At 37.6% G+C, this 57,671-nt stretch carries 59 protein-coding genes (2 of these 59 only partly in view); 21 read left to right on the top strand and 38 right to left on the bottom strand.

All coding sequences use genetic code 11. The features are described 5' to 3' along the window. Positions 1-18, top strand: partial view of an SDR family oxidoreductase gene (locus AC4E8C_RS06525; RefSeq protein WP_490211216.1) — the 3' end only. Its footprint begins 852 nt before the window's first position; only the last 18 of its 870 coding nucleotides appear in the window; its start codon lies off the left edge, out of view; the stop codon is at positions 16-18. 81 nt (positions 19-99) lie between these two features. Here AC4E8C_RS06525 and AC4E8C_RS06520 read toward each other — a convergent pair whose 3' ends face one another. Together AC4E8C_RS06520 and asnB are read right to left on the bottom strand one after the other, a co-directional pair. Continuing rightward, positions 100-1,617: an alpha-amylase family glycosyl hydrolase gene (locus AC4E8C_RS06520; protein WP_490211214.1), complete on the bottom strand. Its 1,518-nt coding sequence runs from the start codon at positions 1,615-1,617 to the stop codon at positions 100-102. 118 nt (positions 1,618-1,735) lie between these two features. Next, positions 1,736-3,583, bottom strand: a complete 1,848-nt coding sequence (asnB, locus tag AC4E8C_RS06515) for an asparagine synthase (glutamine-hydrolyzing) (RefSeq protein WP_490211212.1) — start codon at positions 3,581-3,583, stop codon at positions 1,736-1,738. A gap of 231 nt (positions 3,584-3,814) precedes the next feature. On the opposite strand from asnB, the gene AC4E8C_RS06510 reads away from it, so the two are divergent. Continuing rightward, positions 3,815-4,378 (top strand): DUF2777 domain-containing protein, encoded by a 564-nt coding sequence (locus tag AC4E8C_RS06510; protein WP_490211210.1) that lies wholly within the window; start codon positions 3,815-3,817, stop codon positions 4,376-4,378. 45 nt (positions 4,379-4,423) lie between these two features. On the opposite strand, the gene AC4E8C_RS06505 is transcribed toward AC4E8C_RS06510, so the two are convergent. Then, positions 4,424-5,452: a ThiF family adenylyltransferase gene (locus tag AC4E8C_RS06505; protein WP_490211208.1), complete on the bottom strand. Its 1,029-nt coding sequence runs from the start codon at positions 5,450-5,452 to the stop codon at positions 4,424-4,426. Positions 5,453-5,621: 169 nt separating this feature from the next. On the opposite strand from AC4E8C_RS06505, the gene AC4E8C_RS06500 reads away from it, so the two are divergent. Next, the gene (locus AC4E8C_RS06500) at positions 5,622-7,451 is read left to right on the top strand and encodes an aldehyde ferredoxin oxidoreductase family protein (RefSeq protein ID WP_490211206.1); all 1,830 of its coding nucleotides are present in this window, start codon (positions 5,622-5,624) and stop codon (positions 7,449-7,451) included. 44 nt (positions 7,452-7,495) lie between these two features. On the opposite strand, the gene AC4E8C_RS06495 is transcribed toward AC4E8C_RS06500, so the two are convergent. From AC4E8C_RS06495 to AC4E8C_RS06485, 3 genes are all read right to left on the bottom strand, one after another. Then, positions 7,496-7,768: a MoaD-like domain-containing protein gene (locus tag AC4E8C_RS06495; RefSeq protein ID WP_490211204.1), complete on the bottom strand. Its 273-nt coding sequence runs from the start codon at positions 7,766-7,768 to the stop codon at positions 7,496-7,498. Between the two features lies 1 nt (position 7,769). Further along, the gene (locus AC4E8C_RS06490) at positions 7,770-8,042 is read right to left on the bottom strand and encodes a ubiquitin-like small modifier protein 1 (RefSeq protein ID WP_490211202.1); all 273 of its coding nucleotides are present in this window, start codon (positions 8,040-8,042) and stop codon (positions 7,770-7,772) included. Between the two features lie 133 nt (positions 8,043-8,175). After that, positions 8,176-8,535 carry a YisL family protein gene (locus tag AC4E8C_RS06485; RefSeq protein WP_490211200.1) on the bottom strand — a complete coding sequence of 120 codons (360 nt, stop codon included), beginning with the start codon at positions 8,533-8,535 and terminating at the stop codon, positions 8,176-8,178. 306 nt (positions 8,536-8,841) lie between these two features. Here AC4E8C_RS06485 and AC4E8C_RS06480 point away from each other — a divergent pair, with 306 nt between their 5' ends. The 6 genes from AC4E8C_RS06480 to AC4E8C_RS06455 all read left to right on the top strand — a co-directional run bounded on the left by AC4E8C_RS06480 (position 8,842) and on the right by AC4E8C_RS06455 (position 10,879). Next, on the top strand, positions 8,842-9,063 hold the full coding sequence (locus AC4E8C_RS06480) for a spore germination protein (RefSeq protein ID WP_490211198.1): 222 nt from the start codon (positions 8,842-8,844) through the stop codon (positions 9,061-9,063). Positions 9,064-9,080: 17 nt separating this feature from the next. Then, positions 9,081-9,338 carry a spore germination protein GerPB gene (locus AC4E8C_RS06475; RefSeq protein ID WP_490211196.1) on the top strand — a complete coding sequence of 86 codons (258 nt, stop codon included), beginning with the start codon at positions 9,081-9,083 and terminating at the stop codon, positions 9,336-9,338. A gap of 76 nt (positions 9,339-9,414) precedes the next feature. Next, the gene (gerPC, locus tag AC4E8C_RS06470; protein ID WP_490211194.1) at positions 9,415-10,038 is read left to right on the top strand and encodes a spore germination protein GerPC; all 624 of its coding nucleotides are present in this window, start codon (positions 9,415-9,417) and stop codon (positions 10,036-10,038) included. After that, on the top strand, positions 10,028-10,210 hold the full coding sequence (locus tag AC4E8C_RS06465; protein ID WP_490211193.1) for a spore gernimation protein GerPD: 183 nt from the start codon (positions 10,028-10,030) through the stop codon (positions 10,208-10,210). The genes gerPC and AC4E8C_RS06465 overlap by 11 nt, the downstream gene beginning before the upstream one ends. A gap of 2 nt (positions 10,211-10,212) precedes the next feature. Continuing rightward, positions 10,213-10,602, top strand: a complete 390-nt coding sequence (locus tag AC4E8C_RS06460) for a spore germination protein GerPE (protein ID WP_490211191.1) — start codon at positions 10,213-10,215, stop codon at positions 10,600-10,602. A gap of 58 nt (positions 10,603-10,660) precedes the next feature. Then, entirely contained in the window at positions 10,661-10,879 is a 219-nt protein-coding gene (locus AC4E8C_RS06455; protein WP_490211190.1) for a spore germination protein, read from the top strand. 42 nt (positions 10,880-10,921) lie between these two features. Here AC4E8C_RS06455 and addA read toward each other — a convergent pair whose 3' ends face one another. From addA to AC4E8C_RS06430, 5 genes are all read right to left on the bottom strand, one after another. Then, positions 10,922-14,707: a helicase-exonuclease AddAB subunit AddA gene (gene addA, locus AC4E8C_RS06450; protein ID WP_490211188.1), complete on the bottom strand. Its 3,786-nt coding sequence runs from the start codon at positions 14,705-14,707 to the stop codon at positions 10,922-10,924. Further along, on the bottom strand, positions 14,700-18,197 hold the full coding sequence (addB, locus tag AC4E8C_RS06445) for a helicase-exonuclease AddAB subunit AddB (protein ID WP_490211186.1): 3,498 nt from the start codon (positions 18,195-18,197) through the stop codon (positions 14,700-14,702). The genes addA and addB overlap by 8 nt, the downstream gene beginning before the upstream one ends. A gap of 163 nt (positions 18,198-18,360) precedes the next feature. Continuing rightward, a complete protein-coding gene (gene lepB / locus AC4E8C_RS06440; protein ID WP_490211184.1) occupies positions 18,361-18,915 on the bottom strand; it encodes a signal peptidase I in 555 nt (184 codons plus the stop codon). Then, positions 18,905-19,570, bottom strand: coding sequence for a TVP38/TMEM64 family protein (locus AC4E8C_RS06435; protein ID WP_490211183.1), 666 nt, complete (start codon positions 19,568-19,570; stop codon positions 18,905-18,907). The genes lepB and AC4E8C_RS06435 overlap by 11 nt, the downstream gene beginning before the upstream one ends. 32 nt (positions 19,571-19,602) lie before the next feature. Next, entirely contained in the window at positions 19,603-20,547 is a 945-nt protein-coding gene (locus tag AC4E8C_RS06430) for an LCP family protein (RefSeq protein WP_490211181.1), read from the bottom strand. Positions 20,548-20,817: 270 nt separating this feature from the next. On the opposite strand from AC4E8C_RS06430, the gene AC4E8C_RS06425 reads away from it, so the two are divergent. Then, on the top strand, positions 20,818-21,183 hold the full coding sequence (locus tag AC4E8C_RS06425; RefSeq protein ID WP_490211179.1) for a YhjD family protein: 366 nt from the start codon (positions 20,818-20,820) through the stop codon (positions 21,181-21,183). Positions 21,184-21,187: 4 nt separating this feature from the next. Here the strand turns inward: AC4E8C_RS06425 and AC4E8C_RS06420 are convergent, their stop codons facing one another. Continuing rightward, the gene (locus AC4E8C_RS06420; RefSeq protein WP_490211177.1) at positions 21,188-21,748 is read right to left on the bottom strand and encodes a competence protein ComK; all 561 of its coding nucleotides are present in this window, start codon (positions 21,746-21,748) and stop codon (positions 21,188-21,190) included. A gap of 199 nt (positions 21,749-21,947) precedes the next feature. On the opposite strand from AC4E8C_RS06420, the gene AC4E8C_RS06415 reads away from it, so the two are divergent. Beyond that, entirely contained in the window at positions 21,948-22,184 is a 237-nt protein-coding gene (locus AC4E8C_RS06415) for an IDEAL domain-containing protein (protein WP_490211175.1), read from the top strand. Positions 22,185-22,349: 165 nt separating this feature from the next. Here AC4E8C_RS06415 and AC4E8C_RS06410 read toward each other — a convergent pair whose 3' ends face one another. From AC4E8C_RS06410 to hemE, 10 genes are all read right to left on the bottom strand, one after another. Further along, a complete protein-coding gene (locus AC4E8C_RS06410) occupies positions 22,350-23,621 on the bottom strand; it encodes a M48 family metallopeptidase (protein ID WP_490211174.1) in 1,272 nt (423 codons plus the stop codon). Between the two features lie 95 nt (positions 23,622-23,716). Next, a complete protein-coding gene (locus AC4E8C_RS06405) occupies positions 23,717-24,025 on the bottom strand; it encodes an AzlD domain-containing protein (protein WP_490211172.1) in 309 nt (102 codons plus the stop codon). Then, positions 24,015-24,746 (bottom strand): AzlC family ABC transporter permease, encoded by a 732-nt coding sequence (locus tag AC4E8C_RS06400; protein WP_490211171.1) that lies wholly within the window; start codon positions 24,744-24,746, stop codon positions 24,015-24,017. The genes AC4E8C_RS06405 and AC4E8C_RS06400 overlap by 11 nt, the downstream gene beginning before the upstream one ends. Before the next feature lie 147 nt (positions 24,747-24,893). Continuing rightward, on the bottom strand, positions 24,894-26,456 hold the full coding sequence (locus AC4E8C_RS06395) for a fatty acid--CoA ligase family protein (protein WP_490211169.1): 1,563 nt from the start codon (positions 26,454-26,456) through the stop codon (positions 24,894-24,896). Positions 26,457-26,600: 144 nt separating this feature from the next. Further along, positions 26,601-27,590, bottom strand: a complete 990-nt coding sequence (gene lplA / locus AC4E8C_RS06390) for a lipoate--protein ligase (protein WP_490211168.1) — start codon at positions 27,588-27,590, stop codon at positions 26,601-26,603. Positions 27,591-27,607: 17 nt separating this feature from the next. Then, positions 27,608-28,342: an MBL fold metallo-hydrolase gene (locus AC4E8C_RS06385; protein WP_490211166.1), complete on the bottom strand. Its 735-nt coding sequence runs from the start codon at positions 28,340-28,342 to the stop codon at positions 27,608-27,610. 183 nt (positions 28,343-28,525) lie between these two features. Continuing rightward, positions 28,526-30,901 carry a YhgE/Pip family protein gene (locus AC4E8C_RS06380; RefSeq protein ID WP_490211165.1) on the bottom strand — a complete coding sequence of 792 codons (2,376 nt, stop codon included), beginning with the start codon at positions 30,899-30,901 and terminating at the stop codon, positions 28,526-28,528. A gap of 220 nt (positions 30,902-31,121) precedes the next feature. Continuing rightward, on the bottom strand, positions 31,122-32,546 hold the full coding sequence (hemY, locus tag AC4E8C_RS06375; protein ID WP_490211164.1) for a protoporphyrinogen oxidase: 1,425 nt from the start codon (positions 32,544-32,546) through the stop codon (positions 31,122-31,124). Between the two features lie 31 nt (positions 32,547-32,577). After that, positions 32,578-33,516 (bottom strand): ferrochelatase, encoded by a 939-nt coding sequence (gene hemH / locus AC4E8C_RS06370; RefSeq protein WP_490211162.1) that lies wholly within the window; start codon positions 33,514-33,516, stop codon positions 32,578-32,580. Positions 33,517-33,671: 155 nt separating this feature from the next. Continuing rightward, positions 33,672-34,718: a uroporphyrinogen decarboxylase gene (gene hemE, locus AC4E8C_RS06365; RefSeq protein ID WP_490211160.1), complete on the bottom strand. Its 1,047-nt coding sequence runs from the start codon at positions 34,716-34,718 to the stop codon at positions 33,672-33,674. 265 nt (positions 34,719-34,983) lie between these two features. Between hemE and AC4E8C_RS06360 the strand changes: the two genes are divergently transcribed. Together AC4E8C_RS06360 and AC4E8C_RS06355 are read left to right on the top strand one after the other, a co-directional pair. Further along, the gene (locus tag AC4E8C_RS06360) at positions 34,984-35,487 is read left to right on the top strand and encodes an antibiotic biosynthesis monooxygenase family protein (protein ID WP_490211158.1); all 504 of its coding nucleotides are present in this window, start codon (positions 34,984-34,986) and stop codon (positions 35,485-35,487) included. A gap of 162 nt (positions 35,488-35,649) precedes the next feature. Next, positions 35,650-37,047, top strand: a complete 1,398-nt coding sequence (locus tag AC4E8C_RS06355; RefSeq protein WP_490211157.1) for a hypothetical protein — start codon at positions 35,650-35,652, stop codon at positions 37,045-37,047. A gap of 375 nt (positions 37,048-37,422) precedes the next feature. Here AC4E8C_RS06355 and AC4E8C_RS06350 read toward each other — a convergent pair whose 3' ends face one another. Further along, positions 37,423-38,058 (bottom strand): phosphatase PAP2 family protein, encoded by a 636-nt coding sequence (locus AC4E8C_RS06350; RefSeq protein ID WP_490211155.1) that lies wholly within the window; start codon positions 38,056-38,058, stop codon positions 37,423-37,425. Positions 38,059-38,196: 138 nt separating this feature from the next. Here AC4E8C_RS06350 and AC4E8C_RS06345 point away from each other — a divergent pair, with 138 nt between their 5' ends. Further along, positions 38,197-39,375, top strand: coding sequence for a M20 family metallopeptidase (locus AC4E8C_RS06345; protein ID WP_490211153.1), 1,179 nt, complete (start codon positions 38,197-38,199; stop codon positions 39,373-39,375). Positions 39,376-39,399: 24 nt separating this feature from the next. Here AC4E8C_RS06345 and AC4E8C_RS06340 read toward each other — a convergent pair whose 3' ends face one another. The 3 genes from AC4E8C_RS06340 to AC4E8C_RS06330 all read right to left on the bottom strand — a co-directional run bounded on the left by AC4E8C_RS06340 (position 39,400) and on the right by AC4E8C_RS06330 (position 42,166). Next, on the bottom strand, positions 39,400-40,125 hold the full coding sequence (locus AC4E8C_RS06340) for an EcsC family protein (protein WP_490211151.1): 726 nt from the start codon (positions 40,123-40,125) through the stop codon (positions 39,400-39,402). Between the two features lie 96 nt (positions 40,126-40,221). Then, entirely contained in the window at positions 40,222-41,433 is a 1,212-nt protein-coding gene (locus tag AC4E8C_RS06335) for an ABC transporter permease (RefSeq protein WP_490211149.1), read from the bottom strand. Then, complete coding sequence (locus AC4E8C_RS06330) at positions 41,426-42,166, bottom strand: ABC transporter ATP-binding protein (RefSeq protein ID WP_490211147.1); 741 nt, start codon at positions 42,164-42,166, stop codon at positions 41,426-41,428. Before AC4E8C_RS06330 ends, AC4E8C_RS06335 begins: the two co-directional genes overlap by 8 nt. Positions 42,167-42,766: 600 nt before the next feature. On the opposite strand from AC4E8C_RS06330, the gene AC4E8C_RS06325 reads away from it, so the two are divergent. After that, positions 42,767-43,186, top strand: coding sequence for an HIT family protein (locus tag AC4E8C_RS06325; protein ID WP_490211145.1), 420 nt, complete (start codon positions 42,767-42,769; stop codon positions 43,184-43,186). Positions 43,187-43,341: 155 nt separating this feature from the next. After that, on the top strand, positions 43,342-43,869 hold the full coding sequence (locus tag AC4E8C_RS06320) for a tryptophan transporter (RefSeq protein ID WP_490211144.1): 528 nt from the start codon (positions 43,342-43,344) through the stop codon (positions 43,867-43,869). A gap of 69 nt (positions 43,870-43,938) precedes the next feature. Here AC4E8C_RS06320 and yhzF read toward each other — a convergent pair whose 3' ends face one another. Beyond that, on the bottom strand, positions 43,939-44,130 hold the full coding sequence (gene yhzF, locus AC4E8C_RS06315; RefSeq protein ID WP_490211142.1) for a membrane protein YhzF: 192 nt from the start codon (positions 44,128-44,130) through the stop codon (positions 43,939-43,941). Positions 44,131-44,314: 184 nt separating this feature from the next. Between yhzF and AC4E8C_RS06310 the strand changes: the two genes are divergently transcribed. Both AC4E8C_RS06310 and AC4E8C_RS06305 read left to right on the top strand, forming a co-directional pair. Continuing rightward, the gene (locus AC4E8C_RS06310) at positions 44,315-44,677 is read left to right on the top strand and encodes a YtxH domain-containing protein (protein ID WP_490211140.1); all 363 of its coding nucleotides are present in this window, start codon (positions 44,315-44,317) and stop codon (positions 44,675-44,677) included. A 167-nt stretch (positions 44,678-44,844) separates the two neighbouring features. After that, complete coding sequence (locus AC4E8C_RS06305) at positions 44,845-45,420, top strand: HTH-type transcriptional regulator Hpr (protein WP_490211139.1); 576 nt, start codon at positions 44,845-44,847, stop codon at positions 45,418-45,420. Between the two features lie 11 nt (positions 45,421-45,431). Here AC4E8C_RS06305 and AC4E8C_RS06300 read toward each other — a convergent pair whose 3' ends face one another. Continuing rightward, positions 45,432-45,770 carry a DUF1878 family protein gene (locus AC4E8C_RS06300; protein WP_490211137.1) on the bottom strand — a complete coding sequence of 113 codons (339 nt, stop codon included), beginning with the start codon at positions 45,768-45,770 and terminating at the stop codon, positions 45,432-45,434. A gap of 258 nt (positions 45,771-46,028) precedes the next feature. On the opposite strand from AC4E8C_RS06300, the gene AC4E8C_RS06295 reads away from it, so the two are divergent. Further along, complete coding sequence (locus AC4E8C_RS06295) at positions 46,029-46,208, top strand: hypothetical protein (protein WP_007084261.1); 180 nt, start codon at positions 46,029-46,031, stop codon at positions 46,206-46,208. Positions 46,209-46,303: 95 nt separating this feature from the next. On the opposite strand, the gene AC4E8C_RS06290 is transcribed toward AC4E8C_RS06295, so the two are convergent. Continuing rightward, a complete protein-coding gene (locus AC4E8C_RS06290; RefSeq protein WP_040204450.1) occupies positions 46,304-46,396 on the bottom strand; it encodes a YjcZ family sporulation protein in 93 nt (30 codons plus the stop codon). Between the two features lie 37 nt (positions 46,397-46,433). Continuing rightward, positions 46,434-46,520 (bottom strand): YjcZ family sporulation protein, encoded by an 87-nt coding sequence (locus tag AC4E8C_RS06285; protein WP_160724698.1) that lies wholly within the window; start codon positions 46,518-46,520, stop codon positions 46,434-46,436. Positions 46,521-46,737: 217 nt separating this feature from the next. Here AC4E8C_RS06285 and AC4E8C_RS06280 point away from each other — a divergent pair, with 217 nt between their 5' ends. Next, positions 46,738-47,613: a peptidylprolyl isomerase gene (locus AC4E8C_RS06280; protein ID WP_490211135.1), complete on the top strand. Its 876-nt coding sequence runs from the start codon at positions 46,738-46,740 to the stop codon at positions 47,611-47,613. A gap of 100 nt (positions 47,614-47,713) precedes the next feature. Here the strand turns inward: AC4E8C_RS06280 and AC4E8C_RS06275 are convergent, their stop codons facing one another. The 6 genes from AC4E8C_RS06275 to AC4E8C_RS06250 form a co-directional block, all read right to left on the bottom strand. Continuing rightward, positions 47,714-47,902, bottom strand: a complete 189-nt coding sequence (locus tag AC4E8C_RS06275) for a sporulation YhaL family protein (RefSeq protein ID WP_490211133.1) — start codon at positions 47,900-47,902, stop codon at positions 47,714-47,716. A 114-nt stretch (positions 47,903-48,016) separates the two neighbouring features. Next, positions 48,017-48,982, bottom strand: a complete 966-nt coding sequence (gene yhaM, locus AC4E8C_RS06270; RefSeq protein WP_490211131.1) for a 3'-5' exoribonuclease YhaM — start codon at positions 48,980-48,982, stop codon at positions 48,017-48,019. A 33-nt stretch (positions 48,983-49,015) separates the two neighbouring features. After that, positions 49,016-52,015: an ATP-binding protein gene (locus AC4E8C_RS06265; RefSeq protein ID WP_490211129.1), complete on the bottom strand. Its 3,000-nt coding sequence runs from the start codon at positions 52,013-52,015 to the stop codon at positions 49,016-49,018. 20 nt (positions 52,016-52,035) lie between these two features. Continuing rightward, positions 52,036-53,256, bottom strand: a complete 1,221-nt coding sequence (locus tag AC4E8C_RS06260) for a metallophosphoesterase family protein (RefSeq protein ID WP_490211127.1) — start codon at positions 53,254-53,256, stop codon at positions 52,036-52,038. 177 nt (positions 53,257-53,433) lie between these two features. Further along, a complete protein-coding gene (locus AC4E8C_RS06255) occupies positions 53,434-54,687 on the bottom strand; it encodes an ABC transporter permease (RefSeq protein ID WP_490211126.1) in 1,254 nt (417 codons plus the stop codon). Next, positions 54,680-55,579, bottom strand: coding sequence for an ABC transporter ATP-binding protein (locus AC4E8C_RS06250; RefSeq protein ID WP_490211124.1), 900 nt, complete (start codon positions 55,577-55,579; stop codon positions 54,680-54,682). The genes AC4E8C_RS06255 and AC4E8C_RS06250 overlap by 8 nt, the downstream gene beginning before the upstream one ends. Positions 55,580-55,701: 122 nt before the next feature. On the opposite strand from AC4E8C_RS06250, the gene AC4E8C_RS06245 reads away from it, so the two are divergent. Continuing rightward, the gene (locus AC4E8C_RS06245) at positions 55,702-55,887 is read left to right on the top strand and encodes a YhzD family protein (protein WP_490211123.1); all 186 of its coding nucleotides are present in this window, start codon (positions 55,702-55,704) and stop codon (positions 55,885-55,887) included. 31 nt (positions 55,888-55,918) lie between these two features. Here AC4E8C_RS06245 and AC4E8C_RS06240 read toward each other — a convergent pair whose 3' ends face one another. Together AC4E8C_RS06240 and AC4E8C_RS06235 are read right to left on the bottom strand one after the other, a co-directional pair. Further along, complete coding sequence (locus tag AC4E8C_RS06240; protein WP_490211121.1) at positions 55,919-56,710, bottom strand: enoyl-CoA hydratase; 792 nt, start codon at positions 56,708-56,710, stop codon at positions 55,919-55,921. A gap of 190 nt (positions 56,711-56,900) precedes the next feature. After that, on the bottom strand, positions 56,901-57,671 hold the end of the coding sequence (locus AC4E8C_RS06235; RefSeq protein ID WP_490211119.1) for a long-chain fatty acid--CoA ligase. It continues 852 nt past the right edge of the window; only the last 771 of its 1,623 coding nucleotides appear in the window; its start codon lies off the right edge, out of view — the gene reads right to left on this strand; it ends in the stop codon at positions 56,901-56,903.

Genomic DNA, 57,671 nt, shown 5'->3' with positions numbered 1-57,671 from the left:
ACGGTCGTTAATGGCTAAAAAAACACGTATACCCAGGTAATTCTTAAAGATGTTAATAAAAAGAAAAGCGCATCGGCGGAGTATAACCGCCGATGCTTCCTATTCTTGGTTCATATTTTTCCCTCTTTTGATAATAAAGAAAAGGAAGATACATGATAAAAGGATAATTATACCGATCGCTACAAGGTATGCCATCTTAATTCCAGTCTTATCTGCAAGAACATAAATTTCGGAATAATCACGATCAACAATGAGAATATATTGATGATTTCGACTGCGAACAAGATCTCCTGCAAGTAAACCGCGAAGTTCTTTGTTATCCTCTATTTGCTTATCCGTAAAAATTACTTTTTGGGATTTGGTCGAATTATTAATTGCAATAATGGACGTTTCCCCTTTGTATTCACGTTTATATACAACCATTCCACCTTGATCATAAAGTTTTTCCATTGTTCCTCTTGTTAAAGATGGCAGTTTGTTTCTTAATTCAGCAAGCTTAGTAATGTAATCAATCAGTTCCTTTTCCGTTCGGAAGTTCATTTGCCGACGATTGTCAGGAACATCTCCACCTATTAACGCAATTTCAGACGCATAATAAACTAGAGGAATACCCGGGGTTGTATAAAGATAGGTTAAAGCCGTTTTCCAACGGGAACCAGGGAATTGTCTTTGGGCGACAATATCATTTGTAAATCTCGGTGTGTATTCATTATCAAGGAAATGCGCCATAAGTTCCGATTTTTGTTCATCCTTAATATTAAGAGTCTTAAAAGATTGTTTCGTTGTGGCAAAGGCTTCTCTTAATTGGCTGCTATGACCATAATCAAATAAACTGTCAATACCGGCATCTTGATAGCTTTTAAAGTCAATCACAGTTTGTTGTGATGGTATCCCCATTAAGAAAAAGTCCTTCTTTTCTAGCTTAATCGCATTGGAAAATTCCTTCCAAAAACTTAATGGAACATGATTAACCTCTGGCAAGCTATATCCATCTACGTTTGTTTTCTTAATCCACCATTTGGCTGCATCAACCAAATACTTTTTTACTTCAGGGTTTTCCTGATTTAGATCGGGCAATCCATCGACCCAGCCATTTTCAAGCTGCTCAGAATTATTCCAATCAGTAATTTCTTGTTTTGGATGAAACCAATCTTGTTTCGCAGTATCAGATACCCAAGCATGATTCGCAGCCGTGTTATTTGTAACAAAATCAACGATAACCCGCATTTTCCGCTTATGTGCTTCTTTTACAAGTTTTTGAAAGGTTTTAATTGAGCCAAAATGCTCGTCCGTTTTATAAAAATCCTTCACCCAAAATCCATGGTAGCCATTTTGCACATTATCAAAAATCGGTGTTAAGCGAATCGCTGTAAAGCCCATATCCTGTATGTAATCCAGCTTATCAATGATTCCTTGAAAATCGCCGCCATTATATGAATGGAGATCTTTTGCATTCAAATCGATATCATTTGATAAATCTCCATTGTTAAAACGGTCAACCATGATCGAGTAAACAGATTCGTCCTGCCACAGCCGTGTTTCTTTTTTTACAGCAGCTTGTGCAGGAAGTGATGAAAATAATAAAAATATAATCAGTAAGAATAAAATTTTTCTCATAGCTTGTCCTCCTCTAAAAAAGGAAGGGGGTCATATCCCTCTTCCCACTACCCATTTTAATCTAATCACGTTTTTATTCCAAATTTAATGTGTATTTTTAGGGATTTTAGAATTATGACTATTTCACGATATTTATATTATAATCTTTCACCCATGTGTGAAGCTGCACAAGGTATGCCAACAATTGTGGTCCTGTCATCAACTGGCCGAACCACGGTTCCTGAAAGGAATTCCCTCCCGACTCTACAAGACTCACCAATTGTTCCTTTTGGAAAAGCTCATGTAAAATCGAAGTTTTATCTTGTAATATAGTAGACATTAAATTTTGGATTGCCACTGTATATTCGGGATTGTGTGTTTTAGGATACGGGCTTTTTTTTCGATAGAGAACTTCCTCCGGAAGAATTCCCTCGAAGGCTTTACGAAGAATGCCTTTTTCCCTGCCTCGGTACATTTTCATTTCCCATGGGATATTCCAGACATATTCTACAAGGCGATGATCCGCAAACGGCACCCTTACCTCTAGGCTTGCCCCCATACTCATTCGATCCTTTCGATCAAGTAAAGTAGTCATAAACCAAGTCATATTTATATAAAATAACTCTCTCCGCTTTGCCTCCTCCACACTTTCTCCTTCTAATCTAGGTGTTTCGGCAATCGCCTGACGGTATTGTTCCAAACAATATTCACTCAATTTTAATTGATCCCGCCAGTAAGGTTTCAATAAATTCTGCCGTTCATGAACTGAACGCATCCACGGAAAACCAGGCCTCTCTAAATCTTGTTTACGATGAAACCATGGGTATCCTCCGAAAATTTCATCAGCACACTCACCGGATAGACTCACAACAAAATCCTTTTTAATTTCTTTACAAAACCACAGCAGGGATGAGTCTACATCTGCCATTCCTGGAAAATCTCTAACATGTGTGGCCTCAACTAAATCATTAACTAATTGTGTCTGCGAAATGGTTTTAGAATGATGGTGTGTTGTAAATTGGCCGGTCATCATCTCGATATATTTACCATCTGCATCAGGCTGAAATTCATTTGAGGAAAAATATTGGTCATTCCCTTCATAATCAATCGAATAAGTATGAAGCTGCCCCTTATCCTGCCCGGCAAATCCCTTTGATGCAATCGCTGTAATGATACTTGAGTCAAGTCCGCCAGATAAGAATGTACATAATGGGACATCCGAAACCAGCTGTCTTGTTACGGCATCCGTCACTAGGTAACGAACTTTTTCAGCTGTTTCCTCCACACTCTCTTTATGTTCCTCACTTTTCACATTCCAATAGCGCCAAATTTTCAAGCCATTTTTAGAAAATGTTAATGCGTGTGCAGGTCTCAGTTCTTTTAAGCCTTTAAAAATTCCTGAACCGGGTGACCGTGATGGACCTGCCCCAATAATTTCTGCAAGGCCTTCTTGGTTAATCTCTGTCTTCATTTCCGGATGGGCGAGAATTGCCTTGATTTCCGAAGCAAAGATGAGACCTTTTTTATGTTCGGTGTAAAATAACGGTTTTACCCCCAGACGATCTCGTCCGATAAAGAGTTGTTCTCTTTTTGAATCCCAAATAGCAAATGCATAGATTCCGTTTAAATAATTTACACACTCTTCTGCCCATTCTATATAGGCAGTTAACAGTACTTCTGTATCAGAATGACCTTTAAAAGAATATCCTTTAGTAAGGAGAATTTTGCGAATATCTTCCGTGTTGTATAATTCCCCATTGTAACAAATGGTGTAATTAGAACCCTGCTTATCTTTGGACATCGGCTGCCTTCCCCCCTCAGGGTCGACAACGATCAGCCGCTTATGCCCAAAACCAACATGTGTGTCGTACCAGATATTCGTTGCATCGGGCCCTCTTTTGGCTAAGGTATTCACCATTTTATTTAGGGTCTCTGCTTCACTTCCCATCGCTTTATCAAAATCTACCCATCCCGAGATTCCGCACATTCGCATCTCACTCCTTTACCAATTAATAACTGAACAGTTACTGCATGCTCTATACTATTCAGCCCAGATTAAATGGTTAATTGTCCTAAATTAGAAATGCACTTCTACCAAATTTAAGCGCAATCCTTGGTAATACCCTTTTATACTTAATATTTAAATATTACTTGGTTATAAAATGCCAAGATTATGTCTAAAAAGAAAAATGAAAGCCAATGGGTACGGAGGTTAATAATGGATCGACAACAACGACTACGGCTATTTGATCTTCAACAAAGGGCCTATAATGAAGGAACAGTAGAACAAATAAATGATCAATGGATATTTTTTGATGAGGAATCCGAAGAAGCAACTATGTTAGATGATTTTATACATCAAGAAATTGAAATTTTTCGGTTAAACCGCTGGAAAAAAGGCATAATGAATGAATCTGGGAAACTTCATTGTGGAAAGGAAGCCATTATGCTTCGTGACCATGACACGATTAGAATGAGGAAGCACTTAGTCTTTTCACTGGAAAGACTATTGGAAGGAATTAATGACGATGCCTTTTTCCAGTTTGTGACCACATTAAATTCTTTAAACTTCTCCATTTATGATTGCATCTATTGTTATAACCATTTATCCTTCCTCTCCGACGAAAATCGGAAAGATGGGGTAAATTTTATGGTTTTTGATAATCAAGAACAAATTTGTAATGTGCAGCATCATTTTTGTTATTATGAGAAGGTTAATGACCGGTTTGAATTCACCTTAAACACCGGCAAACGTTTAGTCATTGAAAAAATGATTTCATAAGAAAAAGGGATGGAACCATCCATCCCTTTTTCTATTTAAACAATTTTAGCTACCGATGTATTTCGAATAGAACATTTTAGCTTTTATTACGTCATTTGTGCCGTGAATTAATACACGGGCATCTTTAAAAACAACAATGGAGATGTCTTCTTCCGGAAAAAAGCGAAGTAAAAATTCGTTTCCTGAAACTCTTCCGCTATTTTTAAGGTTAGCGGCAGTCTTTTTTAAATCCAACTCCCCTTTTTGCCTTGGATTAATTTGAACCGTATCGCGTCCGCATAGGGTCGTATATGCTACCTGATGCTCAGATAATCGGTCTAGAAAATCATATTGCCCCTGCCCGCAGGTAGGACAATTAGGATTTCTACCCTGTGATATATCCATCTGCATGGTGGAATGATCCCATACATCGATTTGTTCAAGATTGGGTGTGGTGCTTGCCCCAACTAAAAGTTTAATCGTTTCCATAGCTTGAAAGGAACCAATGATATCTGTTAATGGTGATAATACCCCAATCGTATCACACGTTTCACCCGCCGTAGTTGGGACGTGTGGAAATAGACAACGATAGCAAGGGGTTGCACCGGGCTTAATTACCGCAAACATACCTCTTGAACTGACTGCACCGCCATGTACCCATGGAGTTTTATATTTTACGGCTACATCATTAATCAAAAAACGTGTCATGAAATTATCCGTACCATCTACAATCACATCAAAACCTGGTAATAATTCTTCCGCATTATCAAGATTTAAATCGGCGATCACTGCTTCAACCGTAACAGTAGAATTTATTTTATTTAATCGATTTCTGGCAGCAATCGCCTTTGGTAAATTTAATTTTGCATCTTCTTCATCAAATAGTGTCTGTCTCTGGAGATTTGATATTTCGACAAGGTCACGATCAATCAATCTAACATATCCAACACCTGAGCGGACAAGATGGTTTGCAATCACCGTCCCTAATGCCCCTGCCCCAACGATGACAACACGACTGTTCATTATCTTTAATTGACCCGCTTCACCAATCTCCTTAAAAAGAATTTGTCTTGAATACCGTTCCATATCATTCATAAACTTCCTCTTTTCTAAGCATCTATTCAATCCCAAGTTTCCCTCTTATTTTATCAAATTATTTTCTTCAATCCTTACTAATTTTTAATTTTAAAAAATTTTCAGAAAGTGTATAATGAAAATTAGGTAAATAGATTTATATAAAGTAAGTATGAAAGAGGGGATATCTTTGAATATTGGCGGCTTTAAAAACAAGGAAGTGTTAGTTGATTTAACAAATGGAACAGTGAATTACCGTGGAATTAATGAAAGCGATGCCAAAAAGTACATAGGCGGCCGCGGTCTAGGTGTTAAATATGTGCTTGATAACGGCCCTGAAGTTGAGCCATTATCTGCTGAAAACATTCTATGTTTTATGACTGGTCCTGTTACTGGTACACGTTCTTCCATGAGCGGACGTCTATGTGTGGTGACAAAATCTCCACTTACAGGGACGGTTACCGATTCTCATATCGGCGGTTGGACAGCTGCTCGGTTAAAATGGGCTGGAATTGACAATCTTATTTTCTCAGGAAAATCTGATAAACCTGTTTATCTTTATATTGAAGATGGGAAAGCTGAGATTCGCGATGCTTCAAACTTGTGGGGGACAAGTACACGAGCATTTATTCAAGCGATGAAAGACCAATACGGAGAAAAAGACCTAAGCGTTATGACAATTGGTCAAGCTGGTGAAAACACTGTTCGTTTTGCCTCATTTATTAATGAGCACGATCGAGCTGCCGGCCGTGGGGGAACAGCTGCGGTTGCTGGCTATAAAAAATTAAAAGCGATTGTTATCAAAGCAGCCCAAAAAGGGAATATGCCAGTACCAAAATTAGATGCAGAATATAAAGAAGCGAACAAAAAGGCTGTAAAAGCCATCTTAGACGGTGGTTTAACCGCACCGAATAAAGGCGGATTATCTGTTTACGGTACAAACGTGTTAACTAATTTAATTAATGAAGTTGGCGCACTTCCAACAAAAAATTCACAGTTAACTCATTGGGATGAAGCTGAAAAGCACAGTGGCGAATATGTAAATACCCACTTACGCGTTGCTAATAATACCTGTCATGCATGTCCCGTAGGCTGTAAAATCGAAGTTGAAGTAAGAGATGGCAAATACAAGACTCGTGTTGAAAGTATCGAATTTGAATCAGCTTGGTCACTTGGTTCCAACTGTCTATTAAGTGATGCCGAAGCTATTTCCTATATGATTGATCGCTGCAATGAATATGGTCTTGATACCATTGAACTAGGACATTGCTTCTCTGCTGCAATGGAAGCCTATGAGAAAGGGATTATTTCCGAAGAGCTCATCTGGGGCGATGCCGATTCCATGATTGAACTGACAAGAAAAATTGCTTACCGTGAAGGCTTTGGGGGCATTCTTGCTGAAGGTCCAGCACGTGCAACAGCATCTTGGGGGGCACCAGAACTATCCATGTCTGTTAAAGGGCAATCAATACCTGCTTACGACCCACGTGGTATCCAAGGGATTGGACTTGGTTATGCAACTAGTAACCGTGGTGCCTGCCATTTACGCGGATATACAGTCGCGAGTGAAATTGCTGGGATTCCAGAACCAACTGACAGATTAAAACCAGAAGGTAAGGGCGAACTTTTAAAAATATTCCAAGATATGTTAGCATTCTCAGATTCTATGAATATTTGTAAGTTCTCATCTTTCTCAGAAAATGCGGAGCATTATGCTGAGCAGTACAGTGGTATGACTGGCATTCCAATGACCGCAGATGATGTTATGAAGGCTGGGGAGAGAATTTATAATTTAGAGCGTTATTACAATAACCTTGCTGGCTTTGATAAGCGCGAAGATGATTTCCTTCCAAAACGCTTTACAGAAGAACCTGCAACTGGAAACAGTGCCGGACATGTAAGCCGGATGGATATTATGCTCGAAGAATACTATCAAGTCCGCGGCTGGAAAGATGGTCTAGTCACAGAACAAAAACTTCGTGAATTAGGTATTATCGATTCGGAAAGCCAATTAGTATAATAAACAAAGGCATCTGCGTATAGTAGCAGATGCCTTTCATTTTATTAACCGCCAATTCGTGTTGTTTTGAACCGGTAATTCTTGATCAAAAGATTAAGAGAATCCTCATCCTCTGCTATAAAACGAACCACCACAGCATTCACTGTAAAAACAGCTGTAAAGGAGATTTCTTCTTCGGATAAAATTTCGCCGCTCCAGCCCTCGGCTGAATAAACATAGGGAAAAGTATTTGTTGCCTGCTTAGCACCAAGTTCTTCAAAATACATACCGAGATGTTCTTTACTTATTCCACGGAATTCCAAATCCCTTATCGCCATATTAACCACCTGCAACGGGAGGGAAAAGCGCAAATTGATCTGCTTCATTTATTTCTGTCTGCAAATCGCTTAAATGAATGATATTTCTGCCATTTACGTATACATGAACAAATGGAAGCAGCTGTTTATCTACTGTAAAAATCTCAGCTTGTAATTCAGGAAACATTTCTACCATTTTATTTAAAACATCGATAACTCGATTACCATCAGGCTGAACCTCAACCGTTACTCCGCCGCAAATTTCCCGAAGATTTGCAAATACCTTCACTAGCATTTCTATCCTCTCCTCTCTCCATAGTTTAATATTAAAACCAGGAGCAATAGTTGTCACGCTGTTTTCACTATCAAATGCAAAATAAAAGAGCTGCCAAGAATATCGGGCAGCCCTGTTGAAATTATTTGGAGTTTTAAGGATGTAAAAAAGACATAGGTAATTTAATAAAGCCTAAATATAATACAAGCAGCAAGGCCACAACGAACTGAATCCAAAATACAGAAGTATTTCTGTTATTTGCTACTCGTCCCAAGATCATTTCAAATAGTGCAATCACCCATAGTCCGACAACTGTTTTTAAAATATACCAAACGTCAATTTTGTACACAGAAAAAAGAAGTCCTAAACCAGTACCAATAATCAGCAAGTATAGAACCCGCAAAATCATTTGAACTACTTTAGCTCCTTTTACTTTCCCACTTTTTATTAATGAGAGTGCAACAAAAAATAAAATTAATGCTAAAACCCATGCTGTAATATGTGCGTGAATCACTTTAACGCCTCCTTATGTATTTCGTTCCATATTGAAACTATCATACCATAGGTATAGTAAAAATACGAAATAAGTAATTCAGTATAAGTAGATAACTTGAGTAAATGTTTCTATAAATTGAACAATCCATCATAATCAATGGCGGCTGCATCCATCGCAAAGTTTTTTGGGCGATGGAATCACATTATTGCCGCCTATACATAACATGAAAAAGAAAGGGAAGCCCAGGAATCCTCTTTTTAGGCTTATTCCCGCAGACGTTATAGAGAAAGGTAATAAACTGTATAGATAAAGAGGGTGTTGTTCTTGCCAGCAATTGTTGGGGTTGCACAAGTTATTTCTTTAGGAAACAGCTCCGTTTTCCATATTGGTGATGTCTACAAAATCATGCCATTTTCGAATGCCAAAACATTCTCTGGAGCTGGATCGTTTAATACCGGTGAATCTTTAAATGTTCGTAACAATGTAAGTAATACTAATACAAATGATCCAGACGTGATTGATTCAGCCAACCTTCTTAATATGTAACAAATAGGTGGTCTAACATGAATTTTTATATTCAGCAGTCCATTCAAATAAATTTCATCAAAATTGGCGGTATAACTAATTCTTCCGTTCTGCAAATTGGCAGTGCGGGAATAATAAAACCACAGGCGAATCTATACAATACAGGAGGTTTTATTGGGCCGGCTCCAAAAGCAGCTAAACCATTTACAGGGGCTCAAAGTACTGGTTTACTTGAAGCTCCTGCTGTGCCCTTGCAGGCTCCTGTAAGGAGGACACAATCTAGTCAGTTGGCATGATTCACTTTCATGAAAAACTTGGAGATTATTAAACTGGTTAGTTAGGAAAAAGAGGAGTAAATAGTGAGGTGATAAAATGTATCAAGATATGAATCAATACTTTCAATGGCTGCAAATGTGTATACAAGCACAAGAACAAAGAATATTGTCTTTGGAAGCAACCATCAACAAAATGGCTGAGGAAATTAAACAATTAAGCCAAAAGCAGGCAATTCGTGTAGATAGGATTGAATATAAATTTGATCAATTGAAGGTGGAAACACTCGAGGGGACATTAAACATTGGCTTAAATCCTAACGACTTGTCAGGAATTGAGGATTTCGCGGTACAAAATCAATCACTAAATACCCCCTTTACTCCAAAAGACCTGATGCAAAGATCGATGAAAATAGAAGAAGCCGTTTATCAATATCTAGAAACAGATTTACCTCGAATTATAGAAGAGACCCAAAAGCAACTAAGAATGGAACCAGGAGACACCTATTTAGCCTTCATAAAAGACGATATCATCAAACAGCTTCCTAACAGGATTGACTATCATTTAAAAGCTCAAACTGCCCAAAATCCTTCTCAAAAGCCTAAAGAAGATACGAATGATCTTATTATAGAAGCGTTAAAACAGGAAATTCAAAATGGCGTGAATGCTTTTTTAACTCATCTGCCTGAACATGTGAAGGGAATGAAGAGTAATGAATTTTGAAGTTTATAACAGGGATGTTTGCGTTGGAGACATTAGAATCACAGGGGTAGCCAGTTCCTCGTTGGTGTTGGTCGGCGATACAGAAACAATCCAATTGTCCTCTACTTTTGATACACCTGCAGAATCATTAATAATTGGACCCTTTGTTCCATTAGCACCGGAAGGGACGTAAACATGCTTCAACGAACTTCCTATGTTGACAAAATCGCTGTAAAGATTGCATCCTTTGCCTCCATTATCCAACTAGGCGATTCATGCATTATTAATGGGTTATCACGGGCTATTGCTGTTCAAAGGGAAGCAGAAATTTTTCTTGGGAATGAAGGCAGTTTTGCTGCTTATCGTGTATTTTCCGAACCTATTCCTTTGCCGCAAATAGAGGAAGCATTTTCTATCAGAACCCATAATCCCAAACCATTAATTAAGGTACAAACAATCGATATAATTGGTGTATCCTCCTCTTCTATTTTACATGTTGGAAACAGTAAACATATATCCATGGAGGCAAGAGTTAAGCACATACGTCAGCTTCTTCCACATGGCCATGAACAGGACATGGCGTAACCGCATATAGTACTGCAAAAGCAAATATCTCGAAAGAAACAAGAAAAGGATGTTTTTGATGCCAGCTATTCTTGGTCCAGTTCAAATAGTAAATGTAAGTGGAGGAATTGTACAATTCGGTGATACTGTTTATATCTCCCCAAAGACTGGTTCGAAAACGTATGCCGGCTCTGGTGGATTTAATACTGGCGGATTCATAGTCACCAATACCGGGTTGAGCGGTACCAATGTTCTTGACACTAATTTAATTGATCAGCCGATTGTGGGAAACAATTAAAAAATGACATAAACCATCCATGGTCTATGTCATTTTTTATTGTTATTCTTTTTCCACCTTTAAAATATGGGCACCGTCAAAGAAAAATAAATATCTTTCTGTAACTTTTCGTTTCCAAATTTGTTCGATGGCTTTTGTGTATAAGTTAATCTGCATTTTGTATCGCTTCTCGAGGATGGGTTTAGCCTGCTGGAAACCGCCTTTATAACGATTAGTTATTCCATCTGTTTTATAGTCAATTAAGACTAGACCATTCTCATCCTCAATCATGCAGTCAATAATCCCTTGGACGAAGATGGACTCGTCTGCCTCATTCCAATCAGGGTACACCTCACTTGCAGGCAATGAGAGTGTAAAAGGAATTTCTCTATGAATGGATTTGGCATGGAAAAATCTTTCCCCCAAATTCGAGTGGAAGAATTGAACAATCAATTTACGGTCAATACCCCCTGCTTGTTCTGGGGTTAACAACTCATTGACAATCATCCATTCTAATTGTTCTTCGATAGATTCTTCAGTTATTTGTTTAGACAAGTCTACATGCTGCATCACCATATGCATGGCCGTCCCTCGCTCGGCGGGGCTCAATTGTTTTTCCTGCATAAACTTGGGACGCTTTAAAATGGATTTTTGAAAGCGTCGGATGAGGTCGGTACTACCATGCTCATCAGCGGTTTCCCGCATCCGTTTCATTTCGGTTACTGACTGTTTGGAACGATGAATAGCAGCCTGTTGGAATGGGTATTCCCATGTTAAACGATCATGGATCTCTCCCGCAAATGTTGATTCAATTGGGATTAGTTCTGATCTCTGAACATTTTCTAAGAAGTGGTCCTCCTCATCCACAATCGCTGTTTCTTGATTTCTGATATCATCCGCATTTAAAGTAGTTATTTTCCAGGAAGATGGGTGGTTCCTAATCTCTGTTGGAATATCCACATAAGTTTCCAGTGTCACCCTTAATTCGCTTCCGTTTTGATGACGGATAAGAGCAGGACCTATCCAGTCAATGTAACTCATGGCCGATGCTCGCTCGAAATCCTTTATCAGCCATTCTGAATGGGGAGCAGCGTCATTCCATTGGTCAGTTACTTTCCTTACATCTTTTAATGTGCCAATCATGTATAACTTTTCTTTTGCTCTTGTCATTGCGACATATAAGACACGCATTTCCTCTGCAAGCATTTCCATTTTCTTTTTTCGCTTAAAAGCAATTTGTGGAAGCGATGGATAGGTAATACGTTTCCTAGCATTCACATATCTTGCTGCAAAGCCATATTCTTTATCCAGCAAATAGGGTTTGCGAATATCCATCATATTAAATTGCCTTGCCATTCCTGCCATAAAGACCACTGGAAATTCCAGCCCTTTACTGCTATGAATAGTCATTATGCGAACGACATCCTCCTGCTCACCAAGTGCTCTTGCGGCCCCAAGGTCGTCTCCTCTTTCAATCATCCGTTCAATAAACCGTAAAAATCGAAATAATCCCCGGAAAGAGGTTTGCTCATATTGACGCGCTCGATCATATAAGGCTCTTAAATTGGCCTGGCGCTGTTTCCCACCGGGCAGACCACCGACAAAATCATAAAATTGCGTTTCACGGTATAACTGCCAAATTAACTCTGATAGGGACCCTTGTCTTGCTATTGTCCGCCAGTTTCTTAATAAATCATAAAAATTGCGTACTTTTTCATAAAAGGACTCTTGTTTTTCCGCAGCATGACTCAAACAAAAGGCGGATACCGCCTCCCAATAGGAACCACGCTTCCCGTATATACGGATCCTTGCTAATTCTTCCTCATTTAAACCAACTATTGGTGAACGTAACACGGCAGCTAATGAAATATCCTGGAATGGGTTATCAATCACTCGAAGGAGCGACATCATAATGGATACTTCAGTTGCTTCAAAGTACCCTGTTGATAAATTGGCATAAATAGGAATTCCTTGCTGCTTGAATTCCTCCATAATTTGCGGTGCCCAGGTCATCGAACGAAGGAGAATGACCACATCCCGATACATCAGTGGTTTTTCAGATTTGGTTTTTGAATTGTAAACAGGCGCACCACTTGATATTAATTCTTTAATTTTAGCTGCCATCACTCTCGCTTCCAGCTGCGATTGCTCCATGTCGACTTTATCAAATCCGCCGGCTTCCGATTCACTTTCCGAGTCTATATCTGCTGGCAATTCTACATTCCCAACCTTTTGGTCAATCAGTATTAATTCTACTGGAAATGGCTGATCCTCCGGATATGGAGCACCGTTCCGCAATTCTGCCGCTTCGTCGTATTCAATTTCTCCGACCTTAACACCCATTATTTGTTTGAATAAATAGTTAGTGGCATCAAGTACTTCTTTTCTGCTTCTAAAGTTTCGGGCAAGATCAATTCGGAGTCCTCCCCCATTGCCATCAACTGTGAAGCGATTGTATTTTGCTAAAAAAAGATGGGGTTCAGCTAATCGAAAACGATAGATTGATTGCTTAACATCCCCGACCATAAACAGATTGCCCGCTTGTTCATCATCTTTTGTAACAAGCCTTAATATCGTTTCCTGCACCATATTCGTATCTTGATACTCATCGCAATAGACCTCATGAAAATGATTGCGGTATGAAAGGGCTGCTTCTGATGGAAGAAATTCACCTTCTGAAGTGACACCTTCTGTTAATATGGCAAGGCAATAATGCTCTAAATCCGCATAATCAACTAGACCCTTCTCTTTCTTTACCTTTTCAAAACGAATGGAGAATTCCTTTACAAGATAAATGAGGGATTCTATTAATGGATGCATCTCTTCCATATCTCGCAAAAAGTTCTCTGGTTTTCTGGAAAAAAGCTCCTCTTTAATATCTTGAATTTTCTTCTTGGCCTTGTCCCTCAACTTTTGAGCTTTCTCTGTTAGTTCTTTATCAAATTGATCCCCTTTGACTTGTTTAGCCCGAGAAAAAGCCCATGTTTGCATCGCCTGATATAATGTGGTCCATGAGTCCTTCTGTGCCGACACTAGTGTTTCAATTACTTGTAAATCATCCACGAAATTTTCCGCTCTTGGTGCTGGACCGTTTGGAAGTTTGGTAAGCTCGAGACCCTGCCTTATCATTTCCTTCGCAGCTTCCAATTGTAATTTAACATCAAATAGCAAGGACTGAATAAAGGGAAGTTCCTCTAATTTTGTTATATTTTTCACATCATACATAGAAACGATCGATTGTAAGTAGTCGTCAGGGAGCGGATTCGAACATGCAAAGTCATAGATGGAACGAATGATATCCATTAAGGCCGCATCGCTTCGATCATTTGTGAAAGAATCTACTAAATTAAAAAATGGCTCGTTATCCTTTTTTCCATATTCCTCTTCAAACAGTTCATCCATTACTTCATCTCTTATTAATTGTGCTTCTGTCTCATCAGCGATTCGGAAACCGGGATCAATATCGATTAAATAATAATATTTACGGATTACTTCCATACAAAAGGAGTGTAACGTTGAAATAGAAGCCCTATTTAATAAACTAAGCTGCTTTCTTAAATGCTTTGAGTTGGGATCCTGATCAATGGCCTTTTCTAATGCTTCTCCAATGCGGTGGCGCATCTCTGCAGCGGAGGCATTTGTAAACGTAACAACTAACAATTCATCAACATTAATTGGCTCTTCCTTTGAGATGATTTTTTGAATAATTCTTTCCACAAGGACGGCCGTTTTCCCTGAACCAGCTGCAGCTGCGACTAAAATATCCTTATTCTTAGCTGCAATTGCTTTCCATTGATCGTCCGTCCATGTCACCCCCTCTGGTTTCGGAGGGATTATAAAGTTATTCATCTACATTCCGCTCCTTTCTGATGATGTCTAATATATCATCCTTGGAATGAGGTGTAAGTACCCTAAAATGATTACTTGCCATAGATTCATCAAATTGACAAACAGTCTTGTAAGCACAAAATGTGCAGGGGGTTTTGTCCTTCAATTTATATGGTGCAATATCCACTTTCCCATTTATAATGTCATTGCCGGTTTGCTGATATAAATCACGAACATGGTGTCTAAGATTATCAAATTCTTCTAAACTTGCAACCTTTGATTTTTTTGATAAATTCCCGTCTTTCTTAATACCAGCAGCTACAATGTGCGAGTCTCCTGATTCTAATGTTTGGTCCATGAGTTGAATAACCTTTTGGTCACTCAGCATTAAACCATTCATCTTAAATTTTTTCATTATTTCTTTTTCAATTTCATCTATGGTTAACATTTTTTTAGAATTAATAAATGGATTATGAACATGGAAATAAAGGACACCTGCAGGGGTCGCTTTCAGCTCTACTAATTCATTAGAATGGGTCATGACTATATCCAGATAGGTTAACATTTGCAAGGCAAGACCATAATAAACCTCAGTTAAATTGACATCCTTCTCACTGGATTTATAATCAATAACTCGTAAAAAGACACTATCATCATCTGCTTTTGCTTTATCGACTCTGTCAATTCGGCCTGCTAATTCCATTCTTTTTCCATCTTTCAAAGAAAATGTTAATGGCGGGAGATCAGCATTTGTCCCAAAACCCAACTCCAAACCAATCGGTGAAAACCCGCTTACTTTGGCATGCTCACTTAAAACAAGTGAAGCGCGGGTTATGATTTGTTCTAATTTTCTTTGAATATAATGATGCCGCTCCGAACTTAGTAATATTTCATTTTGCAGCTTAGGTGCTAATGTCTTAACTGCCTCTTTTGAAAGGTGTTCACATTGCTGTGGTGTTAACTCAGCCCAGGACAAGTTTCGTTCATTAACAACATCAGCAATCTGTTTTAATGCCGCATGAAATAGTTCTCCAATGTCAGGTGCCTCTAAGCGGAAAATTTGACGCTCCCTTAGTTTGAGTCCATGCTGGGCAAAATGAGAAAAGGCACATCCATTAAATAATTCCATCCTTGAAACACTAGCTTGTATTGTCTCCCCATATAGCTCATCGGACACCTCTTGGGATAGCTGGACAGTTTCATTGGAATAAAAGAGACTTGAAAATACTTTTTCTGCCTGGCTTCTCCACGGGCTTTTCAGATAGAAGTTATATACATCCCACCAAAGATTAGAAATTGGATAACTTCTCTTCCTCCATTGTAATTGAGAGTTGAGGTAGGAAAGTGATGCCGTAAGATTAGATACAAAACTTAACTGCCCGATTTCATCTAGTTCTGAAGGGTCTGTTACATAGTGGGCTTCACAGGCATCCGGGAACATGTCCTTAAACCGTTTAATGTACGATGAAGGAATTAATGCTTTTCCTTCATCATTGGCAAGTGGGTAACTAACATACAGCTTGTCTGTTGGCGCCGTAAAGGCTTTATAGGCAAGGAAATTCTCATCGAGAAGACGTGTCCGGCTGCTTGGTGCAATCGTAATCCCTGAGGATAGTAATAACTCACGCTCTTCTTCAGCCAGAATGCTCTCATCAGAGATTTTAGCCGGCAAAACGCCCTCATTCACGCCAACTACAAAAACAATTTTGATATCATTTAATCTCGATTTTTCTAAATCCCCAATTAATACCTGATCAAGGGCTGGAGGAATAAGAGAAAAATACAATGATTCAAAGCCTGCTTCTAATATAGCGGCAAATTCCTTTAATGTGACCTGCTCCTCCCCTAATATTTCAACATACTGATCAAGCAGATCAATAACAGCATTCCAAACTTGCTCATGCTCACGCATTTGGACAAGCTTTCCTTTTTCTTCAGCCGCTATTTTCCACTTTTCAAGTTTTTCGGGAATATCTAATTCTTCTAAATATAGGTAAATCGCTTCACAAAGTTTACGGCCTGTATCTGCTTTTTTCAGCCTTCTGGACAGCCGTAAAATAGGGGCTGATACCATCAACTTTAAATTATTTAATTCTTGCTCCAACTCTTTTTCCGCGTCCGTTTGAATATTGGCAGTTGCTTCAAGACCTTTAAAGCGTTTGTAAATCCAGCGATCCTTTTTCGTCCATTTACTGCCTTTGATTCCATAGGCTAAACAGAAATTTTCCAGTCTATCCATCTTTTCACGCATTTTAAAGGCGTTTTCCTCTAAGGGATATAGTAGTTCTGTTTTAATTGCTCTAAATACAGGTTCATACCGCCAATAAGAGTTAATTACCTCAAGGCTTGAGCGAATGAACTCAATAAGCGGGTGATTAAGCATCGTCCGTTTTTGATCAATAAAGTACGGAATATCATAGTCGTCAAAAACCGGTTCAATGATTTCATGGTATACCCCGCCATTTCTAATTAACAAGGCAATATCTCGATACCGATAGTCCTTTTTCCGAATAACATCACGGATTTCTCTGGCAATGCCTTCTATTTCGGCTCTCCGATTAACGGCATGGCCTATTTGAATCATGGTCTCACCATGGAAGACAGCTGCAGGGCGCGCATTAAACTTAGCCTCTAAGTGCAATAAGGAAGAGTGATTCCATTTTTTTGGTTCGTTTAGAATGATCGGCTGTTCCAGTTGAATGCCGTTTGTCCTTGCTAAAGTATAGATGTTGTAACATGTCTCACCTGATGAACGGAACAAGTCAAGTTCATCAGGTACTTCATCCAAATATAATCGGTCTGTTGTCATCGCCATAGAAACTGTTTTGCAACTTTTCATCAATTCATCAATGACACGATATTCCTGTGGTGTAAAACTGTAAAACCCATCAATATAAATTTCTGCCTGTTGTAAGTATGTAGAGGCGGAAATTTTCTCTGCTAAGAGACGGAAATAATCTTCTGAATCAATATATTTACCAAAGACTTCATCCTCAAATTTTGTATAAATTATTTCCAAATCTCTTAATTTATCTTGTAATGCTTTTGAAGAAGTTTGATCTTGTTTTCCGTCCTGTACTGAACCATGAATCAGATCACTTGGATTCAAACAGTATCGCTTGAATTCTATAATCATTTGTTCTATTTGTTGAATAAAACCATTTTTATCTGCTGCCCGTTGAAAAATAGTTAAATTTTCTTTCTGTTCGTCAATGATTTTACGAATTAGCATATTCATACCAACACTGCTTAAATGAATACGGCTAATCCCCCCTGTTTCCTGCAGGATCCGCCACGCTAAGCGAGAAAAACTAAAAACCTGAGCCCTAATCATTCCACCAATGCGGGAATCAGCAGCCAAATGATATTCCGTTAAAAATGTCATTTGCTCGGGAACAATATATATGATCGGGCTGCCCTCTGGATTTTCGATTAGCTTTCCCCTTATTTCGTCAAGAACCATGGCTGTTTTGCCGCTTCCTGACCGCCCAATGATCATTCTTAATGACATAGGGATACCTCACTTTCATGCAAACTCCGTATCTTTCATTCTATCATAAAACAAGTACAAACGTTTGTATTTTACTAGGAAGGTTCCAACCAAAAATGGAAATTGTTTTTTAGCGAGTATTAAAAAAAACACGATTTTAGAATCGTGTTTACCCTTTTATCGTTTAAAAATGTACATCCATCTCATTCAATGGCCAATAACGCAAATCCACTTTTCCAACCACTTGACTTGCAGAAATAAATCCAAATTGACGGCTGTCCCAGCTTCCTAGCCGATTATCTCCCAGAACAAATAATTTGCCCTCAGGAACTGTATTTTCACCCGTAATTTCCTTCAAACTAAAATCTCCAGTTATCTTAACACCAGGTGATTTTTGTTTATAAATCGTTAAAAAGGGTTCCTCATATTTATGTCCGTTAATATACAATTGATCATTACGATATTCAAGTTTATCACCTGGCAATCCAATAATACGTTTGACAAAATCCTCTTTGGCATTGGCGTGAAACACAATAACATCAAATCGATTTAACTCTCCCACTTGATAACCAAGTTTATTAACCACCAGTTTATTTCCATCCTGAAGTGTCGGCATCATCGATTCGCCTTCAACAACATAATTGGAAAAGAAAAAAGTACGAATAAAAGCAAAAATAATAATTCCTATGGCAAAAGCCTTAACCCATTCTAGTCCTTCTTTTTTCCATTCAATTTTCATTGAAGCTCCTCCGTTTCTCCATCTCTTTATGTCTCTCTATTTCTCCATTATGGTCAGTTTCCATGTGCTTATTCATTCTTACTTCCATTCTTTTTCCTATTAACCATAAAATAAATATAACAAACAAAACAATAATTGTTCGAAACGGCTTTGTTATTAATGAATGGAGATCATAGCCGATAAAGCTAATGGTAAAAATCATCACCATTTTCCCGATGCCCACTGCCAGCATGTATTGGGCATAACTAATTTTTGAAAGGCCTGCGACAATGTTTACAACAGCCGAAGGAGTAAACGGAAAACATAGTAATAAAAAAAGCGGGCTAAATCCATGTCGGTCCACCCAGTCCATTAATTTGCGGACTTTTGGATGCTTCGGTATAAAAGATAATAACCTTCTTTGCCCATATCTTCTGACTAAGAAAAAAACGAGAAACGCTCCAAGACAAGCTCCCAGCCATGAATATAGAAAGCCTAACCACAGTCCAAACGCACTGGCATTCGCCATTACAAAAACGAACAGAGGAAGAAACGGCAAAAATGCTTCAATGACGATCAACAATATGCCTGGAATCGGTCCAAGGGCCCGATATTCTTGTATAAGACTCATTACATGTTCAAGTGTAAACCAAGCTTTTAATGATTCGAAGTCCATGCCGTTTTCTCCTTTATTTTACTGCTCTCTCTTTATTGTGTAATAAATTTATGGAGTGCTTCTTTATTTTTTTCAATATCCATTCTCAAAACGGATCCCTCCCCTTTTATCTTTGGTTCAGTAAAACTATTTTCGATGGGAATCCGTAGTGTTTCGATACTTCCTCTTTTGTCTGAAAGGAAATCTTTTGCCATAAAAACTGTATCCGAGGTTTTCATATTCGTATTAACGTACGGTGAAACAATACCAATTAATTTTGGAATCTTGGTTATGGTTTGTATACCACCCAATTGCTCTTTTATAGCTTTAACTGCTTTTTGCTGGCGTTCGACTCGTCCAAAATCTCCAACTGCATCATGACGAAACCGAACATAACCTAATAAATGTTCACCATTTAACCGTTGCAGACCCGGTTCTAGTGTTACATCAATATTTTCGGACATTTTTTTCTCTACATCTATTTCTACACCCTTTGGAAAGGCTTCATCTATTAATTGTACAAAGCCTTGAAAGTTAACTATTGCATAATATTGAAGGTCGATATCAAAGTTCTCTTTAATTGTTTGGCGCATTAATTCTGGACCTCCACGTGCAAAGGCAGAATTAATTTTATGCTTTCCATGTCCTGGTATATCCACATAACTATCCCTCATAATAGAAGTAAGTTTAAAGGTTCCTTTTTCTTGGTTATAATGGGCAATCATTATCGTATCTGACCTAGATGTTTTCTCATTTTCTCGAGCATCACTTCCAAGCAGTAAGATATTCGTATCACCATACTGATCCTTCTGACCATCAAATGTGTAAACAACATCATTTTCCTCCGGATCCTTATTTAGCATTTTTAATGATTGATTCACTCCTTGTTTATATTGAAAATAAGCATAGCCTGCCGTTCCTCCAATAAGCAATAAAATGACAAGCAAAATGGTCGGCCATCTTTTCCTTCTCTTCTTTTGGTGTCTATCAGATCTCATCGTTTATCACCCATTCGTCCTCTATTTTTTTCATATAGCACTATATGACGTTCATTTTTCATAAGGTTTCCTCATTTAATTCATTTTCCCCTACTAAATATCCTTCTATTAATAAAAACTTTCTCATATATTACCTCAAAATTGCAATAAAGAAAGCTCGTCAGCTGACGAGCTTTGCAAAATTTGTGTTCTATTGCTTTTATGAACTCTTTTTTGTAAAATAAAAAGGAACATTTGTTCGTTTATATATAGAAAGGTGTAGATGATAAGATGACCCGAATCCCTGAGCATGATCGTGACATATTGGAAAAGGCCATTTATTTACCAATGGTTCTTATTATCTTAAATCGTGATTTAGTGGTGGTGGATAATAGTCCTTTTAAATTGAAAATCCCTTATTTGAAATTAATTGAAGACACGATGAAAGATGTTCAGAAGGAATTAGCAGAGGTAAAACAGTATATGAAAAAGAATAAACTACAAGTAATTGAAACTAAACGGGACGATGCTTTTACCATGTATATGTTTATTTATAATGGCTATGAAGAAAACCATAATTACTTTAATCCAAGGATACGAAATAAAGTTCAGGAATTAATGGAAGCATACTTTTTAAAAAAACACCTGTCCCGATAAGAAATCATTTTGAATCTTTTAAATAAAATTCGCTGCTCTCCGAAGCCTTTGATACTTTAGGGCCATAAAGCACATAAGAAAGTTTTTTCTTACTATAATCAACTCGTTTTATGAACTCCAATTGCAAATGACAAGCTTTTAACCTTTGTTTATCAAACATATTAGGAGACACTAAAAAAGTTTTTGATTGATCGTCAGAAAAAATTACGCGGGTTTCTTGCGTTGAAACACGCTGATAATTCTTAATATGCGAAAGGAAGAACCAAGTACATTTAAGATTATCTGGTGAAGTTGTGCAAAAAGTGTATATTTGGTTAATAGGTTCGATAATTAGTGGGAGTTTTCTCGAATAGTTAATTAAGAGTCTCGTTCCCTTCCTCCGGCTCTCAAAATCGACACCATAATAAGCGCAGCTTTTTTGAACAATACTAGTTGGTTTAACAGGACACAGAAATTCGTCATCGATTTCACCAATAAGGGAATATATACTATTCCCATATTCCACCGGTGTAATATACCTTGTACAAGAATTTATGATATAATCTCCGATTTGTTTTCGTTTCAACTTTCATTCCACTCCTTTACATTTTAAATAACCATCCATATCTTACCACTTTTATTTTTTTACATCTTAAATATTTTGAATTGTTACTAATTTATTCACAAAGTTGATGTCAAGAATAATATTATCAGAAAATTATAAATAATATTGATATTATTGCTAAATCTCCATATAATAAAAAAAAGCATCAGAGGTGATGTTCGTGAAGGAGAAATCATATTCAGAATTAATGAAAACCGGTGCAATGAAACGAACCCGTATGAAAGAGAACTTTGTCCAAGATTTATACATCGATATGCTTTTATCAGAAATCCAATTAACGATTGAGAAGGAAAAATTGTTAAGGAACATTGACAAGGCCATTGATTGCCGTGACAAAAAACAATTTCACACTTTATCTGATGAACTAAGGAAAATTAACAAACGATTCGGTTCATAAAACTATTTAACCCGCCCGCCGCAAGGCGGTTGTTTTTTTGGAATAAGAAAAGCGGCAGCGCCCTGGTCACGGGCGCTGGAGCTGGACAATTTTCAATGTCAAAACTTATAAATTCTTATATTATAAATAAAACTGAAGACGAGTCACTCATCTTCAGTCATTTCCTTACTTATTACGATGCTCAATTTCGTACTCTTCCAGCATGGATATACGATCAAGCATCGATGGATGTGTATACCGGAAGATTTTCACCAAAACGGGCGGATTTACTTCACTCAGACCGGAGCGGGTTAATTCTTGAAAAGATGTAATGGCCGCCTCTGGATTTTTGGTCATCTCTATCGCATACTTGTCAGCCCGCATTTCCTGATACCGTGATACAAAATTGGATACCGGACTAGCAGCAAATAAGAGCATCGATATAATCATGAAAAATAATGGCAGGGATCGAATATCTCTTACATCTTCTATTTTAAGTTCCTTTCCCCATCGCCTTACAGCCCAATTCATCAGTTTATAGGTTAAATACAGCCCCAACAATGAAAGAAGCAGGTAGCCGCCAATTCCAAAGTAGATATGCTTTTCGACATAGTGACACATTTCATGGGCCATAATAAATAGAATTTGGTTATCATTTAGTCTATTTAAGGTGGTATCCCAGAGGACTATTCGGGCATTAGAGCCAATTCCCGTTACATAAGCATTTAAAGCGTTTGTTTTATCAGCCATATTCACTTCAAAAACGTGCTGGGCAGGTATTTCTGCCTTTTCAGCAAGTGTCAAAATTTTCGCCTCTAATTCCTTGTTCTTTAAGGGATAGAAATCATTGTATAAAGGATCAATGACAACAGGCTGTAAAAACATCATAAATAGGGTAAAAGGAATAGACAATAACCAGCCGTAAAGCCACCAACGCTTTTGACTCTTTTTCATTAGCCAATAAAGAACCGGAACAATTATTAACCAAGTTCCATAATTAATCCAAAAATCAATTAATTCATCCTTCATCCACGAAGCAAAAGATTGCGTAGATATTTGATATGTTTTAGATAAAGAATAACTGATATAACTTAAAGGAAATGTGGCAATAAATGCAAAAAAAGACAACCAAATTAAATAAATTGAAAGCTGTAAGAACTTATATTTTGATGATTGCTCTGCCCAGCGCTTGAACGCTTTGGAAAGGCCAAATAATAAAATTAAAAAATAGAAAAGCCATTCAATTGGAGTAGATAAGAAAAACAAAAGATTTCTGATTTTCGAATACTCCTCGCTCAAATCTAGTTCTCTTCCATTTAGAAAGGTAGATGGATCTGCTTTTGACCCTTGATATTCAAAAGGTAATGCTGATTCAGAAAAATGAAATAAATACCAATAAATAAACAACCCATATAAACAAAAGGCCAAAACCGCAAAGACCCCCATTTTTCTTACCATGATTTTGTCCCCCTTTTTGTACAGCCTCTCTACCTAGTTTAGTTAAAAAAGGCAGATTTAGAACTATAGAAAACAAAAAGCTAGTACATTACAGGCTACATGAGATAAGAATATAAGGCTAAAACAGCAATAGAACCTAGCACAACCACAATCACATTAGCCCCTAAAAAGGCAGCAATAAAAGCCGCTGCAGCCCCGAGTACACCATACAACAGGTCATCCTTTTGAATAAAGATAATGGCAGGAAATATTAACGCACCGAGGGTTGCATAGGGAACATTTTTTAATACACCTTGAACAAACGGTGGGAGCTCTTTTCCTTTAAAGAGTACAAACGGCAGCATGCGAGGAATGTAGGTAACAATCCCCATCCCGATGATCATCCATACAATTTCACTCTTCATGTTGACCACCTCTCTGCCTTGTTTTCACTGTTTCTACTGCTTCAATGATAATAGCAGATAATAGTGTGGCTGTAACTATTGCCCAGCCTTGTGCCATCATATGACTAATTGTAAAAATAGAGTTAAAAGCTGCCCCGAGTGCGGCCAAAAAAATTACCTTTACACTTTTTTTCATGGAAGGAACTAAAAGACCAATAAACATGGCATACAGTGCTACTCCCATACTTTCCTGCAAGGTTTGCGGGAGACTCGCGCCAATTAGGTGTCCCACACCGGAAAAAACAACCCAACTGGAATAGGAAATTGAAATGAGACCAAATAAAAAACCAGATGTCGCTGTCCCTTCCTTTGTGGCAGCAACAGAGAATGTTTCATCGGTAATCCCAAAAGAATAAAATAATTTGTAAATTAGATGGTCATCTTCACTCTTTTCATTTAGGGTTGCTGACATTAAAAAATGCCTAATGTTCACGATGAAAGTGGTTAAAATAATCTCAGCAGCGCCTGTCCCATATGCGATGAGACTTAATGATATATATTGTGAAGCTCCTGCAAACACAATCACACTCATTAAGACTGTTTCATAAATGGACAGCCCTGATGTTTTAGCGAGGAGACCAAATGTTAATGCAATCGGAAAATAGCCAATCCCAATAGTGATCCCCGCTTGAACACCTTTTTTAAATTCAGACGTTTCTCTTTCTATAGCTACGTCTGCCATTTTCTACTCCCCCCTGATTCAAATACTCATATAAATATAAATATTAGCAAATTTTTTGAATAAATTAAATAAAAAATAACATGGTGTCAGGCACCATGTTATTGTTTGTTTCTCATAATGATTAGTTCTTTTCACAAAGACTAAGATTTATTTTCCAACGGCTTGTGTAATTTGGGATTTAAGAGCGCGTCTTAAAATTTTCCCAGTTGTATTCTTAGGAAGCTCTTCTAAGAATTCAATGCTGGAAGGCACTTTATACTTAGCAAGGTGTTCTTTACAATATTCAGTAATTTGTTCGCTTGTAAGCTCTGGGTTTTTACTAACAACATACGCGTTCACTGCCTCACCTTGGTTAGGATCTGGAACCCCAAGAACTGCCACTTCTACTACGTCAGGATGATTATAGATAACTTCCTCTACTTCACGAGGATACACATTGTATCCCCCAACAAGGATTAAATCCTTTTTTCGATCAACAATGTAAAAATATCCCTCTTCATCCCTTCTAGCCATGTCACCGGTATAGAGCCAGCTGTTTCGAATTGCCGCTGCAGTTTCTTCATCCATTTTATAATAGCCTTTCATCACATTTGGTCCACGTACAATAAGTTCCCCAACAGCACCAACAGGAACCTCTTCACCGAGTTCATCCACCACTTTGTTTTCCACGCGAAGAATCGAAGTACCAATTGAACCAGGCTTGCGTGGACGGTCTAGCGGGTTAAAGCAGGTAACAGGGGATGCCTCTGATAATCCATAACCCTCAGAAACTAATACATTGAATTTTTGTTCAAAGTTCTTTAATAGGGCTACTGGAAGTGATGCCCCCCCTGAAATACATAAACGTAATGAATTTAAATCATCCGGGTTTCCATCAGGAAATTGATAGAGGAAATTATACATTGTAGGCACTCCGGCAAAAACAGTAGCTTGATATTGTTTAATCAGTGCAAAAACTTCTTTCGGACTAAATCTCGGTACGATTAACAGGGTGGCGCCCGTTAATAATGGAGCATTTAATGCCACAGTCAGACAAAACACATGAAACATTGGGAGAACTGTTACCACCCTGTCTTCATTGCTCATTTTTAAATAATCGCCTACATCTTGGGCATTACTATATAAATTTTTATGGGTTAACATAGCCCCTTTTGGTTTCCCAGTTGTTCCAGATGTATATAGGATAATCGCCGTGTCATCATCTTGTAGTTCAGGGCCTTGAAAAGATAGTTCACCAATCGAAACAACTTCTGTAAACGATTTCATTTTTGGATAAACAGATAACTGTTCGATCTCCGATTGTACAAGACTCTCAGGGCTTGTTTCACAAAAGATGTAGTGCTCAATTTTAGGCAAATGGCCATGCATTTTTTCTGCTAATGGGAGTGCTAAATCAAGCGCAATTACTGCTTTCACATCGCCATTATTCAAGATATAACCAATTTCATCTGCCGTGTATATCGGATTTACGGGAATCACGGTTACCCCTAGCCGTAATGCTCCATACAAACCAATGACAAAATGCGGTGAATTTCCAAGCAGCAAGGCAATATGATCACCTTGTTTAAGCCCTAATTTTTCTAGACCAGAAGCAAACTTGGTAATAGAGGCATCCAATTCTGCATAAGTACTCGCTTGGCCCATAAAGTAATACGCTGGTTTTTCCGCAAACTTTAGAGCTGTTTCATGAAGCTTTGTTGTTAAATTCATAATTTCCCTCCCTTTGTGAATGAATACTCATTCACTTTTTCGTAAAAATTTTCTAAATATATTATATTGCTTGAATTTTAAGTATTCAAGTATAATCGATAAAAAAATAAAAACGCGGTGCTTGGTTAGGTCACCGCGTCAGTTTTAATAAATTAAGTTAATAAACTCCTCTTTGGTAATTTTACCAAAATAATGTGTCGTATCCACATCGGAGAGTGCTTCTTCTATTTCTTTTTTTTCGTAGCGCACACCCGTTAATTTATTTTCAATTTCACTTACATCGCCCACACCAAAAAAGTCCCCATATATTTTACAATTGTCGATGATTCCTTTGTTTACCTCCAGTCGAACATCAATTGACCCAGCAGGGAAGCGGTGGGAATGCTGCAAATTAAATTTAGGAGATTTGCCATAATTCCATTCCCAGTTTTGGTAACGTTCCTTTGAGAGTTGATGAATTTTTTCCCAATCCTCTTCAGTTAGAGTATATTCTGGTATTTCCCTTTGACCCTCAAAAATGTTTTTTAACAATAAAGAACGGAATTCGCCTATCTCCAGCTTCTCATCCAGAAACTCAGATATATTTGCAACACGGCTGCGTACAGATTTGATTCCTTTTGATTCAATCTTGTCTTTCTTAACTTTCAAGGCTGATACGACATTTTCAATCTCAGAATTGAGCATGAGTGTTCCATGACTAAACATTCTTCCTCTTGTTGAAAACTGAGCATTTCCAGAAATTTTCCTTCCGTCTACTTCCAAGTCATTTCGACCGCTCAACTTGGCTTTTACGCCTAATTTATTCAAAGCAGCTACGACTGGTTCGGTAAACTTCCGGAAATTATGAAAGCTGTCTCCATCATCTTTTGTTATAAAGCTGAAGTTTAAATTTCCGAGGTCGTGATAAACAGCACCCCCGCCAGACAGTCTCCGGACCACCTTAATTCCATTTTCCTCAACATATTCTGTATTTATTTCTTCAATGGTATTTTGATTTTTACCAATTATGATTGAAGGTTCATTTATGTAAAATAATAAATAGGTCTCGTTAATATCGAGGTTTTTTAACGCATACTCTTCAATCGCTAGGTTGATTTGCGGATCATGGATCCCCTTATTATCTATAAATAACATTAGCTATAGTTCCCTTCTTATATTGAAATAGATTGGAATTCTTCTGCAAGTTTTATTATACCAGTAAAGTGTTCTGACGCCTCTTCAATTAGCTCAGTTAAGTTTCCATACTGGGGAAGATGGGTTAGAATTAATTGTTTAACTGCTGACTTTTGCGCAAATCGACCAGCGTCCACACTATTCATATGACCAGCAGACTTGCCGCTTTGATCACCGTAGAAGTTACATTCACATAGTAATAAATCTGCATCCCGGCTAAATTCAATAAACTCTTCTTTAAAGGAGCTATCAGCTGTATAGACAAGCACTTTCCCATCCGCCTCTATTCTCATGGCAAAACACGGAACGGGATGATTGGTCTGTAAGAAAGAGATTTGAAATGGACCTACAGTAAGGTTGCTTTCAGGTTGATAAGCTACCCCTTTGGTTATATTCTTATAAGTTAGCTTGGCGAATTCTTGTTCATCCATGTGGTGGCCATAGAGTGGGAGAGTAGGCATGTCTTTTCCCAAAAATCCTTGAATTAATCGTGCATGCTGCAATACCCCAATATCTGCAATATGATCCGGGTGATAGTGCGAGATTATCACCGCATCCAATTCCTCAGGCTGAATGATATTTTGCAATTTAGAAAGAACACTGCTCCCACAATCAATTAATAAGTGAAACCCTTCATGCTCAAGTAAATACCCAGAGCTGGCGCCATTTTGTTTTGGATAGCCGCCCCAGAAGCCAATTACTGTCATTTTCATTGTTAACTCCTCCAAATCTAAGTTCCTATTTATAATATACGCAAAAAGAGGTTATATTTACAAAGAAAACTCGTCGATTGGCGGTTATGAGGCGTAGGTGGACTTATGCATGATAGGAAAGTGTAACTTTCCTATCTAACAAAAAAACCAACCGCAATCACCACGGTTGGTTTAAAGTATTATTTATTCATTAACTAACTGATTCATGTTGTGTTTCTTTTGATGTTTAAATCTCATGGTAAAATACGAGATGGTTCCTAGAGCAAATAACAGTAAGAACCCAACAAGAATCATAATATTTTGCCACATAAAGCTGTAATCACCACTTGAAATAACAGCTTTAAAGCCTTGAACAGAATACGTCATTGGCAAAAAGGCATTAAAGTGCTGTAAAAAGTCTGGAATCAACTCAAGTGGGAAGGTTCCTGCACTTGTAGTTAATTGAAAAATTAAAATCAAGATAGCAAGGAAACGTCCAGCATCAGCAAAAGCTGACACAAGCAGTTGAATTAAAGCGACAAAAGTTAAACTTGTGATAATGGAAAACAAGATAAACTTTGGAATGCTTTGAACCTCTAAACCTAATCCAGCTAGGACAATTACGTCAGCTAGGATTGCCTGAATGATTCCAACTCCTGCCATAATGGAATACTTACTGGCAAACCAGTTAAATCCGCTAGATGGGACAACCGCTGGGTCTCGGAGTGGAAATACAATCGATAAGAGAAGGGCACCGACAAACAGGCCTAAAGAAAGAAAATACGGCGCGAATCCAGTTCCATAGTTTGGTACATGATTTATTTTTTCATTATCAAGTTTGACAGGGTCTGCCATCATATTATAAGTTTTATCATTTGAATGAACTGTTGATGCTTCTTTGGCCCCATCTGCGAGCTTATCAGCTAATTCATTTGCCCCGCTTGCCAATGTATTGGTTCCATCCTTTAATTGTCCTGAACCCTCTGCTAATTGGCCAGCACCAGAAGTAATCGCAGCTGAACCAGATGTTAATTGATTCATTCCGCTTGTAAGGTTAGCTGCACCATTTTTCAACTCAGTTGAACCTGATGCTAATTGATTAGTACCAGCAGTCATTTGATCCGAACCCGCGGCTAACTTATTCATACCTGTTGAAAGATTATTGGTACCATCATTTAATTTGGCTGAGCCAACATATAAATCATGAATACCTTTTTGCAATTGCTGTTGTCCGCCATTAACTTGACCGATTCCCGTAATCAATTGGTCAAAATATGGATCGGTTTGTGCTTTTATCTTAGTTGACAAACCAGTAGAAGCACCGGCTAATTTTTCATCAATACCTGTTTTAAATTGATTAAAACCTGCATCTAGTTGAGGACTTAGCCCTGCGATAATTTGTTGTTGTAGCTGTTCCTTCGTTGGTGCATTTTTTTGCTCATTCACCATGATTGCTTGAACTAAAGAAGGATCTACTTTATTTTCAATTAAAGTTTGTGCCAGTTGCTGCATTTTTTCCGTTTGCTGGGCAGTGGTCTGTTCAGCAATCTGTGATGCCAGCATCCCCGTTAATTGGGACTTAAACTGATCAATCCCACTATTTATTTCTCCAACACTGCCTGTTAATTCTTTATTAACTTCAGAAGCTATACCAGCTGGCAGATCATTTTTTAACTGCTCTGCCCCTGCGGCTGCTTTATTTGTTCCAGCAATTAATTCTGGCATGCTGGCATCCACTTTTGCCAGCCCGTTTTTCAGATCAGTGGAACCAGATGCTAATTCTTGTGAACCTGAATTTGCGGTTTGAATACCCTTATTAAATTCAAGGGATTTTTCTGCAAATATAGCAAGTCCGTTAGATAATTCCTCAGACCCTGCAGCAAGTTCATCTGAACCTGCATCTGCTGCTTTCATTCCATTATTAAATTCAATTGATTTTTCAGCAAGGGTTGCAAGACCTTTATTTAAATCCTCAGACCCCTTCTTTAAATCAACAGAACCATCACTTAACTGTCCTGCACCATCACTTGCTTTCACCACTCCATCTGCAAGTTCAGAAATTTTGTCAAACATCGTTTCTACATATGTTTCGGTTACTTTTTCAGCAACTGCCGTCTTTATTTTCTCGATCGCTGTGCCGCCAATTTGAGCTGAAAGGAAGTTATAACTCTCGTTTGGAGTATAGATTAATTCCAATTTTTCAGGTTTTTCCTCCATTAATGTGGTTGCATTTTTGGAGAAGTCGCTTGGAATCTCAATAACCATGTAATACTTTTGATCTTTAAGCCTTTTATAGCCTTCATTCTTATCAACAAAGTCAAACTTAAAATCATTACTGTCCTTTAGCTTTGATACTAAGTCATTACCAAGCTTTAATTGATTTCCATCTAATGCTGCCCCCGTATCTTCATTGACGACCGCAACAGGCAGTTCGTTTAACTTAGCATAAGGGTCCCAAAAGGCCCATAGGAACATGCCGGCATACAAAACAGGAACAAACAAAATAGCAATAATCGGTATAAGAACTTTTCTGTTTTTAAAAATCTGTGAAAGTTCTTTTTTTAATAGGTTGTTTTTCACCTCAGAAGCCTCCTCTTTTGACTAAATTATTCATTTGGTCATTTTTGTGTTAAAAATTAGGACTTACATAGATAAGAAAGCCCTAATTGGCATTACAGTTAACTCAAATGACCGAATGAACATTTCAGTCATTAATACTTTAAGAGTATACATCCATTTTTTTTAGTTGACAAGAGGGAAATTTTTAATTAAAAAAAGCTGTTAAAAATAACAGCCTCTTTTAATGATTATTCATTTTTAAGTAATCTAAAACATTCTTCACTGCTGCCTCACCCTGGTCAATACAATCAGGAAGGCCTACTCCACCATAGGAAGCGCCAACTAAAAATACACCCGGTAATTCTGTTTCTACGTGGTTTAGTATTGTTTCCAATCGTTTCTTATGACCTACTGTATATTGCGGCATAGCATTTTTCCATCTAGAAACGACTGAGAAATCTGGTTTCATGGTAATCGACATCGTCTTATTTAAATCATCAAGGACAATTCGAATAATTTGATCATCTGACAAATCAACAATTGTTTCATCGCCTGCCCTGCCGACATAACAGCGGAGGAGAACCTTCCCGGTTGGCGTTGAATGTTCCCATTTTTTATGTGTCCATGTACAAGCGGTAATGGAATAATCACCGTTCCTTGAAACGACAAATCCTGTACCATCTATATCATTTTTTATGGCTTCCTTAGGAAAGGCTAAGGCTACCGTTGCAACCGATGTAGATGGAACTGATTTAAATGGATCAAAGAATCTGTAATCGGAAAACATGGTTTGGGTAATTTTGTGTGGTGTAGCCGCAATGATACTGTCAGCGTTTATGGATTCTCCGTTATTCAAATACAGCTCGTAAGTACCATCTTGTTTTGTTATTTTTTCAACTCGATGTCCTTTTAGGATCGAACTGGGATCTAGTTTTGCTTCTATTGCTTCGGCAAATGATTGTAAGCCTGTTATGAAGGTTAAAAAACCGCCTTTTTTCTTATCTTGATTAGCGACCTTTTTAGGCTGAGTAGGGGTTGTTTTTTTCATGCCAACGATTAGGCTTCTATATTTCTGTTCCACCTCGTAAAACTGTGGAAACGTAGACATAAGGCTTAATTGATCAATATCCCCGGCATAAATTCCCGATAATAATGGTTCTATTAAATTCTCAACCACCTCATCACCTAATCTCCTTCTGAAAAACTGGCCAAGGGATTGGTCTTTTCCACTTTCTGAACGAGGTAAAATGAAATCGGCCGCAGCTCTTAATTTACCGGGAACCGAAAAAAGATTAGTCGTGAGAAAAGGACCTATTTCCGTTGGGATTCCCATAATCGAACCTCCGGGCATTGAATGAAGCTTATCGTTAACAAGAACATACGATTTACCCGTGGAATTTGGCACTAATTTGTCATCCATTCCAACTTCCTTTGCTAGCCTGATCATGCTCGTTTTCCTTGCTAGGAAAGAGTCAGGACCTCGCTCTATTGTATAACCGTCTTTAATGACTGTTTGCATTTTTCCACCGAGACGATGGGATGCTTCAATGAGTTGGATTTCCAATGGAAGTTGATGCTCTTGCACTGCCTTTTGAAGATAGAAAGCCGATGTAAGTCCTGCAATTCCTCCCCCGACAATCACAACCTTCTTTTTTTCCTCCACCAAGGACTTCACCTACTTTCTTATTATTTCATTCCTAAAGCTCTTCAGATAGTCTGTTTAATACAACGGTCGATAAACAATCAATAAATTCATCTTTCGCATTAGGCATCTCGGGACGATAGTAGTTAACACCAAGCTCATCTGTTACTGCTTTGCATTCAAAATCATTATCATATAGGACTTCAAGGTGCTCACAAACAAAACCAACCGGTGCATAAACGAAAGCTTGATACTGATTTTGCTGATAAAGTTCTCTAGTTAAATCCTGAACATCTGGACCAATCCAAGGTTCCGGTGTATTTCCGGCGCTTTGCCAGCCTATAGCATAGTTTTTGATTTCCGCCTGTTCAGCAATTAATTGGGCTGTTTCCTGAAGCTGCATAGGATAAGGATCACCAAATTGCAAAATTTTCTCTGGAAGACTATGGGCCGAAACGATTAATACTGCATTTTCCCTTTCCTGTTGAGGCATCCGATCAAAAATTCGTCTGATCTTATTTGACCAATAGTCGATAAATTTAGGCTCTTTATACCAGCTCTCTATTGTCTTTATTTTTAGACCGCCTAATTTTTCTGCTTCCTCAACCGCTCTCCCATTATAGGACTTTACACTGAAGGTTGAAAAGTGTGGGGCAAGGACAATACTGACAGCCTCTTCAATCCCGTCTTCGTACATTTTTTTCACAGCGTCTTCAATAAACGGCTCGATATGTTTTAACCCTAAATACATTTTAAATTCGATTTCATCTTGAACGTTATTTAAGTGTTGTTCTAATTTTTCAGCCTGATCCCTTGTGATTTTCGCAAGTGGTGATAAGCCGCCTATGGCTTCATAACGATTACGTAAATCTTCTAACATTTCAGGGGTTGGTTTTCGGCCATGGCGGATATGCGTATAATATCTTTCTATATCTTCTAATGTGTAGGGAGTCCCATAGGCCATTACTAACAGACCCATTTTCTTTTTTGTCATGTTGTGCACCTCTTATTCAATTCTCTACGCGTATAAATTTAAGAAAAGAGGCATTATTGGTTTCGCTTCCCTTAATGCCCCCTTGATAAACAACTCATTCTATTGTGCCAAAAAACTGGACTGCTTACCAATTTTAAGACTTACATTTTTAGAAATTAGCGGCTTAATTTAGCGGCTGAATATTCATGGATAAAAGATGCTAACCTTTTCAATGTATCAGGTTTAACAGATGGAAAGACACCATGGCCTAAATTAAAAATGTAACCATCTTGTGCCATGCCTTGATCTAATATCGCTTTTGTTTTTTCCTCAATTACTTCCCATGGGGCTAAAAGGATCGCTGGATCAAGATTCCCCTGGACGGATTTAGTCACGCCCATTTCACGTGCTTGACTAATTGGCAGGCGCCAGTCCAAGCCAACAACGTCAAGGGGAAGATCATTCCATTCCATTGCAAGATGGCTTGCTCCAACGCCAAACATAATTAATGGAACATTTTCCTCTTTTAATGAGGTAAAAATACGTGTCATAATTGGTTTAATGAAATAACGGTAATCCTCAACATTTAATGCGCCAACCCAGGAGTCAAAAATCTGAATTGCCTTTGCCCCAGCCTTAATTTGTGACCGGACATATGTAATAACCATATCGCCTAATTTATCCATCAAGTCAAACCATGCCTTAGGTTCTGTGTACATAAACGCTTTTGTCTTGTTGTAATTTTTAGAAGGACCGCCTTCAATCATATAACTTGCTAGTGTAAATGGTGCCCCCGAAAAACCGATTAATGGCACAGACAATTGCTCCTCAGTTAATAATTTAATGGTATCCAAAACATATGGGACGTCATCCTCTGGATGTATTTCTCCTAACTTCTCTACATCTGCTAAAGACGTAATAGGATTGTCAATGACTGGGCCAATTCCACCCTTAATTTCTACATGCATCCCAATAGCAGGAAGCGGTGTCATAATATCTTTATATAATATTGCTGCATCCACGTTATATTGTTCAACAGGCAAACGTGTTACATAGGCACATAGCTCTGGTTGATGGGTGATTTCAAATAAGGAATACTTTTCTTTAATTTCTCTATACTCAGGTTGAGAGCGGCCTGCTTGACGCATATACCAGACAGGTACATGGTCTGTTTTCTCACCTCTTGCTGCTTTTAATAATGTTTCGTTAATTGACCTAGTCATAAATAAAATCCACCTTTCAAAGACATGTCTGTTTTCCATTTTAATATATTGAAAAGAAATTTAAAAATGTTTGGAATCTAAGCTATATAAATAGACTGTCTTCACTATATCGATTAATCCTATTTGTGTATAGGTTACGATAGTAACTGTCAAAAAAAAGTCGTTTTTTTGCTATTAAATTTATGTGAATTACAAGAAACAGGTAAAAATTTACTCAGTACAAACTGGGTATATATATATTAATGAATACAGGAGGGAATTAAAAATGAATGTTTATATTACTGCGGGAACTGTCAGTTTTTTAAAAATCATAGAATCTAAACATCCTAAAGAGAACATGGTGACAATGGTTAATGAAAATGGTGCATTGCTGCTTCACGAAACAGATTCGAAAACGGTATTTAATCAACCACGAAAGTATGAAGTTTTGTTATCTTATAGGGAAATTCAAAACGAGGGTTACGTTACCATAATCCACATTCCTGTAACCGATGAAGGACGCCCATTATTTGAGCACCAAATTAAGATTCGTACACAGGGGTTAAACAGCGAACCTGGGCTAATAGCTTATAGAATACTCCGCCCGATCTCATCCAATACCTATGTGCTTCTTACGGTTTGGGAAACGGAGGCTTATTATCAAAAGTGGCAGAAGTCAGAAGAAGTTTTATTAGGAGATCATAACAAATTAAAAGATTATACGGGGCAAGAGAACATCTTCGTGAGTGCACCTTATGCAAGTAAATATTCGATTCTAAAGAAAACTTAACAGTAACTGGAATGGAGAAGTCCTCCATTCCTTTTTTTGTGGAATGCCAAAAATTATTTGTGTCTGCCTCCTTCACCACTTGATTCCCATTTCATATTCTGTATTACATCCAATAAGGCGAAAACCCATGCCCATTTGGATATTTGAAAGGAGGGAAAGGGAATGTTAATTGAGCTTACAGCTCTGCACTGGATATATGTGGCGTTTATTATATTGATTATCGGTTTTATGGTTATGCGAAGAGATACAACTATTGTTTGTATCGTGGGTATCTTTCTCATTGCATTAACTGCAACAGGTAGTTTAAGTCATTCCATCAGCAGCATTTTTAACAGTTTTAGTTATGCTATTACAGAATTATTATCTACTATTCTCGTTATTTCCATCATTGTTGCCATGAGCCACACCTTAACATCAACAGGGATAAATGATGTTATGATTTCACCCTTTAGGAAATTAATACGCAACCCCACACTTGCTTATTGGACGATTGGAATCTTGATGATGGTGATTTCCTGGTTCTTCTGGCCTTCACCTGCGGTTGCCCTATTAGGGGCGGTCCTTCTACCGGTTGCCTTAAGGGCAGGGTTGCCAGCACTAGGTGTTGCCATGGCAATGAACTTATTCGGTCATGGAATCGCATTATCGGGGGATTTTGTCATTCAAGCAGCACCAAAGCTTACTGCAGATGCTGCCGGACTTCCTATTCAAGATGTTATAAATGCCAGTATTCCTTTAGTTTTTGTCATGGGTCTCGTTACAACCGTAACCGCGTTCTACATTTTAAAGCGTGATATGAAACGTGGAACTTTAAAAACTTCTTCTACGGTCTCGCCCGATTCACCTACTGTGGACGGTGATAAACCTATCCTCTTATCTCTCGCGCAACAACGCTTCTTTGCCGTGTTAGTTCCATTATTATTTGCAGCAGACGTTGCAGCCATGTCAATCCTCGACTTAGCAGGTGGAGATGCAACTGCCTTGGTTGGCGGAACCTCTATTTTAATTCTTCTTTTAATTACTTTAACAAGTCATAAAAATAAAGGACTTGAAAAAACAACCCAGTATTTAATAGAAGGTTTTCAATTTGGCTTTAAAGTCTTTGGGCCAGTTATCCCGATAGCAGCTTTTTTCTATTTAGGTGATAGCGGGTTTACGAAAATCATTGGTGACTTTTTACCAAAAGCATCACAAGGAATCGTAAATGACTTGGGAATTGCCCTTGCCAACATTGTTCCTTTAAGTAAAGAAGTTGGTGCTGTAACACTAACAGCGGTGGGGGCTATTACAGGACTGGACGGCTCTGGCTTCTCGGGGATTTCTCTTGCTGGGTCAATTGCTAGTTTATTTGCCATCGCGATTGGAAAAGGTGCCGCTACACTTACAGCACTCGGGCAAATTGCAGCCATCTGGGTCGGTGGCGGTACGCTCGTACCGTGGGCATTAATTCCTGCGGCGGCCATTTGTAATGTGGACCCATTTGAACTTGCAAGACGGAACCTTGTTCCTGTATTTATTGGGCTTGTCGTAACAACAATTGTTGCTATGTTCTTAATATAAGAAAAGCGGAAGTGCCCTGGTCAGCGGCGTATGGCCTCCTCGAAAAAGCTAACGCTTTTTCTTCGTGCGATGCCTATGCTGTCGAAGCGTTCCCTGTGGAGCGCTCCAACTGAGATAAGGTGAAACTTCAATCAGCGAACGTTTTTCTCGCTGATTGTTAGTTGAACCAATCGGGTTCTTACGGGCAGTTGAGAATCTACTGCCCGTTAAACGCGATAAAGGAAACACGAAGAGCGTTAGCGATTCGATGTTGACGTATCGTAGGGCGGAGAGCGAAGGACACTAGCCGTTAGGGCGCTGGAGCTAAACAATTCTCCAAGTCAAAACTTATAAAATCTTTTAATATAAACAGAGGCCGACTTTGTCGGCCTCTTCTTATTTAGAACGTTGCTGAAAGAATTTGTATATGGAGATCCATATTGTTACCCAAATAAAACCTAATGCGTAGCCTCCCAATACATCTGTAGGATAATGAACCTGTAAAATAATTCGACTTGCCCCGATTAGTAGGAGTAAAATTGCCGCCAAGACCCCGATTAGAATTTTTGTCCCTTTTGAATGAGTACCTTCTATCAAGAAATAAGCAATCAAACAATAAACTACCATTCCAACCATTGCATGCCCGCTAGGATAGCTATAGCTTTTTACAGAAACCAAATGCTCCAGCTCAGGTCTTGGGCGGACAAACAAATCTTTTAAAAGCTTACTAACTTCATTTCCTGAGGCAATCCCCAATGCTAACACAGCTGATCCAAGATAGTTCCGTTTTTTTAGTAGTAACCATACTAACATCAGGAGAGCAACAACCCCAATCCCTTTTTTATCACCCAACTCAGTAACGTGAATAAAAAAAGGAATGAATGAATTTGGAACGCAGGAAAAAATTTTCACAATTTGATCATCTACCCAGAATATGCTGTGAAATGCTACCTTAATGGATATAAATAAAGCTAAAATAATGGCTATACACAAAAATATGTAAGTTTTATATGTTTTAATTTTTCCTATCATTTCCCTGTTCCTTTCACTTCAAATTAAAATACCTAAAAATTATAAAGAAATTCCCCTTAAAAATCCATATAATAGTTTCAAAGTGTTAAAATAGTTTGAAAATACATTCTTTTAGCTAAATCACAGGGGGAAATACGTATGTTAGACAAACTATTTACTAAATTAAATGGTTACTATGATGAAATGGTTTCAATCCGCCGCTATATGCACCAACATCCTGAATTATCTTTTCAGGAATATGATACCGCGAAATATATCCAAACCTACTATGAAAAATTGAACATCAAGGTAAAAGGAAATGTAGGCGGCAATGGGGTAGTTGCAAAGGTATATGGTAAAAATCCTGGTAAAACAGTGGCCTTGCGTGCGGATTTTGATGCATTACCCATTCAAGACCAAAAAGATGTGCCCTACAAGTCATTGGTTCCCGGAGTCATGCATGCATGCGGACATGATGGTCATACCGCAACCCTGCTTGTTCTGGCTAAATCACTGAATGAACTGCGGGACGAATTAGAAGGAACCTATGTTTTTATCCATCAACACGCAGAAGAATATGCACCTGGCGGGGCAGCGCAGATGATTGCAGCTGGCTGTTTGGAGGGTGTAGATGTCATCTTTGGCACCCACTTGTGGGCCAGTGAACCAACAGGAACCATACAATATCGAACTGGTCCTATTATGGCGGCCGCAGACCGTTTTGAAATAGAAATTCAAGGTCAAGGAGGACACGGGGCACAGCCGCATAAAACAAAGGATGCAATCGTTACCGCATCACAGCTTGTCTTAAATCTTCAGCAAATTGTCAGCCGCAAGGTTAATCCTGTGGAGTCTGCCGTTGTAACGGTTGGTTCTTTTACTGCTGAGAATGCTTTCAATGTCATTGCAGACAAGGCAAAACTGATTGGGACGGTCCGTACGTTTAACGAGGATATTCGTCAATTTATTGAAGATGAAATACAGAAAATAACACAGGGAACATGCCATATGGCCGACAGTACGTATGACTATCATTTTTATAGGGGTTATCCTGCGGTAGTTAATCATGAAAAGGAAACGGATTTTCTCAAAGAATGTGCACAGGATGTTCCAGATGTAAAATATATTGAAGAATCAGAACTGCAAATGGGTGGTGAGGATTTTGCTTATTATTTACAAAAGGTTCCAGGCACCTTCTTTTTCACCGGAGCAAAACCTATGGGCGTTGAAACAGGATACCCGCACCACCATCCCAAATTTGATATTGATGAAACGGCCATGTTAATTGCTGCTAAGACATTGGGAACTGCTGCTATAAAAGTTCACTCTTATAAATAAGTAAGTTGAATACAGCCCCTGTTCTCATTCGTGTTCAGGGGCGTTTTGCAATAATCTTAATCGATAAGCATTCATGGCTGTTTCACCTAAATGTTTGAGAAGATTATTATTGGCATAAGCCCCAACAAATGCCCCGATTCCCGGAACGAGCTGGAATAGTTTCGCAAGGTCAATATAATCACGATATTCCTGCTGAAACTTACGCCAATCCATTTCAACGAGAACTTGCTTTCGGCTTTCCCAATTTTCAATTTCAGCTAAGGTTTGCATGCGAATCTCATCGCTGGAAAAGGCTAATTGAAAAACATGAAGAATAAATAATCTTTCCTCATATTTCTTTGTATCAAATCCATAAATAGAAGCCGCTTCAAATAAAAATTTCATTTTAATGGTTAAAAGTAGTGGGAAATCAGCTAGACCTAACAAAATCCCTCCTGCCCCCGTCCCAGCTCCCTCTACCACTGCTGTTTTCTGATAGGTAGAAATTTTTTTTCGAGCTAATTCATCTCTTTCTGCCAGTGTTAACCCACGTGCTTGATCTTTATGTGTGGTCACCTGAGAACCAAATAACGTTGCCTTTACCATCGTTTTTATGCTTTCCGTCATGACTTCATGAACCTTTTCAGGTATCCATTCATTGATTTTCAATTGTGCTTTTTTCGATAATCGATTCATCATTCCTGATCGTCTCGTTAGTCTCCGTTTCCATTCTTCAACTTCTTCGTAAACTGCTAATTCATATTCGTTCAATTCAACCACCCTCCACTCTTCATTTTATGTTTTATTACGTTAAAAACAGCCCAATAGTTTCAAAAAATCCCCTTTAACTAAAGGGGATAATAAGAATTATGCATTTAAACGTTTTTTAGCGTAAATATAAACAAAAACATAATTAAACACAAGGCCCGCTAGCAGTCCAAACAGGGAATTCATCCACTCGCCTTTTATTAAAATACATATAGCAAAGACAGCAGATTGAATACATAAAATGATCATTAATAGATAATGAAACGAACTTCTTTTAAATTGTTCGGCAACAGGATATAAGTCCACCCAGAGTTTATTCTGATGGTGATTCCATAGTGGCAGTAATTGAAAACCAGTTAAATATAAAAATAAAACACTAAGCAGAAGCTGTCCGATACCAAAGGAGATAAAATAGATGGCCAGAATTCCAATCACCGTTAAGCGGACAAATAATCCTAAATAATCGGAAGACCGTAAAAACGTTCTGGAAAACAAATATAGATAAGTTTTTTCATGCGAGAATGGAATGCTGCGGATCATCCAATCAAGCCATTTTCTTCTTTTCACTGTATCCTTTAATTTCGGCACATCGGTAAACATGTTGGCCATGCGATAAAAAGAAGCCATTCTTTTTTCTTCCTGCTCAATTAATTGATCCCACTTAAGTCCCATTTTTCCTGTCCGGATCGAAAAAGTGTAATAATAACAGACCATAATGAGACCGAGCAAGAGAAGAAGAAAAATAGTTGCTTGTTTAAACAGTAGAAACAAAAATGCTACATTTATGAAATAACGAACCAGCATGTCCCATCTATGTACAGACGACTCAACATAATAATGAATTTTCCAAGTGACAGCTAAATTCCAAACCTTCATAATGAGCAATACGGCAAGGAATGGGACAAATGAGTTGAAGCTATTATTGTTAACATGCGCATAAATTGGCATGAGGACTGCCAGCACCATTAGCAAAATATATCCTTGAAAAACTAAACTTGCCACTCCTGAACGGAAAAAATAACCTTTTAATTTATCCTCAAGCGGCAATAAAAACACTTTGTCAGCATTAAGCAAAAAGTTGTAAACCGGACTGTACGTTACGAACACTCCAATTACAACAGCCAAAATAATAGCTGCAGGAAAATCAGGCGAAAGTGTCTTTAACCATTCTTGATAATAATAAGCAGCCGTTCCGATTAAAAATAACAAAACAATGACAAGGTGCCCAGTGAAAATATAGCGTAAATACCTGCCTAAATCTTTTATACGGCCTCCGGCCCGATCTCTCCAAAGTTTCTTCTCATCAAACATAATTTTCTTCCTTCGTCAATTGAATATACAAGTCATCTAGTGATGCTTCAGGCATCGAGAATTGTTCCCTTAGCTCCACAAGTGTTCCTTTTGCACGGATTTTCCCTTCATGCAAAATAACAAACCGATCACAATATTTTTCTGCTGTTGCAAGGATATGTGTAGACATTAATATCCCTGCACCGTTTTCCTTCATCTTTTTCATTAAATCAAGCAAAGATTGGATTCCAAGCGGGTCTAGTCCAACAAATGGTTCATCCACAATATAAAGCGAAGGTTGAACAAGGAACGCACACATGATCATGACCTTTTGTTTCATCCCTTTTGAAAAATGAGCTGGAAACCATTTTAACCGTTTTTTCATTCGAAATTCCGATAACAATGGCGTAATTCGCTTTTTATAGGTTGCTTCATCAAGTCCATAAGCCATAGAAGTTAATCTCAAATGCTCATCTAGCGTCAGTTCTTCATATAAAATTGGTGTTTCAGGAACAAACGAAAACAACTGTCGATATCCTTCTTTGTTTTCTATAAAGGTTTTCCCCTTAATTTTAATAGTGCCGCGATGTGGCTCCATTAATCCAATAATATGTTTGATGGTTGTACTTTTCCCTGCTCCATTTAAACCAATCAGACCAACGATTTCTTTTTCATTTACTTCAAAGGAAACGTCCTTTAGAACGGGGTTCCTAGTATATCCCCCGACCAGATTTTCAATAGTTAATAATGCCATTTACAACGTCCTTCCTGTATAGGAAATTATTGCTTTCATTTTATCAAATTCCTCTCGATAAAAATAGTTTGCAATCTGTCCTAATTATTTTTGTATATTTCTTTTGTAAAAGGACATCATAATATTCGAAGGGGAAACAACTTACTTCGATGAAGTGATTCATCAAATTTTGAAATGAGGTGTCTGTCAAAGACAATTTCCTTTCAAACAAGTGAGCTTCCATTCGTTTCAAATAAGGAGATGGTTGTTTTGTACAACGTGCATCGTAACCATTTTGAGTTCAAGTAACACCAAGTGTTTATGTTTATCTAAAAAATAAACAACAAATGAGGTGTTTACCGCAGATCGTAACCCGTTTTTAAAGGTTTGGTAACCAATAAAAACAAGTAGGGGATGGTCAGCTTGAACAATTGTGTATCTTTATAAAAAAACACTCTACGAAAAATGAGGTGTTTATCAAAGAACACTCCTAATGAACGACTCAGATTGAAGCAATTCCCCTTCGAGAGGGCAGGATTCCAAGCGGATCCTGCCTTTTTCTTTTTTCCTGCCGCCCATTATGGTAAAATAATACAAACTGTTTAAAGGGGATGGATTAAAATGAATGACTGTATTTTTTGCAAAATTGCCAATGGGGAAATTCCTGCAGCAAAAGTTTTTGAAAATGAACATGTGTTGGCTTTTTTAGATATCAGTCAAGTAACAGAAGGACATACACTCGTTATTCCAAAAGTACATAAGGAAAATATCTATGAACTCACACCTGAAATTGCCAGGAATCTTTTTGAGGTTGTCCCCACCATTGCGAATGCTTTGAAAAAGGAATTTGAACCAATTGGATTAAATACATTAAATAATAACGGAGAACATGCGGGACAATCTGTTTTTCATTTCCATATGCATTTGATTCCACGCTATGGCAAGGGTGATGGCTTTGGTGCAGTTTGGAAGGACAATCAAAGCGACTATACACCACAAAGGTTACAGGAAATGGCGGCCAATATTAATAAGCAAATATAGTTCCCTTTTGTTGAAAGCGATTGGGTAATTTTCAGAAAATTATTTCTTTATTACTATTATAGTAATATGGTATAATGATGATAAGTTTTTCGCTGCAGGCATGAGTGCACTGCAGGAGGAACAAATAGCTTAGGATAGCAGAGGAGAGATTAGTTATGAATACAAAAAATCTAGTAGTTTTAGCACTTTTAGCGGGGATTGGGGTAGTGTTGCATACGGTAATGCCTAGTTTCCTTGGAATTAAGCCTGACATGATGCTTGCTATGATGTTTTTAGGAATTATTCTTGTACCGGAAATAAAAGGTGTCGTATTAATGGGAATAGTTACGGGGGTCTTATCTGCACTAACAACCGGGTTTCCAAATGGCCAAATTCCAAATATAATTGATAAAGTTGTGACTTCATTAATTTTCTTTGGTTTATATTTAGTCTTAAGAAAATTTGTTAAGCCAATTGTGAGTGCGGCTGTTTTAACTGCAGTAGGAACATTAGTTTCAGGTTCTGTCTTTTTAGGATCTGCTTCTTTTCTAGTAGGCTTACCTGGTCCATTTGCAGCATTATTTACAGTAGGGGTTTTACCTGCTATTGCTCTCAATACCGTGGTAATGATTGTTTTGTATCCAGTCACTCAATCTATTGTAAAAAGAACGAATATGTCATCAACTTCCGTCATTCACAAATAATGCACGGGGCCAGTTAAGAAAAAGAACCCGATTGGGTTCTTTTTCTTAACCTACATAAATCAAATTCTTCTATGAAAAATAAGAAAGCAACAATGCCAGCACCAGGCAAATTCCTCCACCGCCAGCTAGTGCAGCAACTCTTTTCTTTAAGACACGTTTTGGCGGATAAACACCAGGTTTATTGAGGTCAACAAAAAATTTAAATGTTCCCAAAAAAAGAATTGCACTCAGGATAAAAAACGTTACTATTACACTCTTCATCTCTTAAGTCCCCCTACCAAGTATCATTGCCTAAGTCAATTGTTGTAACTATTTATATGTAATTCCGTCCATTCCTATGAATTGGCTATGTTAAAAACAATTGATTAAGGGAATACTATTTAAATAAACTATTTTTTAAATAGAATATTCTAAAATTTGCTATTATTTGGAGGAAGAAAGTAAAATGAAGGTGAAAACATTTTTATATGGATTTATTACCGGGAGTATGGCAGCAAGTATTAGTATATTACTAACAGCTCCAAATTCAGGGCATACGACAAGAGCAAGAATAAAAGAAAACAAACAACTTTTTATGGACCATTTACAAGACCTTAAAGCGAATCTCATCGAGTTGAAAGACTCTGTTTCATTAGCGACAAAAGAAAGTAAAATACAAATTTCAAAGTTTTTAACTGAGGTTAAAATTTCTCTCGCTAATTGGGAAAAAGAAATAGAGCCAGAGCAACAGATAATTCAAAGAGAATTTATAGAACTAAAAGAAACAGTCCAACAATTAGAGGAGAGTATCTTAGAAAATAGTCATTAAAACTTCTTAGATAATATTTGTTATAAGGTATTGTGGAGATTCTATCTTACGCTATTTCCGTAAAAGATTATTATTATTTCTAAAAATTTTGTGAATTTTTACTTTATTAATTTTTATTTTATTGGCATAATGATAATAGAGAAATATAAAAGTAGGTGACAATGGGGATGACTGAGAAACAATATTCTATGAAGGAAGCAATGATTTTTAGCCAAAGAATCACTCAGTTGAGTAAAGCACTATGGAAATCAATTGAAAAAGATTGGCAACAATGGATTAAACCTTATGATTTAAATATCAATGAACATCATATTCTTTGGATCGCCTACCATTTGAATGGGGCTTCCATCTCGGATGTAGCAAAATTTGGGGTAATGCACGTCTCGACAGCTTTCAATTTTTCAAAGAAGTTAGAAGAACGAGGACTATTGAAGTTTTCAAAAAAGGAAAACGACAAACGGAATACCTACATCCAGCTTACAGACAAAGGGGAAGAAATATTACTTCAATCGATGGAAACCTATGAGCCGAATGGCAATGCTGCCTTTTCAGGTGCTTTACCACTTAGGGAACTGTATGGGAAATTTCCGGATATTATTGAAATGATGGCAATTGTCCGCAATATTTACGGCGATGATTTCATGGAAATATTTGAACGCTCGTTTCAAAACATTGAAACGGACTTCACTGAAGAAAATGGAACATTGAAAAAAACGAAAAAAACGGAACAAGAGCTTGCCTAAAAACATTTCCACTATAAGTGCTTTTTCATTTCTTGAAAAAGCGGTTCATACAGTTTCTGTTGCAAGCATGCCCTTACTACCTCTTCAGCCTTGAGCGTGTCGGGTAAAGCAGCCGATAATTCAACAAAAAGCGGATGGAAGTAGACATACCCTTCCGCTTTTTGTTCTTCTAATTTTTCACTTAATTTGTCACATAGATTATAAAACGTGTTTAACTCTTGCTCGGTTAACCCTTTTTCAATGATTAATTTATAGAATTCAAGATCCGGATTATTGATGAGCTTTACTAACAACTTATGATGAAATTCAAGAACATTAATCCTTTGGAGCAATAATGCATATTCATTCATATTATCGTCCTCTTTCCAACCATATACATACCTATGTTCATTATTCACCTTTTCAAGAGGCGGGTAAACCTTTTTAAACATTAATATTTTATATTTGCTGTTAGTTGATCTACCCGTATTTAGTCTAGAATCCTTCTATTCTTTCTGACTATCTTTTTTTTGCTTTATTTGATATCCTATAAAGAAAAGTGAATTTCCTGTTGAAATCAGTTGCTAAAAATGGATTTATCATAGTAAACATCAAGGAGGGAATCATTGATGATCTCCGTTTTTATTGTATTCGCTATTTTCATATTGTTTTATGTAAATAAAATGACCAACTCTCTTTGTATTCAAAAAGAAATTCCAGAGGAAAACCAGCACAAGGTGTTCCGAACGATTAATGTATTAATTACAATTTTACTGATATCATCCTATTTGGAAATTTTATATACATAATCCGAAGATGACATCAACAATTGGCTTGTAATGAACGTTAAAAATAATAAAAGCAAAGCGATGAGTTGTTCCTCATCGCTTTTGTTTGCCTTTTATTAATAAATCCAAGAAGCTCCAATGATAATCAACAGAATGAAAAGAACGACAACTAATGCAAATCCTCCACCGTAACCTGCGCCACCAGACATATATTTTTACCTCCTTCCATAATGTAGTGTTTAATCATTAATAAACCCAGGAAGCCCCAACAATAATTAATAGGATGAAAAGGACAACAATTAGAGCGAATCCTCCTCCATATCCTCCACTCATCGTAATACCTCCTTTTTAATTTGCTAAGATATACTATTCAACAAGGTTTCATTTCGTTTAGGCACATAACTTATTTTTTCTGGAAAAGTCTAAATTGCATTTTTTGAAATTTCTATAAACATTCAGCTTAATTTTTTGCAGCAGTGCGCATTTATGTTATAGTAAACATTGTGGACAAATACCCACAAGAATTTATTGATTTAGGAGAGATAACATCATGAAAAAATGGATATTGGCCCTCACAATGGCTGGCGGGGTTATTGCATTAAGTGCTTGTAATCAAGGCGGTTCTGATACAGTGGCAGAAAGTAAAGCTGGAAATGTAACAAAAGAAGAACTCTACAATAAGATGAAAGAAAATGTTGGAAACCAAGCCCTGCAACAGCTTGTATATGAAAAAGTATTATCCAAAAAGTACAAGGTAACCGACAAAGAGGTAGATGCAAAAGTTGCTGATTTAAAGGAACAGTTTGGTGCAAACTTTGAGGCTACTCTTGCTCAAAGTGGCTATGCAAGTGAATCTGATTTCAAGAAAACATTGAAGCTTCCCCTGATGCAAGAAAAAGCCGCTCTTAAAGAAGTAAAGGCAACAGACAAAGAAATGAAAGACTATTACGATGCATATCAGCCTAATATAAAAGCACGTCATATCCTTGTTGCAGATGAAGCAACAGCAAATGAAGTGAAGAAAAAGCTTGATGGCGGCGGTAAATTCGATGAAGTTGCAAAAGAATATTCTACCGATACAGCTTCGGCACAAAACGGCGGTGATTTGGGCACAATTAATAACGCGAATAAAGAACAATATGATAAGGATTTTTTAAAGGCAGCTTATGCATTAAAGGTTAATGAAATTAGTGCACCAGTAAAAACACAATTTGGCTATCATATTATTCAAGTAACGGAGAAAAAGGAGAAAAAGCCTTATAATGAAATGAAAGATGAAATTGAATATAAAGTAAAATCGTCAAAATTAACTAACGAGATTTTTAATAAAGCGATGCAGCGTGAACTTAAGGATGCAAACGTAAAAGTTAGTGATAAAGACTTAAAAGACGCTCTAAAACCAAAAACAACAGCAGCCCAACAATAATAAAAAGCGGAAGTGCCAAGGCACTTCCGCTTTTTATCATGAAAAATGACTTATAATCTGTTCGTTTCTCGACCACTCGGAAACGAACAGAGTGATATTGTTATTCCCCTGTCGCTTTGAGTTCTTCGCGTAATTCCTTCTCACGTTCAAGACGTTGTATATAGATTTCTCCCTCACGCTCAATGCTTTCCATTTCAACCTCTCGTTCCTCTCTGCCTGTCTTTATAGCCATTAGTGCACTAATGACAATTCCAACCACAACTGCATAAATCCAAATAGGTATCGTCAATGTCTGTTACTCCTCTCAATAGTGGTTGTCCACTTTTTATTAAAATTTATTCAATCTTGCCGAAAATATTCTTTTCTAAACAAAAAAAATAACCCTTTCGGGTTATTTGCCATATTATTTATGAAAAACTGGCTTATAAAAGGATCGATTATCTAATGCAAATACACGTTCAGTAAATTCACCAGGTTTTACTCTTTCTAATGCCCGATCAAGCATGTTCATTTTTGCATCAAGATTATCAATATAATGAAGGATTTCTGCTTCTTTAATTAATGGCGGTTTCGGACTGCCCCACTCCGCTTTTCCATGATGACTGAGAACAAGATGCTGGAGAATTAATACCTCTTCACTTGATATCCCAAGTTCTTCCGCGGCTTTACCTATTTCCGTAATCATTATGGTAATGTGTCCAAGTAAATTCCCCTCTAGCGTATAAACAGTTGATATCGGTCCCGACAATTCCATTACCTTACCCATATCATGTAAAATTACGCCAGCATAGAGTAAATCTTTATCAAGGCTAGGATATAAAGACGCAATCGCCTTGGCTAAATCAAGCATGCTCACAACATGATACGCAAGCCCTGAAACAAATTCATGATGATTTTTTGTAGCTGCTGGATATTCCAAAAATGCCTTTTGATGTTTTTTTATTAAATGGCGGGTAATCCTTTGGATATTTGGGTTTTTCATTTCAAATATATACTGGGTCATCTTACTGACCATTTCTTCTTGACTGATTGGTGCAGTCTCAAGAAAGTCATCTAAATGGACTCCATCCGTAGGATTAGACTTGCGAATTTGCCGGATTTTAAGTTGGCTTTTCCCACGATAATTTTGTAAATCCCCAAGAATTTTCACAATAGTTTGCGCGGTAAAATTCTTTTCTTCGTCAGGTCCTGCATCCCAAAGTTTCGCTTCAATTTCCCCACTCTTATCTTGTAGAACTAACGTTAAAAATGGTTTGCCATTACTAGCAATTCCTTTTGTTGAACTTTTTATAAGGAGATATAATTCAACCTGTTCTCCAATGTCATAATTTAGTACTCCTTTGCCCAACCGCTCCACGCTCCTTCCCATAATATGAGTATACCATATCCCATTATTACTCTATTAAATCATCTGGGCAGTATCTTTTTCCAGCAAAATCACATCTTCTGTCTCAAAATACTGAAGTAAATGGGAATGACAAGTAAAAAATAAAATTTGATTCTGCTCAAGACTCCTGAGCAATTTCAGCACACTTTGTGTTCTATTAGCATCAAAATTGACAAAGCTGTCATCAATGATAATGGGAAGCTGATATTCTTCATAAAGTGTGGTAGCCAAAGCCAGCCGAATGGAAACATATAATTGTTCCGTTGTTGCCTGGCTGAGTTCATTAGCTTCAAATACGGTGTGATCCTTACGCTCAACATGGAATCCCGTACCTGAATTCTGAAGATGGATCTTTTGATAGTTACCATTTGTAAGATATGACATATATTCTTCTGCTTTAGCAAGCAGCTTTGGTAAATGTATATTTTTATATTTATCAATTGTTTGCACCATAATTGCTTGAGCTAAACTAAAGACTGACCACTCTTTCGCTGCCTCCTCCAGCTCAAACTTTTTCTGCTTGAAACGATGGAGTATGTCGGAATACAATCCTCCCTCTTCAAGAACTTGCATTTCATATTGAATTGAAGCCAATTCAGCTTGAAACTGTTTCAATTTGACTTGCAGTTGGTCCCTTTTTAAGTTACATGCCTCGACTAATTCCTCATGATCATGAATTAATAAAAAGTTCTCCCTAACCTCTTCTGGAAGGATAGAGTACTGAAGTTGACTATGAAGCTGTGTAAGTCTGTCGAGCAGGGTGCTTCTTTTGGTAAATCTTTCTCCAAGCTCGTAGAATTGCTGCTCTCCGTCTGCCTGTGCAGCCTGTAAGAGCTTGGCATGTTCTAATTTTAAGTGATCTAATTCTTGTGTCTTTTGTTTAAGGTCCGCTTCCAGGTCAGCAAGCTTCTCCAGTCTTTCTTGACACTTAATCTGCTTTTCATGTTCTTCCTTAAGCATGTTCCGCAATAAGTAGGCTTTGTTTTGTAATTCCAGCCCTTTTTCTTGTAAAAAATGTTCCTCGTAAAATCTTAGCCCATCCTCTACATTACAGTGTTGTTGAGTGATTTGTTCCAGCCGTAAAGATATTTGTTTTATCTCTCGGTAAATAGACTTAGATTTCTCAATTAAGTCAAAAGCTTCATATAAAAAGGATGAAGCAATATATTCAGGTATCTTTAAGTCCTTGCCAAGGGAAGCGAGTCTTTCTTGATTTTGAGCTTCCTCAAGTTCCCATTCTTCAAATCTCGTTAGTACTTTTTCAAATTGATTCTGCTGTTGGTTTAGTTTTAGTCCCAATACGTGCAGGTCCTGCCGCCTTTGATTATCTAACAGTAACTGCTGCTCAAGCCCTGTCAAATCCTGATACTCTTCTGACTGAAGTTTTTGTTTTAATTGTTTTTCTTTTTCTATTAATTCCTTAAGTATTTGCTCTATGCCCGTTCCGTTATGTTGCCTATTACTTTTTGTCATAAAAATAGGAATGAGAATACAACAAAGAAGACCAATTCCTAACAATACCCACTGCTTTGTATAAAAACTATAAAGGATTAATCCAAGTAAAATTAATCCAACAAACAGCAGTTGAACGTTTTTTTGTTTCTTTATGTTTGTATTGGCAGCCTTCTCTCGTTTGTCTTCCTGTTGGTAAAATTCAATTTTGTCTTGTATTGCCTGTAAGTCTATTTTTAAACTCTTTCTACCCTGCCCGTCACCCAACTGCTCTTCTATTAGTTTCCTTTCCTGTTTACTAAGTACTTTGCCCTCGGCCACACGAACATCTTTCTCTATTTCCTCCAGAAGTTTTTTTTCTTCTTGATATCGTTCCTCTAACTCTTCCTTTACTTCCACAAGCTTATGTTTTTTTCGAGTGGCAATTTCCACCTGATTTTTCATATAAATATTCGTATTAATGGTAGAAATTTCTTCCTCATTCAAAGGTAAATGAAGCTTTTCCCTGGTAATTGCTAGCTTTTCTTCATATTCTGCCAGTTTCGTTTCACATTGTTGCTTTTCAAGTTTTAATTGTTCTATAAGCGGCACTTGTTCAAGTAATGTTAAGAGCTCAGGTTCCTTTTCAAGGTAAGCTAAATCTGGCTGAATTAAAGCTAATTCTTTTTTCATATGCATCATTCTATCAGTTATGCTAATAATCTCGGCATTGATAGGATGGATAAGTTCATTTAATTTTTCAATTCTTTCAATCCCTCGTACTGGAAAATTAATTTCCCCCAGTTCGTTTATCTCTTTTTGAACCCATCTTTCTTCCCTAACAATTGCTTCTATTCTTTTCCACTCATTTAATTTTTCTACTTTTTCACCGACTTCTTTTAATTTGTTATTGATTTGTGTGATTTCCTGATAGAGGGTCTGTTTCTTTTCAATTAAATTCTCATATTCTTTATTTTTAGCTGCTGCCTTTTTTAACTCTCCATTTAGTTCATGAAGCTCTACTAACTTTTCATTTAACACTGGTTTCTTTCCTGATGGTTTAAAGCGGGAATCTAACTCTTTTTGTAGAAAGGATTCAGCTTTAGCTAACTGTTCTGTACCCAAGGTTCCTGCAGAAAATAAAAACTTTCCTATTTCTTCACCTTTCATTTGATGAATATTCTGAAGTCCATGGATATTAAATGAAAATACGGCCTGAAATAAATTCTTATCAAAGTTTGCTACTAATTCTTTAAGGAGTTGCTCACCGCCAATGACGCCATTATCCAAAACCACCTTGACATCGCCAGCGGCTTTCCCCTTAACACGTTCAATGACAGCATATCCCAGCTCTTCATGATAGATTCTAATTTTACCGCCGTATTTAGTACTATGCTTTGGCTCATAGCGAAGCTCTGCTTGCTGTTTAGTTGGGAATCCAAATAAAATTCCGTGAATAAATGCCATGATTGTTGATTTTCCTGCTTCATTTTCACCATAGAAAACCTGGAAATCAGTAAGGTTGGCAATATTGACATTTTCTAATTGACCATAACCATATATGTGCAATTCTAATATTTTCAATCGAGATGTACTCCATTCATTTAAGATTGATAAAGTAATTCAATGAGTAGTTTTTCGGCTTTTTCGATTAAGTCTTCTTGGTCAGCTTCTGAAAGATGCGGTAAATACCTTCTCCCTAAATGATGCTCATATAAAGGTGCAAGGGCTTGATCTGCATCATGGAACTGGGCCGTCGTTTCAAAAAGCTCTCCATAAAAATTGGCTTCTGTTTTTAACTTTTCTTTATCAATCTCCATTTTTTCCGAGATGGTTATATCGATTAGCCAGACAAAAGATTCCTCATCCTTTTCATCTTCTAAGAGGAGTTCAAGTAATTCATGTTTTATACTTTTCTTTTCCATTTCATCAGATAAATGGATGTTTTTTAAGAATAGCGATAAGAGTGTTCCAGTATGACTTTTGCGGACAGTATTAATAGTGGTTTGGCACAAATAGAGGATATCATTTAGGCTGTTGGCAGTGGAAGCGTCAATGACTGCCTCTTCCCAGATGATATCTGATGCTTCTATATATTCCATCGCAGCATCATGATCTGTTAGAGTGACATAATAAAACCCTTTACTGCCCGACTCTTTCTTATTCCGCCCTTGAAGATTACCAGGATAAACAATGGGTGGGTTTTCTGACAATACTGTTCGTTTATGTATATGCCCCAATGCCCAATAATCAAAATCCTTTTGAAGTAAGTCTTTTACTAAAAAGGGAGCGTAATTGTCATGTTCTGTTCCTGAACTTTCATTTCCATGGAGGATACCAATATGAAAGTCCGCCCCTGCAGCCTTTTTATATTCATCTATTTTCCGCTCAAACACATGCCTTGTTCCATAGCTAAACCCATACAAATGGACTATTTCACCACTCTTTGTCTGAAGTTTCTTTGTTTCGACCTTACTGGAAAAAGTTTGGACATTCACAGGCATGTCAAGCTGGACCCACGACCCGTTTAAATGGTCATGATTTCCATGGACTAAATATACCGGTATATTATGTTCAGCAAGCCTCTGCATCTCTGTTCGAAATCGAGATTGAGCTCGCAGACTGCGATCCTCCCCATCATATAGGTCACCAGCTAAAATAACAAAATCGACTTGTCGCTCAATTGCTGCAGCTGTCAGCTTTTTTAGGGCAGTAAACGTACTGTCTTTCATCCTTCCAAAGACATTTGCAGGTAAGTGCTTTAATCCAACCATCGGGCTATCCAAATGAAGGTCTGCAGCATGAATAAACGATATTTTTTTCATAAAAAATTCCTTTCATTCCTTTTCTCTATTGTAGCATTTCCAAAAGACGAATGCACGTTCTGTTATTAAACGAAAGCCGCTATTTTTCTAGGCCGGCGTTAGTTGTTGAACTAAGTTAAGAGATTAATTCTTACAAATAAATAAGAGCTTCACCAGATGTGGTAAAGCTCTACTAGTTTATTTGTTTTTTGTTAACTGTAACGCTTGTTTAATATCTTTAAAGGAATTGGATTTCCCATACATTAAAACGCCGCCTCGATAAACGCGGGCACCAAATATGGCAAGAATTACTATGGTAGCTACAAGGATGCCAATACCCAATAATGCCTCCCAAGCAGGTATAGTCAACATTCCTACCCTTAAAAACATTATCATCGGTGTGAAGAAAGGGATATAGGAGGTAACGGTTATAAACGATGCGTCGGGTTTACCAAGACCGAACATCGCTATCATAAATCCCGCCACAACAAGTAATGTCATAGGGGTAATCATCTGCTGCACATCTTCTATTCGGCTGACAAGTGATCCTAAGAAGGCTGCAAGAGTTGCATAGAGAAAATAACCAAGAATAAAGAAAATAACTGCATAGACGATCGTCTCTACAGGAATATCGCCAAATCCATAAACTCCGAAAAACCCATCTTTTAAGGAATCCATATTCCTAGTAAACGAGTAGTATCCCACTAAAAGAAATGCGGCTAACTGAGTTAGACTTAATAAGCCAATTCCCAATATTTTTGCAAACATCTGCTTAATAGGTGACACGCTCGAAATTAAGATTTCCATAACCCTTGAGGACTTTTCGGTTGCCACTTCCATCGCAATCATATTAGCATACATAATAACAGCAAAATAGATGATAAATAACAAAACATAAACGAGACCTCTCGCCTGATTCAATTCTTCTTCTGTTTTCGCATTTTTTTCGAGTGCAGATTTCTCGAATGACACAGGTTCATAAAGCTTCTGTAATTGATCCGGGGTCAAATTAATCTGTGAAGCAGCCTGCATGGTTTTCACTTGTTGCAAGCCTGTTTGAAGATCAGTAAATAGGGTAGAGTCTGCGATACTCATCGCCTTATAGGTAGCTTCAGGTAAATTTTCATCATTTAAACGTAAGAGAATCAGCCCTTTGTATTCACCTTTTTCAATTGCCTTTTCTGCTTCCTTATCGCTGCCCTTATAAAGCGTCAATTTAAGCTCCTTGTTTATCGAAGTAACTTGCTGTTTTAAAGGCTCATAAAGCTGCCCGGATTCATCCAATACAGCCACATTATCAATTCCGCCATCCTTATCAAATAGATCAATGATTTTATTAATATTTGTTAGTGCTAATACAATGACCACCGTTAACAGTGTCGTAATAAGAAAGGACTTACTTTTTAATTTGTTTAAATAGGTATGCAACAAGATGATCCAGAAACTATTCATAAGAATTACCTACTTTCTCGATAAAAATATCATTTAAAGAAGGCTCTTCAAGGGCAAATTTTCTAATAAACCCTTTATCCACAATATTTTTAAGGATTTTTTCTGCAATATATTCTCCCTCAATCTGCAGTTGAATTCCTTCCATTGTCAGTTTTGACTTAACAACACCTGGAAAGTTTGTCAGTGATTCTAAGGAAAAATCGGCATGGACAACGAGGTTTTTCCGGCCGAACTCATGCTTAATCTCTTTTAACGAACCTTGCACCACCGGTCTTCCTTTATGTAATATACATAAGTGCTCGCACATCTCCTCGACATGCTCCATCCGATGACTCGAAAATACGATGGTTGCTCCATTTTCCTTAAGGGCTAGGACAGCTTCCTTTAGCATCTCTACATTAACAGGATCAAGACCGCTAAAAGGCTCATCAAGTATTAATAGCTTAGGTTTATGTACTACAGCCGCGATAAATTGAATTTTTTGCTGATTTCCTTTGGACAGCTCTTCCACCTTTTTATTCTCATACTCTGGAATCTTAAAACGCTCCAGCCATGATCTTAGTTCCACCAATGCCTCGCCCTTTTGCATTCCTCGCAATCTAGCTAAATAGACAATTTGATCACGAACCTTTAATTTGGGATACAAACCTCGTTCCTCAGGGAGATAACCAACAAGATTACTTGTGGAATAATTAATCGGTTTATCATCCCAGCTAATTTTCCCAGCCGTACTATCAAGTAACCCTAATATCATCCGAAATGTAGTCGTTTTCCCTGCACCGTTTGCTCCTAAGAAACCAAACATTTCCTTTTCAGGAATGGTTAATGATAAATCATCAACCGCTGTGAATTGCCCAAAACGTTTAGTGACATGTTCCAGTTTAAGAACCATTTCACACACTCCTTTCCTCTATATATACGAATATACCATAATATGGTTTCACTTTATTTTTGCACAATTTAATGAATTATGTGAAAATAGTAGTATCAATCTTTCATATGAGGTGGATAAAGATGAAAACTTATAAATTGACTGCCTTTGAGGTTAATGGTGAGAAGATACTAGACGAAAGTTTTCAAGCAGAGAATGACGATGCAGCAAAGAAACAAGGTGAGCAACTCTTAACTGAGAAAAATCTATTAGAAAAGACACATCGCTGCACGTCTCCAAGTGGTAAGCTATTGCTTTTTCATTCTTAACAAAAACAAAGAAGCCGGCGGCTTCTTTGTTTTATTTTCCAATAAAAATCGGTCTTCTTTTTTCAATAAAGGCATTAATGCCTTCCTGATGATCATGTGTTTCGCGCATTTTTTGCTGTCCGTATTTTTCCAGCTCCAATATTTTTAATAATTGGGGACGATTTTTTTCTGCCATAATTTTTTTCGTCTTGATCATAGCCTGAACAGGACGTTTTAACCAATCAGATATCCTGGTCTCTAAGGCTTCCTGAAGATCACCTTCGGCTATTTCTTGTATTAACCCAAGCGATAACGCTTCCTCTGAACTTAACATTTTACCATCCCAAATGACTTGCTTCGCTTTCGTCTCACCTAACCTTTTTTCTAAAAAGAAGTGGGCACCGCCATCAGGAATCAAGCCAATACCAATAAAATTCATGGCTAATTTGCTGGTTTTGTCGGCTATAATATAGTCTGTTGCCAAAGCAAGGCTAAAGCCCAAGCCGGCAGCAGCGCCTGTAACTGCACTAATGGTTAATTTCGGAATGCTATAAAGAGTGATAATTAATTCACTAATGCAGTCCATTACAGGGAAGAAATCGCTTCCATCCATGTTCGACAGCATGGTTTTAATATCTCCGCCTGCAGAGAAGGCTTTACCTTTACCTGTTAACACCAAAATATCAATATCATCGGACTCGCTAATTTCTTTTAGTTTGCAAACAAGCCCTTTAATGACATCAATATCCATTGCATTTAAGCTTTCAGGACGATTCATTTCAATTGTTGCCACTCGCCCATTTACTCGTAAATTCACTTTATCAGTTACGTAATTCATTGACATGGGATATCCCCTCCCTTTGGTTCATTCATTACCATTATATATAAAAATGTTCTGAATAAAAACAAGCTTTTTCAATATATTGAATTTTCTTTAGAAAGGTAGAGATGCGCTGTAGCTGGACATTTCTAAGGTAAAGACTTAAATTTATAATGAACCACAAAGGGGACAAAGGAATGCCCCCTTGTCCAGATTAATTAATTTTTCCAAGAACTTCTCTTTGGACTTGGTCACGAAGCGTCATCTTAAGGAATTTACCGACGGATGTCTTTGGAATTTCATCTAAAAATAAAATATCATCAGGAATCCACCATTTTGCAAATTGCGGCTGTAAGAAGTTAAGTAAATCCTCTTTCAATATCGTTCCTTTATAGGAATCTTTTAAAACCACACATGCAATGGGCCGTTCTTGCCACTTTTCGTGTGGCACAGCTACTACCGCCGCTTCAAATACAGCCTCATGAGCCATTAAGGCATTCTCCAAATCTACTGATGATATCCATTCACCGCCACTTTTGATTAAATCCTTTGTACGGTCAACAATTTTTACAAATCCCTCTTCATCAATCGTAACCACATCACCCGTATGAAGCCAGCCATCGGAAAATGCTTCCTTTGTCCGTTCATCTTGATAATATTCTGACGCAATCCAGGGTCCGCGAATGCACAGCTCACCCATTTCTTTACCATCCCAAGCGACCTCACCCTCTTTACCAACGATCTTTATTTCTAAACATGGAACAAGGGTTCCTTGTTTTGCCCGGATGTCTAGTCTCTCCTCATAATCTAATTCTTCCTGATAGCTTTTAAGAGTTGAAATGACTGCAAGCGGGCTTGTCTCTGTCATTCCATATGCATGCATAAATGGAATGTTATGACGTTGTTCATAAGCTTTAATCATTCCTTTTGGTGCGGCTGAGCCTCCGCATAGAACCCCTCTTAAACTGCTCATATCGTAAGATCC

The sequence above is a fragment of the Neobacillus sp. SRL179 genome (assembly GCF_984799095.1).
The sequence above is the reverse complement of the archived record's forward strand: the minus strand, read 5'-3'. Positions and strand labels throughout refer to the sequence as shown.

Coding starts and splice junctions, on each gene's coding strand:
- AC4E8C_RS06490 (WP_490211202.1), bottom strand. CDS start 8,042: ATGCTAGTGAAGGTATTTGCAAATCTTCGGGAAATTTGCGGCGGAGTA.
- AC4E8C_RS06385 (WP_490211166.1), bottom strand. CDS start 28,342: ATGAAAATGACAGTAATTGGCTTCTGGGGCGGCTATCCAAAACAAAAT.
- addA (WP_490211188.1), bottom strand. CDS start 14,707: ATGAATAACTTTATAATCCCTCCGAAACCAGAGGGGGTGACATGGACG.
- AC4E8C_RS06360 (WP_490211158.1), top strand. CDS start 34,984: ATGAATGTTTATATTACTGCGGGAACTGTCAGTTTTTTAAAAATCATA.
- AC4E8C_RS06505 (WP_490211208.1), bottom strand. CDS start 5,452: ATGAATGATATGGAACGGTATTCAAGACAAATTCTTTTTAAGGAGATT.
- AC4E8C_RS06405 (WP_490211172.1), bottom strand. CDS start 24,025: ATGAAGAGTGAAATTGTATGGATGATCATCGGGATGGGGATTGTTACC.
- AC4E8C_RS06395 (WP_490211169.1), bottom strand. CDS start 26,456: ATGAATTTAACAACAAAGCTTCATGAAACAGCTCTAAAGTTTGCGGAA.
- lplA (WP_490211168.1), bottom strand. CDS start 27,590: ATGTTATTTATAGATAATAAGGGGATCCATGATCCGCAAATCAACCTA.
- AC4E8C_RS06260 (WP_490211127.1), bottom strand. CDS start 53,256: ATGAAAAAAATATCGTTTATTCATGCTGCAGACCTTCATTTGGATAGC.
- AC4E8C_RS06350 (WP_490211155.1), bottom strand. CDS start 38,058: ATGATAGGAAAAATTAAAACATATAAAACTTACATATTTTTGTGTATA.
- AC4E8C_RS06285 (WP_160724698.1), bottom strand. CDS start 46,520: ATGAGTGGAGGATATGGAGGAGGATTCGCTCTAATTGTTGTCCTTTTC.
- yhaM (WP_490211131.1), bottom strand. CDS start 48,982: ATGGGAAGGAGCGTGGAGCGGTTGGGCAAAGGAGTACTAAATTATGAC.
- AC4E8C_RS06355 (WP_490211157.1), top strand. CDS start 35,650: ATGTTAATTGAGCTTACAGCTCTGCACTGGATATATGTGGCGTTTATT.
- AC4E8C_RS06410 (WP_490211174.1), bottom strand. CDS start 23,621: ATGGTAAGAAAAATGGGGGTCTTTGCGGTTTTGGCCTTTTGTTTATAT.
- addB (WP_490211186.1), bottom strand. CDS start 18,197: ATGTCATTAAGAATGATCATTGGGCGGTCAGGAAGCGGCAAAACAGCC.
- AC4E8C_RS06455 (WP_490211190.1), top strand. CDS start 10,661: ATGCCAGCTATTCTTGGTCCAGTTCAAATAGTAAATGTAAGTGGAGGA.
- asnB (WP_490211212.1), bottom strand. CDS start 3,583: ATGTGCGGAATCTCGGGATGGGTAGATTTTGATAAAGCGATGGGAAGT.
- AC4E8C_RS06475 (WP_490211196.1), top strand. CDS start 9,081: ATGAATTTTTATATTCAGCAGTCCATTCAAATAAATTTCATCAAAATT.
- AC4E8C_RS06510 (WP_490211210.1), top strand. CDS start 3,815: ATGGATCGACAACAACGACTACGGCTATTTGATCTTCAACAAAGGGCC.
- AC4E8C_RS06245 (WP_490211123.1), top strand. CDS start 55,702: ATGAAAACTTATAAATTGACTGCCTTTGAGGTTAATGGTGAGAAGATA.
- AC4E8C_RS06255 (WP_490211126.1), bottom strand. CDS start 54,687: ATGAATAGTTTCTGGATCATCTTGTTGCATACCTATTTAAACAAATTA.
- AC4E8C_RS06250 (WP_490211124.1), bottom strand. CDS start 55,579: ATGGTTCTTAAACTGGAACATGTCACTAAACGTTTTGGGCAATTCACA.
- AC4E8C_RS06345 (WP_490211153.1), top strand. CDS start 38,197: ATGTTAGACAAACTATTTACTAAATTAAATGGTTACTATGATGAAATG.
- AC4E8C_RS06310 (WP_490211140.1), top strand. CDS start 44,315: ATGAAGGTGAAAACATTTTTATATGGATTTATTACCGGGAGTATGGCA.
- AC4E8C_RS06290 (WP_040204450.1), bottom strand. CDS start 46,396: ATGTCTGGTGGCGCAGGTTACGGTGGAGGATTTGCATTAGTTGTCGTT.
- AC4E8C_RS06460 (WP_490211191.1), top strand. CDS start 10,213: ATGCTTCAACGAACTTCCTATGTTGACAAAATCGCTGTAAAGATTGCA.
- AC4E8C_RS06435 (WP_490211183.1), bottom strand. CDS start 19,570: ATGGACTTCGAATCATTAAAAGCTTGGTTTACACTTGAACATGTAATG.
- hemE (WP_490211160.1), bottom strand. CDS start 34,718: ATGACTAGGTCAATTAACGAAACATTATTAAAAGCAGCAAGAGGTGAG.
- yhzF (WP_490211142.1), bottom strand. CDS start 44,130: ATGAAGAGTGTAATAGTAACGTTTTTTATCCTGAGTGCAATTCTTTTT.
- AC4E8C_RS06400 (WP_490211171.1), bottom strand. CDS start 24,746: ATGGCAGACGTAGCTATAGAAAGAGAAACGTCTGAATTTAAAAAAGGT.
- AC4E8C_RS06495 (WP_490211204.1), bottom strand. CDS start 7,768: ATGGCGATAAGGGATTTGGAATTCCGTGGAATAAGTAAAGAACATCTC.
- AC4E8C_RS06300 (WP_490211137.1), bottom strand. CDS start 45,770: ATGAATGAATATGCATTATTGCTCCAAAGGATTAATGTTCTTGAATTT.
- AC4E8C_RS06320 (WP_490211144.1), top strand. CDS start 43,342: ATGAATACAAAAAATCTAGTAGTTTTAGCACTTTTAGCGGGGATTGGG.
- AC4E8C_RS06330 (WP_490211147.1), bottom strand. CDS start 42,166: ATGGCATTATTAACTATTGAAAATCTGGTCGGGGGATATACTAGGAAC.
- AC4E8C_RS06325 (WP_490211145.1), top strand. CDS start 42,767: ATGAATGACTGTATTTTTTGCAAAATTGCCAATGGGGAAATTCCTGCA.
- AC4E8C_RS06430 (WP_490211181.1), bottom strand. CDS start 20,547: ATGAGATCTGATAGACACCAAAAGAAGAGAAGGAAAAGATGGCCGACC.
- AC4E8C_RS06465 (WP_490211193.1), top strand. CDS start 10,028: ATGAATTTTGAAGTTTATAACAGGGATGTTTGCGTTGGAGACATTAGA.
- AC4E8C_RS06335 (WP_490211149.1), bottom strand. CDS start 41,433: ATGTTTGATGAGAAGAAACTTTGGAGAGATCGGGCCGGAGGCCGTATA.
- AC4E8C_RS06305 (WP_490211139.1), top strand. CDS start 44,845: ATGACTGAGAAACAATATTCTATGAAGGAAGCAATGATTTTTAGCCAA.
- AC4E8C_RS06520 (WP_490211214.1), bottom strand. CDS start 1,617: ATGAGAAAAATTTTATTCTTACTGATTATATTTTTATTATTTTCATCA.
- lepB (WP_490211184.1), bottom strand. CDS start 18,915: ATGAAAATTGAATGGAAAAAAGAAGGACTAGAATGGGTTAAGGCTTTT.
- AC4E8C_RS06425 (WP_490211179.1), top strand. CDS start 20,818: ATGACCCGAATCCCTGAGCATGATCGTGACATATTGGAAAAGGCCATT.
- AC4E8C_RS06240 (WP_490211121.1), bottom strand. CDS start 56,710: ATGTCAATGAATTACGTAACTGATAAAGTGAATTTACGAGTAAATGGG.
- AC4E8C_RS06295 (WP_007084261.1), top strand. CDS start 46,029: ATGATCTCCGTTTTTATTGTATTCGCTATTTTCATATTGTTTTATGTA.
- hemH (WP_490211162.1), bottom strand. CDS start 33,516: ATGACAAAAAAGAAAATGGGTCTGTTAGTAATGGCCTATGGGACTCCC.
- gerPC (WP_490211194.1), top strand. CDS start 9,415: ATGTATCAAGATATGAATCAATACTTTCAATGGCTGCAAATGTGTATA.
- AC4E8C_RS06280 (WP_490211135.1), top strand. CDS start 46,738: ATGAAAAAATGGATATTGGCCCTCACAATGGCTGGCGGGGTTATTGCA.